The organism is Rhodococcus sp. 14-2496-1d, from assembly GCF_002259365.1.
Taxonomy (GTDB): Bacteria; Actinomycetota; Actinomycetes; order Mycobacteriales; family Mycobacteriaceae; genus Rhodococcoides.
On sequence record NZ_NPFV01000024.1, the window covers coordinates 1 to 51,750 of the forward strand.

The following is a 51,750-nucleotide window of genomic DNA, read 5'->3' on the forward strand; positions in this document are numbered from 1 at the left end:
GCGCCACCCCGTTCGGACCCGGCCGCCGACGCTGCCGTCCGGATCAATGTGACTTTCACGCGCTCAGACGTACTGAATGGCCCATTCATGCGTTACGGGGCGGCACCAAGATGTCGAGAAACGCCGTACAGCTCGCACTGTGGCGACGCCCTGGCAGTTGGACAACGGAGATCGTGCGATGGATCGTCGGCTCGATGGGCAGGTAGACGAGGCTCGCGAACGACATCATCGGCACCACCAATTCCGGGATGACGGTGATGCCGAGTCCCGCCGCGGTCAGGCCCGCCACGGCGGCTACGTTGTGCGCCTGAACCGACGGTCCGACATCGACTCCCGCGTTTTCCAGTGCCAATCGCACGTGCGACGCGATGCTCGATTCCGGGCCGAAGGCTATGAACGGCTCGTCGGCGAGGTCGGTCCATCCCAGGCTTTTGCGCTGCGCCAGAGCGTGATTCGACGGTAGCGCGCACACGAATGCGTCGGTGCTGACTGTCGTACGCATCAAATCGTTCGCTCGCCCCGAGGCAGCAACCACCGCGAAATCCACGGAACCGTCACGGACGGAGGCCACGACGTCGTCGCGCAGGCCGTCCTTGATGTGCACCGAGACGTCGGGATGGCTGTCGCGGAATCCGACGATGTACGGCGGGAGGAACGTCGCTGCGATCGACGGTAGGCACGCGATGGTGACGGTTCCGCGGTCGCCCGAGACGAAGCGCCCGATCTGCTCCAGGCCGTCATCGAACTCGAGCAAGACCCGACGGGCATAGGCCGTCACGTCGTGTCCATCACCGGTGAGGTCGACGCTGCGGGTGGTGCGTACGAACAGTCGCACGCCCAGGCGGCGCTCCGCCTCGGCGACCGTGCGACTGAGGTTCGGTTGTGAAACCCCGAGGGACGCCGCCGCCGAGGTGAAGCTCGCGAGATCGGCCAGCGCCACGATGGCCCGTAGGTGTGCGATGCCGAGATTGATGCTCACAGCGAATGAATCTATACCCAACTGATGTTGGACTGCGTAAGTGATCTGCACAACACTCGACGTATTCGATGAAGGAGATCACATGCTGTCACTGCTCGGCTTCGGGACGATTGCCGTCATCCTGCTGCTGTTGTTCACCCAACGCGTCGCAGCCATCGTTGCGCTCGCGGGTGTCCCACTCGCTGCTGCGTTCCTGGCCGGCAACTCACCGTCCGAGGTGGCAGGGTTCGTCAAGGACGGGCTGGGTGGAGTGGTGGGCGTCGCGGCCATGTTCCTGTTCGCGATTGTCTTCTTCGGGATCATGCGCGACGCAGGTCTGTTCGATCCCATCATCGCCCGCATCGTGCGCTGGGCAGGTAGCGCCCCGCCGACCGTCGCAGTCGCGACCACTGCCCTCGCCGTGGTGGCTCACCTCGACGGTGCCGGCGCAACCACGTTCCTGATCGCCGTCCCCGCCATGCTGCCGATCTACGAACGTCTCGGTATGAGCAGACTCGTTCTGGCCACCTGCGTCGGTCTCGGTGCAGGAGTGATGAACATGGTCCCCTGGGGTGGTCCGACTGCTCGCGCTGCAGCAACTGTGGGTGTCGACGCCAACGAACTGTGGGTCCCGCTGATTCCTGCGCAGATCGGCGGGGTCGTGTTGGCACTGGGTGCTGCCTACTACCTGGGTCGGCGTGAGCGGACCCGTCTGGCCAAGGTTGCCGCGGGCGATGCGTCGGCCGTCGTGGAGGAGTCGACGGCGCGAGTCGCCGAACGCGTATCCGTGGGATCCGGGGATACCGGATCCGCGGTCGGTAACGCGAACGAGGACCCCGGCAGCCCGTCGACCGGCGCGGACGATTCGGACGGTCCGGCAACCGCGTCGAGTGACCGAGCGCTGCTGCGACCGAAGTTGTTCTGGGTCAACGCCTTCCTGGTAGTCGCGACGTTGGCTGCGTTGATCGCCGCCGTCGCCCCTCCGGAAACCTGCTTCATCATCGCCACTATCGTGGCGCTCCTCGTCAACTACCGCGGAATGAAGGCCCAGTCCGCCCGCATCGAGGCCCACGCCGTCGGCGCGATGCTGATGGTCGGCACGTTGTTGGCTGCAGGGGTACTACTCGGTGTGCTCGACGGCAGCGGCATGATCGAGTCGATGGCAGTAAGCGCAGCGAATGCCATTCCGGACGCTATGGCCCCAGCCTTACCGCTCATCGTCGGCGTGTTCGCCGTCCCGATGAGCCTGATCTTCGGCCCGGACGCCTACTACTTCGGCGTGCTGCCGGTCCTCATCGAGGTGGGTGACCAGTTCGGCGTCAGCGCAATCGATCTGGCGCAAGCCTCGATCATCGGTGAGGAAACGGTCGGATTTCCGATCAGCCCGATGACCGGCGCGTTCTACCTTCTGGTGGGTCTCGCGAAAGTCGACATCGGCAAGCACATTCGGCACACGCTGGGGTGGGCGTGGCTGATCAGTCTCGGCATGCTCGGCGTTGCCATGGCCACCGGCGCGATCCCCCTGTGGTCGTCATGAGTCGCGACGGAACGATCCGGCTCGGGGCCGGAGCAGGCTTCGCCGGCGACCGCATCGACCCGGCACAGGTCTTGGCTGAGCGCGGTGGGCTCGACTATCTCATCTTCGAGTGCCTCGGTGAGCGGACGGTTGCAACCGGGCAAGCCCGAAAATTGCTCGATCCCAAAGCGGGCTACGACCCTCTGTTGGCAGCGCGCATGCGTGCAGTTCTCGGGGCGACGACGGAGCAGGGCATCACCGTTGTCACCAACTCCGGAGCCGCGAATCCTGTTGCGGCAGCCGCGGTCGTCGCGCAGGTGGCGGAGCAGGTGTGCTCGCGTTCGGTGCGCGTCGCTGCTGTCACCGGCGACGACGTGCTCGACGCGGTGGGTCGCATCGATCCGGTGGTGTGGGAGACCGGACGCCCGCTGTCGGAGCATTCCGAGGAACTGGTGTCGGCCAACGCGTATATCGGGGCCGATGCGGTACTGCCCGCTCTCGACGTCGGTGCCGACGTGATCATCACGGGCCGTCTCGCCGATCCGGCGCTGTATCTCGCACCTCTGATGCACGAATTCGGTTGGGCCGGGCAGGATTGGGAGACACTCGGTGCAGGGACGGCCGTCGGGCATCTTCTCGAATGCGCGGGCCAGCTGACCGGTGGTTACTTCGCCGACCCGGTCACCAAGCCGGTGCAGGGTCTGGCACATCTGGGATTTCCTTTCGGTGACGTACGTGCCGATGGCGCAGCAGAATTCGGCAAAGTCGACGGTACCGGCGGGGAGTTGACGCGGCGAACGTGCGCCGAGCAGTTGCTCTACGAGGTGGGCAATCCCGCCAGGTATCTGACGCCGGACGTGACCGCCGATTTCACCGGAGTCTCCTTCGAGACCGTCGGACCCGATCGGGTGGCGGTGTCGGGGGCGACGGGCAGCATGCGGCCCGAGGAGCTGAAGGTGACTCTCGGATTCCGCGGCGGTTGGCTCGGTGAGGGGCAGATCAGCTACGCCGGGCCACGCGCACTGCAGCGTGCGGAGCTCGCCGGAGAGATTGTGCAGCAACGACTGTGGGAGGTGCACGGCATTCCGGCCGAGAATGTGGGGATCGAGTACATCGGGGCGGGTGCGGCATTCCGCGGACTTGCTGCCCCAACCGATGTCCCAGAAGTGCGATTGCGCGTCACGGCAAAGGTGCCCAACGCGGAGACAGCCTCGTTGGTGGGGTGGGAAGTCGAAAGTCTGTACACCAACGGCCCGGCCGGGGGAGGTGGCGCACGGAGCAGCAGCGCCGAGGTTCTCGCGATCAGATCGTGTCTCATTCCACGTGCACAGGTAACGACCGCTGTACACACCACGGAGGTGACGGTATGACGACTGTCGACGATCTCGCCGACGTGCGAACCGGGGACAAGGGCGACACCCTGATCCTCGCTGTCTTCCCGCGGACAGACCAACACTACGAGCTACTGGCCCGCGAACTGACTGTAGATGCCGTCGCTACGCATTTCGCACCGCTGGTCACCGGAGACGTGCGCCGCACTGCAATGCCTCTGGTCTCCGGGTTGGTGTTCGAGCTACCCGGCGTGCTCGGTGGGGGAGTGACGGGTAGCCCGGTGCTCGACGGACACGGCAAGTGTCTGAGCTATCACCTGATGAGTATGACTGTGGGCGAGCAGATCTAGCCGAGTTGCTCGACCTCGGCGTCGGGCAACACCGGTAGCGCAACCGGATACAACTGAAAGGTTCCGCTCATTCCTTTGAGTTCGACGTCTCGCGGTGTACCGAGAGTCAGATCATGCGCCGTGCCGATGGCATTGCGCATCGGTTCGCTGACCAGAATTTCACCGCCGTCGGCCTGGCCCGCCACTCGTGCTGCCATGGCCACGTTGAGTCCGAAGAGGTCGTCACCGCGTCGCACGGAACTGCCCACGTGTACGCCCATGCGTACGCGGATGCGGTCCCAGCGGTCGGGGTTCTTCAGCAGCGCCTCTTGGACCTTCACCCCGCAGCGCACCGCTTGGGCAGGGTCGGAGAAGGCGATCATGTAGCCGTCGCCTTGGCTCTTGACCACGTGACCTCCGTGGTCGTCGACGTGTTTGCGGATCAGCTTGTTGTGCTTCTCGAGCAGCTTCACCCAGCCGCGGTCGCCGAGTTCCTCGTTGCGTGCGGTGGACCCCTCGATGTCGGAGAACATCACCACGATGTCGCCGTCGGCCGTCATGCGTGCCAAGTCGGGTCGTTCCACCTTGGCCCAGCCGGCGAGGTCTTCGACGGAGTTGCGGACCGTTGCGCCGAAACCCTTGTTGATGAGTAAGTCCGTCGTGTGAAAGGCGGTCCTGATCGCGAAGGGGACCAGGCCTCGTCGCTTTCGGCGTTGCCGGGATTCGAGAGCGCGGTCGAGTGCTCGGCGCGTGTGCTTCAGCTTGCGACGCGAGACGATCAAGACCACACCGAGCGCGATGATGGCGGCGAGCTCGACTCCGGCAACTATCCACAGGATCACGTCGCTCATCCTTGTCTGTCGACCGCAACCGTGGGCGCACATCCGACGGCGAATTGTCGGCGATACGCCGTAGGGGTCACCGCGAATGCTGAGCGGAAGTTTTGGCGAAGAGTAACAGCGCTGCCGAATCCGCAGAGGGCAGCAATGTTCTCGATACTGCGATCGGTCGTTTCGAGCAGGCTCCGAGCTTCCTCGAGTCGTTTGTCCAGCACCCAGCGAGCGGGGGTGGACCCTGTCGCGAGCTGAAACTGGCGGATGAAGCTGCGTCGGCTCATGCGCGCGCGTTCGGCCAGTCGCTCGATGGGCAACGGCTCGTCCAGTCGTTCGAGTGCCCAGCTCTGTACGTCGGCGATCGTGGTGTCTCCGGCTGCTTCGACGACCGGACGTTCGATGTACTGCGCTTGTCCGCCGTCGCGATGGGGTGCGACCACCAGGCTGCGCGCCACCCGCGTCGCCGCAGCCGAACCGAGGTGCTTGCGGACGATGTGGAGGCAGGAATCGATCGACGACGCAGTGCCCGCAGAGGTCATCACGTCACCGTGGTCGATGTAGAGCACGGACTCGTCGACGCCGGCGTGTGCGTTCCGCTCCCGCAGCTCGGGCATTTTCGTCCAGTGTGTGACGGCGGGGCGGCCGGCGAGCAGGCCGGTGTCTGCGACGGCAAAGGAACCGAGACATAGACCCGCGATCTCTGCGCCTCGCGTATGCGCTCCGCGAAGTGCGTTCGAGAAGTCGGTATCTATGTGCGGCAACGACTCCGGCCAGGACGTCACGATGACGATGTCGGCCCAGTCGACGGTATCGGGCCCAGCGATCTCGCCGACCGGAAACCCCTCCTCGGTGCGGATCGACCCGGCTTCGTCGGACCACACCCGCGTCTCCCAGTCCGGGGCGAGCCCGAGTCGGGTCACCTCGCCGAACACCATCAGCGGCGCAGCGAGGTGGAACATCGTGATGCCATCGAACGCGTAGAGCGCGATGCGCATGGCTGACTCCGATCTCGAACGTTGGCGCAAATCCATCGAAAGTATGCATCCGTGCCACTCGTGCTCGCAAGGCCGCCACCGCAGGATGAGAGGCGACCGAGATCGCCAGTCGAAGGAGAACACCATGACCGCACCGCGTAGAGCCTTGATCGTCATCGACGTTCAGCAGGAGTACTTCGAGGGTGTGTTGCAGATTCAGTACCCGCCCCGCGACGAGTCGTTGGCCAACATCGTTCGCGCGATCGAAGCGGCTGCGGCGCAGGATCTTCCCGTCGCGATCGTCCAGCACGAAATGCCCGAGGGCGCGCCCGCATTCGTCAAGGGCACCCCGACGTACGAGCTGCACCCCGATATTCAGGCGCTCGTGCAGCCGTCCTTCGAGCGGGTCGAGAAGAAGTACAGCAGCGTGTTCGCCGGAACTGGCATCGCGAAGTGGCTGCAGGGCAACGACATCGACACCGTCACCATCGTCGGCTACATGACCAACAACTGCGACCTCGCCTCCAGCGCCGACGCCGAGGCACTGGACCTGACCGTCGAGATCCTGTCCGACGCCACCGGCGCGATCAACCTGTCGAACGAGGCGGGCACTGTGTCCGCCGAACACCTGCACAAGGCTTTGATGGTGCTCCTGCAGTCGAACTTCGCGGCCGTCGCCTCCACCGACCAGTGGATCGACGCCGTCAAGAACGGAAACGAGCTCACCGCAAACAATCTGGTGGTCTCCGCGGCTCAGGGCAACGACGCGGTGGCCTGAGCTTCTACACTTTCCACGTGACTGCGCGGGCGATTACCGATCGGACCCTCGGTGCATGGGTGATCAAGTGCAATCCGCACAAGACCGATCTCGCACCGATGGTCCGAGCTGGACGTGCGCACGAGCACTGGTGCGTCGCTGACAACTACCGAACGCGTCTGATGGCACCTGGTCAACCGGTGCTGTTCTGGGTCAGTGCTCATCCGAGACGCGGAATCTGGGGTGCCGGTCGGTTGACCGGCACCCCGGTCCCCGGCCCGCAGTGGAAGATCTCGACGAACATCGCCTTGTTCGACGAGCCGATCCTCGCGTCGCATATTCGGTCCGTCGCATCATTGTCGAATCTCGAGGTGTTTCGATCGCCGCAGCAATCGAATCCGTCCTGGCTCGACGCGTCCGCGTGGGCGTCGATCCGACCGATGCTGCCTCTCGAATGATGTGATGGCGGTATGGCACTGGAAGACGAGCCGACGCAGCACGGGATGTTGGATGTCGGGGACGGTCAACGCATCTACTGGGAGCAATGGGGTCCGTCCGATGGCGTGCCGGCGGTCTACCTGCACGGTGGACCAGGCGGGACCCTGAATGCCAGTCAGTTTCGTCGCCATTTCGACCTGACCCGTGTTCGCGCAGTCGGATTCGAGCAGCGTGGGTGCGGGCGGTCCACTCCGCACGCGTCGGACCCCTCGACGTCGTTGGACACCAACACCACTGCGCACCTGATCGCCGATATCGAACTCCTGCGCGAGCACCTCGGCGTCGAGGCGTGGATCGTCAACGGCGCGTCATGGGGATCGACCCTCGCTCTTGCCTACGCCCTCGAACATCCGACGCGTGTCCTCGGTGTCGTCCTGTTCGCCGTCACCACGACCGGCCGTGCGGAGGTCGACTGGATCACCGAGGGCGTCGGCGCGATCTTCCCCGAAGCCTGGGATCGGTTCGCAACCTTCGCCGAGCAGTCGGGCGTCGGTTATCGACGGGGCCGAGGCCGAATCGTCGACGCTTACGACCGACTGATGAATTCGCCCGATCTCTCGTTGCGCGACAATGCATCCCGAGAGTGGGCATTGTGGGAGGACGTCCACATATCGATCGGCACCGGCGGTATGAGACGCGATCCCAGGTGGGAGGATGACCGGTTCCGTCTGGCTTTCGTGCGACTGGCCGCGCACTACTGGTCGCACGACGGGTTCTGCGATCCGCCTCTGCTCGATCGCGCCGACGGTTTGCGTGATGTCCCGGGTGTCCTGATCCACGGCCGAAAGGACATCTCGGGACCCGCTGTCACGCCGTGGCGTCTACACCGACGTTGGCCCGGGTCGACACTCGTCGTCGATGAGGGGGACGGGCACGGGGGCAGGTCCATGGCGGCGCGCTGGGACGCTGCGAACGATGCATTGACCAACCGGGCCCTGCAGGAGCCGAATGGTGCATGATCGAGAGGTGACTTCTTTCCCGATCATCGACCTGACTCCCGACGAGTTGCTGACCACGACGCGCACCGTTCGCAAGCGCCTGGACCTGACGCGGCCGGTGCCTATGGAGCTGATCAAGGAATGTCTCGAGATCGCTCTGCAGGCACCGTCCGGCTCGAACAAGCAGGGTTGGCAGTGGATCGTCGTCACCGATCCTGATCTTCGTGCCCGCATTGGTGCGATCTACGGCGAACTGTTCACCGCGTATCAGGCCTCCAAGCATTCCGCGTCGGCGCTGTTCGCAGACGACCCGGAACGCGCCTCGGTGCAGAAGCGCGTCGGAGACAGTGCGAGCTGGCTCGGCGAGCACATGGGCGAGGTGCCGGTGCTGCTCATTCCGTGCATCCAGGCCGGCAAGACCCTCCCGGCCGGAAATCAAGCCGGTCTGTGGGGCTCACTCCTGCCCGCTGTGTGGAACTACGCCCTGGCTGCGCGGGCGCGTGGTCTCGGAACGGCCTGGACGACAATCCATCTCGCCAAGGAAAGAGAGATCTCCGAGCTGCTCGGCATCCCCGAGGACTTCCATCAGGGTGCGCTGATTCCCACGGCGTACTACACGGGTGAGACGTTCAAGGTCGCTCCGCGGGATCCGATCGAAACGGTGCTGCACGTGGATCGTTGGTAGGCGGATCGATCACGTACGCAAGTAGGCCACCACAGCCATGACGCGTCGGCTCATGCCGGTGGAGTTCGCCAAACCGAGTTTGTCGAACACGGCGTTGATGTGTTTCTCGACCGAGCTCAGCGAGAGGTACAGATCGGCTGCAATTCGTGCGTTGGTCAGACCTTGCGCCATCAGCTCGAGTACCTCGCGCTCGCGCGGAGTGAGTCGGTCGAGGGGATTCGATCGGCGGGTACGGGACAACAGCTGTCGTACCACTTCCTGATCGAAGGCCGTTCCGCCATCGGCCACCCTGTCCAAGGCGTCCAAGAACTCGTCGACCTGCGCGACGCGATCCTTGAGCAGGTAGCCGACCTTGCCGCCTGATCCGCCGATCAGCTCTGCCGCGTAACGGTTTTCGACGTACTGGGAGAGTACGAGCACCGCCACCTCCGGCCATCGATCGCGAATCGTCAGTGCTGCCCGCAGGCCGTCGTCGCTGTGACCGGGTGGCATTCGCACGTCGGTGACGACGATGTCCGGACGATCTTTTTCCACGGTAACCAGGAGCTCATCGGCGTCGCCCACGGACGCGATCACGTCGTGGCCTTCGTCGACGAGAAGGCGGACCAGACCCTCACGCAACAACGTCGAGTCCTCCGCGACGATCACCCGCACGGAACGCTCACCGTCACGACAGTCGGGCCGCCGACCGGGCTGTGCACGCTCAGCGCGCCGTCCACGGCTGCGACACGGCGGACCAGACCGGACAAGCCGGTGCCGGACGGATCGGCACCTCCTGGCCCATCGTCGGTGACGGTTGCCAGCACGCGGTCGAACCTCTGGTGAGTGATGTCGACCTTCAGCAGCTTCGGGCAGGCGTGCTTGGCGGCGTTCGTCACGGCCTCCGAAATGACGAAATACAGGACCGACTCCACAGCGGGACGCAGCCTCTTCGGCAGTCCGTAGGTGAGTCGAACCGGAACACCGGTTCGCTCGGACATCGCTTCGACAGCTGCTCGCAGGCCGTCCTTGTCCAGCGCAATCGGGTACACCCTGTTGGCGACCTCGCGTAGCTCGTCGATCGCCTCCTGCGATGTGGCCTGGGCTTGAGTGAGGAGTTCGTGCATCTTGTCGGGTTTCTCGGCGCGGCGGGCACGGCCGATGAGCATCCCCAGGGCCACCAGGTGCTGCTGTATGCCGTCGTGCAGGTCGCGCTCGATGCGACGGCGTTCGTCGTCGATGGCATCGACCACGTGATCGCGGCTGCTCGTCAGCTCCGCCACGCGTCGATGCAGAATCCGTTCGGTTTGTCGTCCGAGTACCTGGACGGCGTACCAGCGGTCCAACGCTCCCACCCCTGCCACTCCAGCGATCGCGACGAAGATCAGGAGGATCCCGGGCAGCGACACCAGCGCTACGAGTCCGCCGTCGACTCGGTCGACGTTCTCGATCAGGCCCCAGCTGCCGCTGAGGACCCATGCCGAGATCATCGAGCCGGCCACGACGAGACACAGCGTGAGCAGCAGGACCACGCCGACACCGAGTAGCCCGATCGTCCAGCGCGTTGCGAGATACCAGCGACAGCGGTGAGGGGCCGCGACATCGGTGCGGAGTGTGCCGTGGAAGCGGACGATTCGCCGAGTATCCCACTCGCTCAACGCGAGTGCACCTGAATCGACTGCAGCCCTCACCAGCGCTCCCCGCCGGCCGAGGAGGCGCGCCGACGCGAGGGCGAGTATCGCTGCCACGGTGAACAGAACTGCCGAGACCGCGGTGACACCGCCGAGAAGTACCCCTGTAAGCGACGCCAGCCAGTGCCTGGCAACCGAGCTCACGGCAATTCGATCCGCCAGGTCGGGTGGATTCACGACGTGGTTTCCCTGCACCCGAGCAGCGTAGCGAGGTACGTCGCCGCTGACATTGCGGTAAACCGCAGGATGTCGACGGGGGAGCCCGCATGAACGGTCGACGGTTTTCCTCGGTGTCGCCCGTTCGGTGAACTTCTAGCGTTTTCGGTGGCCGTCTCGACCGGAGACGCCACCGACGAACAGGGGAATGAATATGTCCGACTTGCTGATTGCTGCACCTGCTGACACCGAGCAACTCGACGGGCTGGCCGGATGGGCGGTCGGCGTCATGGACGCACTCGGCGGCCCCGGTGCCGCCGTCGTCGTCGGTGCCGACAACCTGTTTCCGCCGATACCGAGCGAACTCGTTCTGCCCCTTGCCGGATTCTCGGCCAGTCAGGGCGTGTTCTCCTTCGGTGCTGCGCTCTTCTGGACGACGCTCGGCTCGGTCCTGGGCGCGATCATCGTCTACGCGGTGGGTGCGCTCATCGGACGCGAGCGCACGCGGGCACTGGTGGCGCGAATCCCGCTGATCAGGGCCACCGACTTCGACCGATCCGAGGTGTGGTTCACCGAGCACGGCTCGAAGGCAGTGTTTCTCGGCCGGATGGTCCCGCTGTTTCGCAGCTTCATCTCCCTGCCCGCCGGGATCGAGCGGATGGGGATCGGGAAGTTCCTCGTGCTCACCACACTCGGCAGCCTGATCTGGAACACCATCTTCGTCACCGCGGGATATCAGCTGGGCGAGAACTGGCACCTGGTCGACGCCTACGCCGAAATTCTGCAGAAGATCGTCATCGTCTCGGTCGCAGTTGCTTTCGTCGTGTTCGTGGGTGTGCGGTTGCGGTCTCGTCGCCGGGCCGGGCTGTGACGAACGACCGACGGGAACTACCTGGGCAGCCCCATTTTGTACTGCAGGGCGTAGGCCAGCTTGCCTGGTTTGTCGTCCGAGTACGGGGCCGAGAGCTTTCCGAATTCTCCCCTGGTGGCTGCCTTACCGTCGTTCCACGCGTTCAGCGCGCCGAGTTCCGCTGCGGTGCGGCCACTGTCGATCACCGCGTCTTTGGGAGCCGCGACCTGTGCACGCGACACCGCCTCGACGGTGCTGAGGTAGCTCGTCAGGTTGTTGCTGTCCCAGCCGCTGGTGTCGACGGCACCCGAGTCGCGAACCCATGCACCCCAATAGAATTCCTGGAAGGGGATGGTTCCGGGGGTGAAGCCGATGTCGCGGGCGAAGTACGTCAGGCTGCGGTACTTGTCGTTCTGGAACTTGGCGAGACCGACTCCCGACGGGAGTTGTTCCACCGGAACCTCGTTGCCGTCGACGTCGTAGTTCCACACCCACTTCTCGGCCTTCATCCGCGCCCAGAAATCGGCTGTGCTCAGGTCACTGAGGTTCGCGACCACCCGCAGGCGAAGGTGCAGATTCGGTCCACCGTCGGCCGTTTCGTAGAACGAGGTCAGCGTGTGGTGACCGTCGGTCAGGTACGGCACGCCACCCGGACCGATGACGACAGTCTTCATCGGTGCGATGGTGTCGGGCGTTTCCAGACCGACGGGGACGGTGCAGGTGAACGACGACGGATTGTCCAGTCGCGCATCGGGCAACGCGGACGCGGCCTCTTCCTGGCCGTTGGCCTCGCACCAGTCGTCGAACTTCTTGTTGATCTCGTCTTTGCCGAGCGTGTATCGGCCGAGCTTGTAATACACCTCGTCGTACCCGAGCGAGGGTTGCGTCGCGCGCACCTCACCGATCGGCAGATCGAGAAGCTCACCCGCTTCGGCACATCGGTAGCCGAGGCCCGCGGACGATCCGGTGGGAAGCAGGTCTGCGACCTGACACAGCGGCGACGCCGTGCGTGCCGGCGCGGCCGTGGCAACGCTGGTCATCGACGCGGATACGACAGAGATCAATGCGAGCGTGCCCAGCAGGGCTGCTCTACGACGCGAGACCATTCGGTGAAACTCCTCTGAGTTCGAGTGAAGTTCTCCGAGAGTGCAGCCCGCGGGTCACCGGTCGATGTCGCAGAGCCGAACCGGAGGTGTTCGAGAGGTGAACGCAGCGCGCCGGTCAGCGATCCTCGCGCAACATCGCGTAGACGAGGGTGTCGGTCCATTCGCCCTTGCACCGCCAGTTCTGCCGGAAGTGCGCTTCCTGACACATCCCGACCCGCGCGGCCAGTCGGGCAGAGGCGTCGTTCCGGCCGTCCAGCTGTGCGCTGACGCGGTGGATCTGGGGTAACGAGAACACGTGCTCGATCAAGGCGGTGACCGCCTCGGTGGCGTACCCGCGGCCCGCAACGTCGGGGGAGAACGTCCAGCCGAGTTCGACAAGAGCTGGGGAACCGTCGACCAACCACGCCTCGACATTTCCCACCACCGTTCCCTCGTGCTCGGCGACCATCGCGAGTGCTTGGGTGTGCAGTCCGATTCGCTTCATTCGTTTGCCCACCGCAGCAACCGCATCGGTGTGTGTCCACGCTTCGTGGAGCAGATAGCGGCAGACTTCCGGGTCGCTGTAGTAGGCGAGGATCCTGTCCGCATCGGCGGGTTCGTACAGACGAAGGGTCAGGCGCTCGGTGTGGATGGGCTCGACGGTCATATGTCCGATTCTGCCCGACTTGTATTCACGCTGATTCGAACCCTGGTCCAGGACCCGACGTGTGATGGATGGTGGTGAGTCGAACCTGCCCGCACTCAACCGGAAGGCCTGTAGCCATGGTCATGACGTCGTATGCCGCTCCCGCGGGACCCGCGGACGCGAGCGACAGCGATGCCTCCGACATCGGCTCCGTACCCGTCTCGCCGAAAGGGTCTGCGTGGCAGCGGTACCGCTGGACCGTCGTGCGCGCCTTGTCGCCGGTCGTCCTCCTCGTTCTGTGGCAGATCGCCAGCGCTGCCGGAGTTCTCTCCGAACGAGTGCTGCCTGCACCGTCACTGATCTTCGATGCAGGTCTGGAATTGCTGCGCAACGGCGAACTGGCGAACGCCCTGGCCATTTCCGGAACTCGCGTAGTCCAGGGGCTCGTGCTCGGTGGGGTGATCGGGGTGGCGCTCGGAGCGCTCGTCGGACTGTCCAAACTTGCCGAGGCAACCGTCGACCCGCCGCTGCAGATGCTGCGCGCGCTACCGCACCTCGGTCTCATCCCGCTGTTCATCCTGTGGTTCGGAATCGGGGAGACTCCCAAGATCCTGCTCGTTGCTCTCGGAGTCGCATTTCCGTTGTATCTGAACACGTTCTCGGCGATCCGCCAGATCGATCGCAATTTCCTCGACACGGCCGTCGTACTCGGTTTCTCGTGGCGTCAGCGGTTCACCACGATCATTGCGCCGAGCATCGCCCCGCAACTGCTGGTGGGACTTCGTCAGTCGTTGGCCATTGCGTGGTTGTCGCTGATCGTGGCCGAGCAGATCAACGCCGAATCCGGGCTCGGCTACATCATTAACAACGCGCGCGATTTCCTGCGGGTGGACACCATCATCTTCGGGCTAGTCGTCTACGCCCTGATGGGAATCGCCACCGACGGCATCGTCCGAATCCTCGAAAAACGAGCTCTCCGTTACCGATTGGATGCTTGATTCATGACCTCGACGACGACCTCGGTCGCCACGCTGCGCGGCATCGACAAGTTCTACGGTGCCAGTCACGTGTTGAAGGGTGTCGACCTGTCCATCGAACGCGGCGAGATCGTCTCGCTGGTGGGACGATCCGGCTCCGGTAAGTCAACGATTCTGCGTGTTCTGGCCGGCCTGTCGACGGACCACACCGGGGAGCGGCATGTCGCCGGGCATCCCGCGGTGGCGTTCCAGGAACCGCGGCTGTTTCCGTGGCGCTCGGTCCGCCAGAACGTCTCCTACGGGCTCAACACAGCCGGCGTGACGGGGAACGAAGCGTTGACAGCTGCGGATGCGACCCTCGACGAAGTCGGCCTCGCCGACAAGCGCGACGCATGGCCGATGACGTTGTCCGGCGGCCAAGCTCAGCGCGCCGCACTCGCCAGAGCATTGGTGGGCGAGCCGGAGCTGCTGCTGCTCGACGAGCCGTTCGGCGCTCTCGACGCGCTCACCCGGCTGTCCATGCAGTCGCTGCTGCTCGACCTGTGGGGTCGGCACCGATTCGGCATCCTCCTGGTCACGCACGACGTCGACGAGGCAATTGCGTTGGGAGACCGGGTGTTGGTGCTCGACGGGGGTGGCGTGGCCGAGACCGTCACCATCGACCTGCCTCGTCCACGCGACCGAGGAACAGCCGGATTCTCTCGCATCCGCACCCATTTGCTCTCCGCCCTCGGCGTTCACTGAGTAATCAATTCCTCTCATAAGAAGGATCTTTCACGCATGTCGTCATACGCTCGTTCCCGATCGCTGCGCGCCGTAGGGATACTCGCTGCCCTGTCCCTGACGGTTGTCGGACTCACCGGTTGCGTCTCCCGCGGCAGCGACACCACAACCACCGAAGCGCCCGAACTCGTCTCGAACGACCAGCTCGCTACCGTCACCCTCGACGTCGGCGACCAGAAGGGTGGCACCGAAGCCCTGCTTCGTGCGTCGGGGGAGTTGGACTCTGCGCCGTACGACGTTGCGTTCTCCACCTTCACGTCCGGTCCGCCGCAGGTGGAGGCCGCAACGGCCGGTCAGATCGACTTCGCGGTCACGGGTAACACACCCCCGGTGTTCGGAGTCGCAGCCAACGCGCGCATCAAGGTCGTCTCCGCCTACACCAACGATGCGAGTGGCGATCAGATTCTGGTGCCTGCCGATTCGACTCTCGCGTCGTTCGCAGACCTGCGGGGCAAGAAGATCGCAGTGGGCAAGGGAAGTTCGGCGCACGGCCATGTACTGCTGCAGTTGCAGAAAGCCGACTTGACCACCGACGACGTTCAGTTGGTCTTCCTCCAGCCTGCGGATGCGCTGACGGCATTCACCTCGGGTGAGGTCGATGCCTGGGCGATCTGGGATCCGTTCACCGCGATCGCGCAGGTCCAGAACGGCTCGAAGACGCTGACCACCGCCGAGGGCGTGGCCAACGGCTACGGCTTCGGTATCGCCTCGCAACAGGCGCTGGACGACCCCGCGAAGAACACTGCGCTGCAGGACTTCGTCGTTCGTCTGGCCAAGGCATCCGCCTGGGCGAACGCCAACCCGGCCGATTGGGCGGCGGCGTACTCCACGGCCGTCGGCATCGACCCTGCCGCCGGTGAATTGGCTCAGGGACGAAGCCAGCGACCCGCAATTGCGCTCGACGACACGGTGATCGAGTCCGAGCAGGCACTCTTCGATGCCTTCGTCGAGAGCGGAAGCATTCCCGGCGGCAACACGTTCGCGGACTTCGTCGACACGCGGTACGCCGACGCCATCGCCGACGCCACCCTCTCCAGCAACTGACGAGCCACCAACTGATCACCCACCACGTCGTAGGAGTTCACTCGTGACCGCACGCATCTTCTGGTTCCTTCCCACCGCGGGCGACGGCCGTTCCATCGTCGGTGCCTCCCACGCATCCGGTAACCTCCGCGAACCCGCCGGGTTTCGTCGCCCGTCGCTGCGCTACCTCACCGAGGTGGCGCAGGCTGCGGACCGACTCGACTTCGAGGGCGTGCTGACTCCGACGGGAACCTGGTGCGAGGATGCGTGGCTGACCACGGCTGCTCTACTGCAGAGCACCCGACGGCTGAAGTTCCTCGTCGCCTTCCGTCCCGGCCTCACACCGCCGACGTTGGCGGCGCAGCAGGCGGCGACGTTGCAGCGCTTCTCGGAGGGACGGGTGTTGTTCAACATCGTTACCGGCGGCGACGACGTCGAGCAGCGTCGGTTCGGGGACTGGATAGACCACGATCGTCGCTACGCTCGCACCGACGAGTTTCTCGAACTCGTCCAACGCATCTGGACCGAGCCGTCGGTCGACCACAAGGGCGAGTTCTTCGAGGTGGCCGATGCACGGGTGTCCGAGGCACCGGATCCGTTGCCGGAGTTCTGGTTCGGTGGTTCGTCCGAGCCGGCTCTCGAGGTTGCGGCCAAGCGAGTGCAGACGTACCTGACGTGGGGCGAGCCGCCGGCCGACGCTCGCGCCAAGATCGAGAAGGTACAGGCGCTCGCGGACGCCGAGGGCCGCAAGCTCACTTACGGCATTCGCCTGCACACCATCAGCCGTGACACGTCCGAGGAGGCCTGGGCTGTCGCGCAGAAGCTTCTCGACGAGCTTCCCGAGGATCAGGTGTCCCAGGCTCACGCACTGCACTCGTCCTCGCAGTCCGAGGGGCAGCGCCGGATGGCCGCGTTGCACGGCGGCAGCAAGGATTCGCTCGAGATCTACCCCAACCTGTGGGCGGGTGTCGGACTCGTTCGCGGCGGAGCCGGGACGGCCCTGGTCGGTTCGCACGAGGAGGTTGCGAACCTGATCGGCGAATACCATGATTCAGGCTTCGACGAGTTCATCCTCTCGGGCTACCCGCACCTGGAAGAGGCGTATCACTTCGCCGAGGGTGTTCGACCGATCCTCGACGCCAGAGGAGTCACCGTTCCGGCCAGGTGATCTCGGCGGCGCAGGCGTCGCTCACACGGCCGTCGGCGCGAGAACGATGTCGAATTGCACTCTCGACCAGGTGTTTTCTCCGAGGTCGCGACCGTCGGGGGTGCGGGTTCCGGCAGGCTGTTCCACGAAGTCCTTGACGAGGGAGTCCTTGACGCCGAACACCGAGTCGCGATCGAGCAGTTCGTCGCCGCGTACGAAGATGTGGGTGATCAGTGTCCGTTGACCCTCGGCGGTGACCATGAAATGCAGGTGCGACGCCCGCATCGGCGAGCGTCCTGCGGCGTCGAGCATCCGCCCGACGGGTCCGTCGAACGGGATGGGGTACGGAGTCGGGGTGAGGCCCCAGAACGCAAACTTTCCGTTCTCGTCGGAGAACAGGTGACCGCGGGCGGCGACCCGTCCGTCCGAATACTGGACGTCGTAGAAGCCGTCGTCGTCGGCCTCCCATACTTCGATCCGAGCATTCGCAACGGGGTCGCCTGCGATATCGGTGACGGTTCCCTCGACCCAGCAGGCCTGGCCCGGTGCGCCGTGGGAGATGTCCCCTCCCGACTCGATGGCGGGGGCGTCGTCGACGAAGAACGGACCGAACACCGTCGACTCCGTCTCGCCTGCGATCGCTTCGTTGTTGACGGTCACGGTCTGCATCGAGGCCCCGAAAACGTCGGAGAGCAGAATGAATTCCTGACGTCGGTCATCGGTGATGTGACCGACCTCGGTGAGGAACTCGATGGCCGTGTTCCATTCGTCCTGCGTCAGCCGGACCTCTCGGATGAACGCGTGGAGATGCTCGGTCAATCCCGTGAGCAGTTCTCGCAGTCGCGGATCGGGGGTGTCGGCGAAACTGGCGACGACCTTGTCGGTCAGTGCCCGCTCCCGGCTGCTCTGCTCGGCGGAGATGTCGGTGCGACTGTCGATACCCATGTCAGCGTCCCTCGTTCTCGGAAGTCGTTCCGGCCCAGGCGTTACGGAGCAGTATCATGAGCGATTCAGCAGTGACCGGCCGCGGATTGGAGGCGGGAGCCGCGTCGAGAACGAGTGCGACGGCCTCATCCAGATCGGACTCGTTCATCCCGTAGTCGCGCAGCGCGGTAGGTGCGTCGAGTTCGGTTCGGAGCGACCACAGTCCCTCGACTGCAGTGCTGCTCCCGAAGGCACTCGCGATGCGCTGCTCGGCCGTCGGTGCATACGGAGCGTTGTATTCGAGTACGTGTGGCAGCACGATCGCATGGGTTTGGGCATGCGGCATGTTGTACGTGCCGCCGAGCACATGACAGATCTTGTGGTGCAGTCCGGACCCTGCGGACGCGAAGGCGACCGCGGAAAGGTAAGCGCCGTACAGGGTTTGCTCATGGCCGGATTGGCTGGCGGAATCTCGTTTGATGTCTCGAAGTCCGCTGGACAGTGCAGTGATGGCCTCCACCGCGAGCGTCGAGTTGATCGGATCCGCGCGCGGAGCCCACATCGAGTCGACGGAATGCGCCAGAGCGTTGAGTCCCGACGCCACGCTCAACTCCACCGGCAGGGTCAACAGCGAGAGCACGTCGTAGATCACGGTGGTGGGGAGCACCCGCGCGTCGACGCCGGTGGTCTTGCGCGAGGACTCGGTCAGTCCCCACACGTTCGTGGCTTCCGAGCCCGCGTACGTGGTGGGAACGGCGACGATGGGGATACCGCTGGTGAGGGCGACGGCTTTCGCCAGGCCGGTGGTCGACCCGCCTCCGATGCTGACCAGCAGATCGATGTCGTGCTCGTGAGCTGCGGCTCGCGCCTTCTCCGCCGTCTCGATCGGAACATGCTGGACCACTTCGGAATACATCAGTCGCGGCTCGATCTCGCTGCATACCGAGTTGGCCAGATCGGTCTCGGCGGGGCCGGCGATCACCATGACGGAGGTGGCACCGAGTCGAGCGACCTCGGCAGCGAGATTCGATGCTGCTTTGCCTGCTCCGAACAGAACGCGTTGTGCGAGTGAATCGTGCTCGAATTCGAGCATCCGTGCCTCCGGTGTGTCAGTGAGCCGAGTGAGTGTCAGTGCGAGGGGCGCGGAGTCGGCTGGTAGGCGAGGAGCAGCCACTGGTCGTTCTCCTTGACCCACACGGCGATCGAGTTGTTCACCAGTTCCTTCTCGGTGCCGTTGGCGGTGATACTCGCGTTCATCTCACCGACCACCACTGCGGTGTCGCCCGAGACCAGAATGTCGTCGGTGGGGTGGTCGATGCGGTGGTAGACGTAGAAGCCCGAGGTGACCTTCTGAAGGTACGACTCGACGGTATCGCGGCTGCCGTCGGAGTGGGTGTAGACGAGGTTCGGGTGGCAGCAGCTGGTGAAGGCATCGAGGTCGCCGTCGACGATCGCCGTGTAGCGCTTGTTCTCGAGCTCGGAGATCGTGGCCTTGATGGCGTCGATGTCGAGTTCCTGGGCCTGTGTCATGGGTTCTCCTGAAAAGTCGAGCGGCTGCAGGTGTGCCGGTGGTGATGACGGTAGGCAGCCGGACGGTGAGTGTCAACTGTCACAGAACACTCTCGACCGTGACGAAACGGTCTTCCTGTACTTCGGTCGGTGCGAGACCGCCATATTTTTCGCCGAGTAAGTCCAGCTAGAGGCATCTCTATTCCCGGCAGAAGTGGCCCACAGCATTGCGTGCTTGACAAAGTGACCCACTGCACAGTTCAATCAGGACAGGACATTCATGCAGCATTGGTGGACATTCTGAAGCTCTATGTTCGCCTGCTTGTGCACAGCCGAGTTTCACGCAGCGAAACATCCCGCTGGATTCACAACCCTCATCGCCCGATCAACGGAGAACTCTCGTGACATCACATGGTCAATCGGCTGGGGGACCCGCGCCCTCGACGGGAATCGGGCCCACTCCCGGCAACGAACGATCGACGGCAGGCGGACTGCGCGCGGCCCTGAGCGGACGAGCCAGAGGTGCCGTCGCCATCGGAATCGCCACCGTCGTTCTGTTCCTGATCAGCGCAGTACTCGCGCCACAGAGTGTCAGCGGCGGGGCGATTTCCGCGATGCTGCCGTTCGCCGCGATCCTGGCGGTCGTCGCGATCGGGCAAACCCTGGTCGTGCAGCAAGGCGGTATCGATCTGTCGGTACCGGGCGTGTTCTCCCTGTCCGTGGTCGTGGTCACCAAACTCGCGAGCAGCGGCACACCCGGCGCGATCTTCCTGGCAGTTGCCGCGGCCTTTCTCATCGCTGCGGTGGCCGGAGCCGTCTCGGGCTTCGTCGTCGCGCGGTTGAACGTGGCACCGATCGTCGCGACCCTCGGCATGAATGCGCTCCTCATCGGTGCGACCTGGGCGGTCTCCGAGGGTGCCGCCCGCCGTACTCCGACCGGACTGTCCGATGTCATCGGATCGACGGTGCTCGGAGTTCCGGTGACCGTCGTCGTCGCGATCGTCCTGACCGTCGTCGTCGGGGTCGTCGTTCGCCTCACCCCGACCGGACGCATCTTCGAGGCCGTCGGTGCCAATCCGCGGGTCGCCGTCGCGGCCGGTATTGCCCCGTTGCGTTACACACTGGGCGCGTACTCCGTTGCGGCAGTGCTGTATGCCGTCGCCGGCGTGCTGCTGACCGGCATCGTGAACACCCCTGGAATCAGTGAGGGCAACACCTACCTGCTGCCGTCGGTGGCTGCCGTCGTTCTCGGTGGCACATCGCTGCTCGGCGGTAAGGGCAGTGTGCTCGCCTCGTTGATCGCGGCAGTCTTCTTCACTCAGGTCGACCGGTTGGCCTCGACTCTGGGACTCGCCTACGGCTGGCAGATCCTCATCCAGGCTCTCGCGCTCGGTCTCGGTGTCGCCTTCCACAGCGGTTTCCGGCCCGGCGGCAAGCGTCGCGCCCCGGCCGTCGAGGAACCCAGGAAGCCGGTCGAGGTGGCATGACCGCCGGCACACGGCACCTGGCCCGTTACGACATTCGTTCTTCCCCCTTGACTCGAGGACATCATCGATGAAGCTCACGACCTACACCCTGCGGATGCTCACGCTGCTGCCCGTTGCTGCCCTGATCGCGGGCTGTTCGGTGGGCGGCTTCGAGACCGTGTCCAGCAGCGAGCCACGGCCGGACTGGTGCGGTCCCAACGAGGCCGTCATCGGGTTCGCCGACGGTAGCGGCGGAAACAGTTGGAAGCGAACCAATTTCGCTGAGTTGCAGGACGAGCTCGCCAAGTGTTCGTCCGTCACGGACTTCATCACCACCGATGCCCAGGGTGACACTCAGAAGGCGATCGCCGACATCAAGAGCCTCGGCGCTCAGGGCGTCGACGGCATGCTGGTGTTCCCCGACGCAGGACAAGCGATTCTTCCGGCGCTGCGCTACGAGTACAAGGCCGGTGTCGCCGTCGTTCCCTATCGGATATCTCCTGGTGGGTCCGAGGGCTCGGAGTACACCACGTTCGTGGCCGCCGACTTCGGCGCTATCGGCCGGTTGTACGCCGAGTGGCTGGTGAAATCGCTGCCGAACGGGGAAGGAAATGTCCTCTTCCTCGGCGGACCGCCCGCGAACTCCCAGGATCTCGCGGAGTACGAAGGCATGCAGGAAGTCCTGGTCGATCATCCGGGCATCAAGTTGATCGGCGACCAACCGTTCACCGTCACCAACTGGACGCCCGCGGAAACCCAGCAGGCCACCTCGACCATGCTCTCGCGTTTCCCCCAGATCGACGCGGTGATGACCGACTTCGCCGCGACCAGCATCATGACGGCATTCCAGCAGGCCGGACGCCCGCTGCCGCTGATCGCGTCGGCCGACTCCAACGGACTGTCCTGCCAGTACGCGCAGCTCAAGGACGCCAATCCCGGGTTCGAGTTGTTCACGGTCACCTCGCAGACCTACATGGTGCGCCTCGCCGTCCAACACGTCGTGGCCGAAGCGACCGGGGGCATCGCACCCGAGTCCAAGGTCGATGTGCCGGTGGCGTTCGAGGATTCGATCAGCGCCGAACCGAGCGCGCCGATCTGCAACCCGGCTCTACCCGAGGATGCCCTCCTGTCCAGCACCCTCGATCCGCAACGCATCGGAGAGGTTCTGCAATGACACGTCCGATCACACCGCAGCCAGTGCTGTCAGGAGCTTCGATGAACGAGACATTCACGTCCACAACCGTTCTCGCCGAGCCGTACCTTCAGGTTCGCGGCATCGGCATGACCTTCGGCCCCGTCACCGCACTGTCCGGTGTCGACATCGACATCAGACCGGGACAGGTGCACGCTCTTCTCGGCGAGAACGGCGCGGGCAAGTCGACGCTGATGTCGATCATCTCGGGAACCCAGACGCCCACATCGGGATCCGTCGTCGTCGACGGCGTCGAGCGGACCGCTCTCACCCCGGCCGACGCCTTGGCTCTCGGCATCTCCATCGTTCACCAGACTCCGGCCCTGTTGCCGGACCTGACGGTCGCCGAGAACCTCGTGCTGGCCATTCCTCGGACCATGCGTCCCTCGGTGTTCGAGATGGGCCCGTGGGTCACCGAGAAGTTGGCGGTGGTGGGCTGCACCGTCCACCCCGACACCAAGTGCGGTGACCTTCCCATCGCGGAGCGTCAGCTGATCGAGATCGCCAAGGCGCTCGCGACCGACACCAAGGTGCTAATCCTCGACGAGCCGACCGCGCCGCTGGTACAGGACAAGGTGGATCTGCTGTTCGAGCAGGTGCGCCGGTTCGCCGCAGCCGGGGTGGCGGTCGTCTACATCACCCACCGCATCCCCGAGGTCCGGGAACTGGCGGACACGATGACCATTCTTCGCGACGGCCGGGTGCGCGGCTCCTACGATCCGCAGTCGCTCACCGACGACGAGATCATCACGCTCATCGCAGGCCGCGACGTCGACGCCGTGTTCCCGCCCAAGGGAACCGGGCCGAGCGCAGACGGTCTCGTGGTCGAGAACCTGTCGAGCCCGGATTTCGACGACGTCTCCTTCACAGTCGGCGCAGGCGAGATCGTCGGACTCGCAGGCGTCGCAGGCAACGGACAGGTGGCACTGCTTCGAGCCCTCGCCGGCCTGAGCGAGTCCACCGGGATCGTGTGGTTGGGCGGTGACCGGTTGACGCTGAAGTCCTCGGCGGACGCCCACAAGGCCGGCATCGCCTTCATGCCCGCCGACCGCGCGGGAGAAGGGGTACTGCCGGACTTCTCGATCCGAGAAAATTCCGCGCTCGGTGCGTTCGGTCGCTTCGTCCGCCACGGGATCATCGACAAGAGCCGCGAAAGGAAACTGACGTCGGCGATGGCCGACTCGCTGACGGTGAAGGCACCGAGCGTCGACACGGCGGTGGGCAATCTATCGGGCGGAAATCAGCAGAAAGTGGTGTTGGCCCGAGCGCTGCTGTCGAAGCCCGCGCTGATCCTGGCCGAGGAGCCGACTCAGGGCGTCGACGCCGGTGCGCGCGCCGAGATCTACCGCGAGCTGCGCGACGCCGCCGACGCGGGCATGGCGATCGTCGTACTGTCCTCCGACGCCGTCGAACTCGAAGGACTGTGCGACAGGGTTCTGGTTCTCTCACGCGGCACCGTGGTCGAATCGCTCAGTGGTGATGCGGTGACCGAGCACAACATGATGCAGGCGATGGTGTCGGCGACCGGTCACCGAAACAGTGCGGCGACATCCGGTGCCGGCGCGGTGGACACGCCGCCCAACAAGCTCGTTCGATCGTTGCCCGCGTACATCCTGCTCGGAGCCATCGTCCTGCTGTCACTGATCGCCACGACGCAGAACGTGCGGTTCCTCGGTGAGGCCAACATCGTGTCGGTTCTGCTCACCACCACGGCGCTCGGCTTCATCGCGCTCGGCCAGATGCTGGTGGTGATGACCGGCGGTATCGATCTGTCGGTGGGACCGCTCACCGGATTGGTGCTGGTCATCATGTCGTTCTTCTGGTTCGACGGGGCCTCGGTGGCGAGTCTGGTTGCCGGTGTCGCCGTCGCGGTGGCGGCAGCGATCGTCGTGGGTGCAATCAACGGCGGACTGATTCGAGGCCTGGGGTTCACCGCCGTCGCAGCAACTCTGGTGACGTACATCGGTATTCAAGGAATATCGCTGCTGCTTCGGCCGGAGATCGATGGATACGTCGACTTCGCGATTCTCGATGCGATCAACTACAGCATCGGTCCGATTCCGGTGGCGTTCCTGATCGCGGTACTCGCCGCCGTCGCGCTCGGCGCGGTTCTGCGATACACGCGACCCGGAATGGCCCTGCGCGCGTCGGGATCCGACAGCAGCATCGCGGAGAAGATGGGCGTGCGCAACGGTCTCACCGTGACCGCGGCCTACATCGGCTGCTCGTTGATGACGATGCTCGGCGGGATCATGTTGGTCGGTCAGGTCGGCGTCGGTGACCCCAACCAGGGGATCGGTTTCACCCTGTCGGCCATCACCGCGGTCGTCGTGGCCGGAACACTGTTGCGCGGCGGTAGCGGTTCGCCGGTAGCGGTACTGCTCGGAGCGCTACTGCTGCAGGTGATTCTGGCCCTCGCCAACTTCCTGCGCCTGGGTACGGCATGGCAGTACTGGTTGCAGGGCGCCATCGTCATCGTGGCCGCCGTACTGTATGTCGCTTTGCAGCAACGTAATTCGGCCCGCAAGCACTGATCGCCCGCATACCAACGTCATACAGAGGAGACAACAGTGAAAGCACTCAGGTTCGTCGGAGAGAATCGGGCCGAGGTCGCCGATCTCGACATCCCGACCATAGCGGCGGACGAGGTTCTGATCGCCGCACGATCGGTCGGCGTCTGCCATTCCGATATCGAACTGCTCGAGGGCCGCTACATCATCCCGTTCGAGTACCCGATCATTCCCGGACACGAATGGTCCGGTGAGGTCGCGAAGGTCGGTGCCGACGTCGACGGCTTCCAGGTGGGCGACCGTGTCGTCGGAGAATGCGTCATCGGCGATGACCACTTCGGGTTCTCCATCAGCGGAGCCGCGGCAGAGTTCTTCGTCGTCAAACCCGCATGGCTGCACAAGCTTCCCGACGAGGTCTCGTTCACCAGCGGCGCGCTCGTCGAACCGTTCAGCTGCGGCTACTACGGACTGATGCGTGCCGGAAACGTCAACGCGAGCGACGTACTCGTCGTACTCGGAGCCGGACCGATCGGCCTCGGGGTGGTGGCCGGCGGCGCAGCACTGGGGGCGACGACCATCGTGGTGGAACCATCCGAGGGACGTCGGCAGGCCGCGCTGGAACTCGGTGCCGCCCATGCGGTCACCCCGGAGGAGGTCGACGAACTACTCGACGGGGTCAGTGGCGGCCGAGGTGCCGACGTCGTCGTCGAGGCAACCGGCCGACCCGAGGTGATGGCCAGTGCACTCGAACTCGCCGGGCACCGCGCACGGGTGGTGTACATCGGCATCGACGTCGGACGATCGGCACCGGCGAAACTGGGGCTCATCCAATCCAAGGAGCTCGACATCCGCGGTGCGATCGGCTCGCCGGGCGTGTGGCCTGCGACCCTGCGCTTCATCGCCAGGAGTGGGCTCGATCTCGGTGGACTCGTGACGCGGGAAATAGCGGCCGACGATGCCGTGACCGCTCTCGACGAGGCACAGAAGCCGGCCGAGAACATCAAGGTGCACATCACCTTCGACGCAAGTCTCTGATTTCCGAACCCATACGACACCGAGGACCCTTCATGTCTCGTCTGACCGACAAAGTCGCCATCGTCACCGGATCCGGCAAGGGAATGGGTCGCGCTATGGCAACGCTGTTCGCTGCCCAAGGAGCCGCCGTCGCGGTCACCGACGTCTCCGAGAGCGACGGACTTGAGACCGTCCGGATGATCGAGGAGCAGGGTGGGCGGGCGGCGTTCTGGCGATTGGATGTCAGTGACGAAGCCGAGGTGTCCTCGGTGTTCGAGCAGGTGACCGCGACGTTCGGAAAACTCGACATCCTCGTCAACAACGCCGGCATCTCCGGCGTCGACAAGCCAACCCACGAGGTCACCGAGGCCGAGTGGGACGCAGTGTTCGCGGTCGATGTGAAGGGCGTCTTCTTCTGCACCAAGCACGCCATCGGACACCTGCGGGCCAACGGCGGTGGCAGCATCGTCAACATCTCGTCGATCTACGGGCTCGTCGGCTCGCACGAGATGGCCCCGTACCACGCGGCCAAGGGCGCGGTCACGATCATGACGAAGAAGGATGCGGTGACGTACGGACGCGACGGCATCAGGGTCAACTCCGTGCACCCCGGCACCATTCTGACTCCGTTCGTGCGTGAGCTGGCCGAACGTAGCGAGGGTGGATTGCGCGGCTATCTCGACATCATGGAGCCCAAGCATCCGATCGGTCACGTCGGTGAGCCGGAGGACGTCGCCAACGCTGTGCTGTTCCTGGCCAGTGACGAGGCGCGTTTCGTGCACGGCGCGGCACTGGTGGTCGACGGCGGTTACACGGCGGTGTGAGACCGCATCACTTCTGTCGGCCGACCACGAACCAGATTGCGACGCAGGTCTCGTCGTGTGGGTTGCTCAACCGGTGCGGAATGGACGAGTCGAAGTGGAGACTGTCGCCCGGGCCGAGCACCTGGCGAGCGAAGGCGACCTGAATCTCCAAGCGTCCGGACAGGATATGGATGTATTCCTTGCCGCCGTGGTTCATCAGGTTGTCCGCGGGGCAGGATTCGGTCCCGGCAGGGTAGGTGACTCGGAGGAACTCCACGTCCGGATCGTCGTCCGGGGTCAGGCGTTCCCACCGGACTCCGCCGAGGTACAACTCGGGCCGTTCGTCGGCACGCTGGAGACCCGGGAGCGCTCCCACTTCGGGGAGCGGCTGAACCGAGGATGTTCGCGAGCTGCCGTTCGCATGCGCCACCTCGGTGCGGTCCGTGAGCGTCGGCCGTGCCGAGGGCACCGGGGCCGGGGTCTCGAGGTCGTGCGGTGCAACGTCTTCGGCCATCAAGGAGTCGAGGGACAGACCCAGCTCGGTGACCATGGCATACAGCGTCCCTACCGAGGGTGCCGTTCGGCCGAGCTCGACCTGGGAGATGAAGCTGGGGGACAGGTGAACTCGACGGGCCATCTCGCGCAGCGACATGTTCGCCTTCTCACGCGCTCCGCGTAGACGCAGGCCCATCTGCGCGTTCATCTGAACGGCCGTCTCGGTCGATTCGACCTGGACAGTTTCTTCGGTCATTCTTTCGCCGCCTCCCACCTCTGCCTTCACCGTCTCCCCCTGCTGCCGGGTGTACGCACCCACTGGACGGACGGTAGTGCATCGATTGTCTCATTGCTCGGTCATTCCGCTGTTCCGCGTTCGTACAAAGGTTTTCACGGTGTGACGCTTGGCACTGAACATGTGCAGTGTTACTCTACACTCAAGAAGTAGCGTGCATCACATTCAATGTTCGTCCAGGAGGAATCGTGCCCGACACCATGCAGGCCGCCGTGTACCACGGCGCGCGCGACATCCGCGTCGAGGAGGTTCCCGTTCCCCGACGCGGGTCGGGTGAGGCGCTCGTACGCGTTCTACGCTCGGGTATCTGCGGCACCGACGCCTCGGAATGGGTGGCCGGACCCAAGACCTTCCCGGTATTGCGCCGGCATCCGAACAGCGGGCATCAGGGCCCGTTGATCCTCGGCCACGAATTCGTCGGCGAGGTGGTGGAAGCAGACCCCGACTCCGAGACGAAGATCGGAGATCTGGTGGCCACCGGAGCCGGAATCTGGTGTGGCACATGCCGACGCTGCCGGGAAGGCCGCACCAACCAGTGCGCGACCTACAAGACCCTGGGACTCAACGTCGACGGCGGCATGGCGGAGTACGCGAGCGTCCCGTCGAAGACATTGCGCGCGCTGCCCGAGGGGCTGTCCATCGATCACGCCGGACTCGCTCAGCCCTTGGCCGTCGGGATTCACGCGGCCCGGCGCTCGGGTGCCCGTGACGGGGACAACGTCGTCGTCATCGGTGCCGGTGCCATCGGCTCCTTCGTCCTTGCCGGACTGCAGCACCTGGCCGACGTCGAGGTCACCGTCGTCGACTTTCCGGGGAAGAGACTGGATCGCGCCTCGCGCCTCGGGGCACACCGCACGATCACCCCGTCCGACGACCTCGGCGCGGACATCGTCGAGGCTCTGGGCGGAAAGAAACCCGATGTCGTCATCGAAGCGAGCGGAGCGCCCGGCCAGCTGGTCTCGGCGTTGACCATGGTGGCCGATGGTGGCCGCGTGCTCGCAGTAGGAATTCCCAAAGAGAAACCGGAGCTGGATGTGCATTCGCTCGTCTTTCGAGAGATCACTCTCGAAACCACCTTGGCCCACGTGTGCGACACCGATCTGCCTGCCGCACTGGATATCCTGAACACCGGACCGCTCGGCGGAGAGCTGGCCGAGACGCCCGTCGGACTGGCGGCACTGCCCTCGGAGTTGGACAGGCTCTCGACGGGCAAGGTCGAAGGCAAAGTCCTCGTCGATCCGGCGATCCGATGAGCGCGCCCAGCAGAGCGGCACTCGTCATCGGTGCCACCGGCATTGCCGGCCAGACGATCTCGCGTCAACTCGTCGACGCCGGATGGACCACCTACGGTCTGGCCCGCGGCACGACCAATCCGGTGGAGGGCGTGGTGCCGGTCTCGGCGAATCTGCTTGATCCGGAGTCGCTGGCTGCAGCACTCGACGGCGTCGACCCGGAGATCGTGTTCGTCACGGCCTGGATGAAGCAGGACTCGGAGGCCGAGAACATCGAGGTCAACGGGAGCATCGTCCGCAACGTCCTCAGTGCGATGAAGGGCAAGTCCGCACTGCGTCACGTCGCGCTGATGACCGGCCTGAAGCACTATCTCGGCCCGTTCGACGACTACGCGACCGGTGTCATGGCCGAAACCCCGTTCCACGAGAGCGAACCCCGGCTGCCGAACCCGAACTTCTACTACACCCAAGAGGACGAGCTGTTCGCAGCGTCGGAGAAGCGGGGGTTCACCTGGAGCGTGCACCGAGCGCACACCGTCTTCGGCTACGCGGTGGGCAACGCGATGAACATGGCACTCACCCTCGGGGTCTACGCCGAGATCTGCCGCGAGACCGGAGCTCCGTTCGTGTTCCCCGGCTCGGACACCCAGTGGAACGGGCTGACCGACATCACCGACGCAGACCTTCTCGCCGAGCAGATGATCTGGGCGGCAACGCATGCCGAGGGCGAGAACGAAGCGTTCAACATCGCCAACGGTGACGTGTTCCGCTGGCGCTGGATGTGGCCGCAGATCGCGGAGGCGTTCGGCGTCGAACCCGTCGGGTTCTCCGACGCCCCCAAGCCGCTCGACGACCGCATGGAAGACGCCCCGAAGGTATGGGCGGAGATCGCCGCGAAGCACGATCTGGTCGAAGCCGATGTCGAGCGTCTCGCGTCCTGGTGGCATACGGACGGCGACCTGGGCCGCGACATCGAATGCCTGACCGACATGACCAAGAGCCGCAAGGCCGGCTTCCTCGGGTTCCGATCCACGTTCGAGAGTTTCATGGACAAGACCGAAAGCTACCGCGCGGCCGGAATCCTCCCGAGGAGTCAGCGATGAACGAGCAGTCGCAGTTCACGAACAAAGGTGCCATCGTCACCGGTGCCGGCAGCGGAATCGGTCGAGCGGTGGCGCATCGACTTGCGTCCCTGGGTGCGCGGGTGCTCGCCGTCGACATGAACATGGCGGCCGCGGAGCGCACCGCGTCAGAGTCGGACGGCGAGATCCATCCGTTCGCCGCCGACGTGTCCGTCCACGATCAGGTGAAGGCCTATGCGGATGCCGCGACCTCGCTGATCGGTGAACCACGACTGTTCTTCAACAACGCCGGGGTCGAGGGAGTGCACAAGTCTATCGTCGACACCACCGAGAGCGAATGGCGATCGGTGGTCGACGTCAACCTCAACGGAATGTTCTTCGGGCTCAAGCACGTACTCCCACTGCTGCGTCGGTCCGGAGGTGGAGCGGTGGTCAACACCGGTTCGATTCTCAGCCTCAAGGGCGCTCCCGATCGCTCCGACTACGTGGTGACCAAGCATGCCGTTCTGGGTCTGAACCGCAGTGCTGCAGCCGAATCCGCCGCTCACGGCATTCGAGTGAACTGCATCTGCCCCGGGCCGGTCGACACCCCGTTGATGTCGAGGTCCGAAAGTCTGGTCAACCCGGACGATCCGAACTTCGAGCGCGACCGATTCATCGAAGGCACACCGCTGCGGCGCTACGGATCACCCGAGGAGATCGCCGAGCTGGTGGTCTTCCTCCTCCGCGAGGACGTCGGCTATCAGACCGGTTCCGCGGTCACCATCGACGGTGGAATCACCGCGGTCTGACGCGGACACCCCCTGCACACAGAACATCGACTACAGGAGAAAGCTATGCGCGCCGCGGTATTTCACGACCGACACGATGTACGGGTAGAAGACGTTCCGGCCCCGAAGGTCGGCCCCGGCGAGGTTCTGCTTCGTCCGTTCTTCTGCGGCATCTGCGGAACGGACCTGCACGAGTACGCCTTCGGTCCGATCGTCATTCCGACCGAACCCCACGCACTCACCGGCGCAAAAGCGCCGCAGGTGTTCGGCCACGAATTCTCGGCGCGCGTGGTCGAGATCGGCTCCGACGTGACGTCGGTCGAGGTGGGCGATCGCGTCTCGGTGATGCCGCTCGTCACCTGCGGCAAGTGCTACTACTGCCGACGCGGACTCAACCACCTGTGTGTGATCATGGCCTGCACCGGGTTGAGCTGGGGCGGCGGAGGAATCTCCGAACTGGTTGCGGTGCAGGAACAGCAGGTATCGGTGCTCCCGGACAGCGTCAGTGACGTCCAGGGCGCTCTCATCGAGCCGGCAGCGGTGGCCGCCTACGGTGTCGACTGCACCGGCCTGAGAGCAGGCGACACCATTCTCATCACCGGTGCGGGACCGATCGGTGCCCTGTCCGCTCTGTACGCACACGCATCGGGCGCGGCGAAGATCATCGTGTCCGAGCCGAATGCCAAGCGTCGAGCGCTGATCGAGGCCTTCGGCATCGCCGAGGTACTGGACCCCACCGTGCAGGACGTGCCCGCCGCGGTCCACGCACTGACCGGCGGTATCGGAGTCGATGCCGCAGCAGAATGCTCGGGCCACCAACACGGACTGACGGCCGCACTCGGCAGCGTTCGCTCCGGCGGAACCGTCGCCCAGGTCGGTCTGCACGTCAAGCCGGCCACGATCGATCCGATGGCCATGTCCAACAAGGACCTGACCCTGGTGGGTACCTGGTGCTACCCGGTGTACGACTGGCCGCGCATCATCGCCCTGGTCGCATCCGGACGCTACCCGGTGGAGAAGGTCGTCAGCGAGATCATCGACGTCGAGAACATCGTCGCCGACGGATTCGAGCGGCTGCTGGACCCCAACGGTGACGCCCAGAAGCTTCTGGTTCGGGTCGGCAACGCACCGACGTCCTGATCGATACCGCAGTATTTACCCCCACGCTAGGAGAACCAATGCACATCGGATTCGCCGGAGTCGGCCGCATGGGTACCCACATGGTGCGCCGCCTCCTCGAGGCGGGCCACACGGTCACCGCCTACGATATCTACCTGACGCCGGAGACCGCGCCGGCCGAACTGGTCGATCGGGGAATGACGATCACCACGACGCCCGCCGATCTGGCCCGCGCCGAGATCTCCTTCAGCATGTTGCCCGATGCTGCAGCGACCGAGGAGGTGCTGTTCGGTGAGCACGGAATCGCCACGGCCGGTGCGTCGGAGCACCTTCACGTGGTGATGGGTACGGTCGGTCCGACGGCCGTGCGCGAGTTCGCCGAGCGCGCAGCAGGTTCGGGCACCGCGGTGGTCGACGCCCCGGTCTCGGGCAGCGTGAGCCTGGCCGATACCGGGCAGATCACGACGATGGTCGGGTGCGACGACGAACAGTTCACCTACCTGAAGCCGATCCTCGAGGCAGTGACGCGCGCGCAGTTCCACACCGGTCCGGCGGGCACCGCCTCGGTGGCCAAGCTCGCGGTCAATTCGGTTCTCGCAGCACTGAATCAGGCCGTCGCCGAGGCGTTGATTCTGGGCGAGTCGGCCGGCTTGGCCCCGTCCGCCCTGTACGAGGTGCTGGGATCGAGTGCGGTCGCTGCGCCGTACGTCGGCTACAAGAAGGAGCACTTTCTCGATCCGGACGCCGCGGGGGTGGCATTTCCGTTGTCGCTCCTGCACAAAGACGTGGGCCTCGGACTTGCATTGGCCCGCGACCATACCCTCGACCTTCCTCAGGCCACGACCGTCGGGAACGTTCTCGACCGGGCGTTGGATTCCGGGCTCGGGGCGAAGGACATGGCCGCAGTGCTCGAATTCCTGAAGCCCGCCGAATCCTGACGGTCAGGCGAGGGCGTCGTAAACCGCGCGCACGTACTGCTCCGCCCGGTCGGAGCCGATGATTCCGGGACCCATGCGGTTCATCACGTAGGAGATGGTCAGCTTCGAGTCCGGGTGCAGAACGGTCAATGATCCGCCCCAGCCGCCCCAGAAGCAGACCTTGCCGTCCGGGATGTAGGGCATCGATTCCTGTTGAGGCAGAGCAAAGCCCAGGCCGAAGCGCAACGGAATGCCCAGGGCGAGATCGACCCCGTTGGATTGCTCCTCGAAGATCGTGTCGATCGTCTCCGGGCTCAGCAGACGTACGCCGTCCACGGTGCCGCCTCGGGAGATGACCGACAGGATTCTCGCGACCGATCGGGCATTGCCATGCCCGTTCAGTGCACCCATGTCCGCGGCGCGCCACGCCGGGGTGTTCGCCGACGAGGCCTGCACCAACGGTCCGAGAAAGGTCCTGCGACGCACCATCGTCGGGTCGGGCACGCCATCATCGGTCGGCGGTGGTGGCGGTACGACGTCGGCGATCCGATCCCAGTCGGTCTCGGCGGCACCGATCTGGAAATCGGCACCGAGGGGGCCGGCGATCTCGTCGGCCACGAACTGCCGCAACGATGTTCCGGTGACGCGTCGGACGACTTCTCCGATCAAGTGGCCTTGGCTGGCCGCGTGATAACCCGAGGTGGTGCGTGAATCCCACCACGGTGCCTGCGCCGCCAGCCGCGAGGTGGAGAGTTCCCAGTCGTAGAGGTCCTCCTCGCTGAACGGTCGGTCCCAGCCCGAGACCCCGGAGGTGTGCGACAACAGGTTCCGGATCGCGATGTCGTCCTTACCTGCGGCTGCGAACTCGGGCCAGTACGACGCCACCGGCGCATCGGGATCGACCAACCCACGGTCGATCAGCATCAATGCCGCCAGACACGTCACCATTTTCGTCGTCGACCACACGTTGGTGATCGTGTCCGACTCCCACGGCAAGCGACGTTCGGTGTCGCGATGGCCGCCCCACAGGTCGACGGCGGTGTGGCCGTCGATGTCGACCACGATGGATGCGCCCAGTTCGGCGCCGCTGTCGAGGTTGGCGCTCAGGTCTTCTCGTACCGCGGTGAAGCGTGCGTCGCAGTGACCGTCAATCGTCATGTGTTGCACCCAGAATGCGGTGGACAGCCAGTTCGACGTACCCGTCGGCGACGTCCTCGATGCTCAGCTCGCCGCCGTCGTGGAACCAGTTGCTGATGCCGTTGAGCATGTCGGTCAGGGCGAACGACGCCAATCGCGCGTCCGGGACGGTGAATTCACCGCTGCGCATTCCGGCGGTGATCACGTCGCGGACGCGTCGTTGGTACTGGCGGCGGTAGTCCTCGATGACGCTGCGGTGCTCAGGGGTCAGTGAGGCCAACTCGTGCAGGCCGACGATGTACTCCACCCGTCGCCGGTTCAGATGCACCAGGTGCGCGCGCACCAGAGACGACAGGCGTTCGGTGGGGGTCCCGGCCGCGTCGAGCAGCGGCAGGTTCTCCTCGGCCGGTTCCTGCGTCACCGTCAGACAGATCGCGAAGAGGATGTCTTCCTTGGACGGGAAGTGGTGGTAGAGGCTGGCACCCTTGATGCCGACGGCGTCGGCGATATTGCGCATCCCCACGTTCGAGTAGCCCTCACGCGCAAAGATATTGGCGGCGTTGGCTACGATGTCGTCTCGTCGTTGGCGAGTGCGTTGCTGTCGGGGGAGAGCGGTGACCTCGGCCAGTTGCGTTGAATCGGGCTGAGTCATACGGTCTCCTCGACCGCCGCCAACAGTCGCAGTTCACGCTTGAGGATCTTGCCCTGCGGGTCGACGGGCAGTTCGGCCACGATGTGTACCGACTTCGGGGCCTTGTACGACGCCAACTCGGTGCGGCAGTACTCGATGATCGCGGCCGGGTCGGCGGTCACTCCGTCGCGGGCGATGACGAAGGCGGTGACGGCCTCGGACCAGTACGGGTCGGGTACTCCGACGACGGCGGCGCGCAGCACGTCCGGGTGCGTGTGGATGGTGCGTTCGACTTCCTGCGACGACACGTTCATCCCTCCCGACTTGATCATGTCCTTCATTCGATCGTAGAAGAACAGGTTGCCGTCGGCGTCGATACGGACCATGTCGCCGGTGTGTACCCAGCCATCCCGGAACACCTCGGCGGTGCGTTCGGGGTCCTTGAAGTAGCCGAGCATCACCGACGGTGTGCGGCAGAGCAATTCACCGATCTCGCCCTCGTTGCCCGCAGGGTCGACAACCTTGATCTCGAGGTGGGTGACGGGCTTACCGATCCACGACGCGTCGCCGTCGGGGATGTCGTCGAGGGTGGAGAACCAGCCGACCGAGCCGAGCTGCGAGAGTTCCGACTGTCCCCAGTAGGTACCCCAGATGGCCTCGGGTGCGGCGGCGGCCCAGGCGCTGATCGTGTGTGGCGACACCTGGCCACCGTAGGTGAGGCAGCGTCTGACCTGGCTCACGGTCTCGGGGCCGAATTGCGCGTCGCGGGCCAGGGCCAGGTAGAACGTTGGCGTCTGGGCGATGACGGAGATCTTCTCGGCGGCGATGATGCGCAGTGATTGCGCCGGGTCGACTGTCGCAGGCAGCACGAGCGTGGCACCCATCAGTGTCAGGGTGGTCATCGAGCCGAGTCCGGCGATGGTGTGGAAGGGCATGACGAACAGCCAGGTGTCCTCCGGCCCTGTACGCAGGCCCCAGCTCCACGCGGGCGCGGTGGAGATGAGGAAGTTGCGGTGCGGGATCATCACGCCCTTGGGAGCCGCTTCGGTTCCCGAGGTGTAGATGACCATCGCGACGTCGTTCTCGTCCATCTCGACGTCCGGCTCGGTGGATGGGGTGTTCGCCGTCAGTGCGGCGTATTCGGGTCCGAACGTCACCAGGGTGGTGGCGTCGGGCTTCACCGAGGAGATGATCTCGGCGTAGGCCGGATCGGCCACCACCACAGTCGGTTCCGCATGTTCGAGTTGGTGCTTCACCTCGGCTGCGCGGTACATTACGTTGATGCCTGTGAAGGCTGCTCCGGCTTTGAGCGTGCCGTAGTACGCGACCACCACGTCGACGCTGTTGCGAGCCATCGAGGCGACGCGGTCGCCCGTGGTCACTCCGAGGTCGACCAGCAGGTTGGCGAACCGGTTTGCGCGAGAATCGAGTTCGCCGTAGGTCGTGACCTCACGCGTGCCGTCCGCCGCGTAGCTGATGAATGCGACCTTGTTCGGCTGCGTCCGCGCATGACGACGAAGTTGATCGCCGATGGTGGCGCGTCCGATGGGGGAGCGGTGGTGGGTGGCAGTACCGGGCACGGCGGACTCCTTCAGGTACGAGCTTCTACAGGGCGGGGGAGAGTGCAGCGGAGTCGAACATCGGCTGCGAGAACGTCTCTGCCGCAACGATCTGCTCCACGGGATCGCGAGTGAGCTTGCGCGGGAACGACTTCTCCGGATAGCCGACGGCGATGTGTGCGGCGGTGATGTATTCGTCCGGGATGCCGAGCAGTTCGCGGATGGCCGGTTCCTCGTGGCACAGCAGCGTCGTCACCGCGGTGGCGACGCCCTGATCGCGCAGGCTCAGGCACAGGTTCTGCACGGTGGGGTAGATGGAGGCGCCGCCGACGACGGAGAGTCGTCCGAGTTCGTGGTCGGTGGGGTGCAGTCCGTCCAGCGCGGCGCAGACCACCACAATGGCGGGCACCTCGGCGAGGTGGCGGGCGAAGTAGTCGGCGTCCTGCACGGTCTTGGGCAATGCGCCGACGGCGACGGTTCCGCCGGTGATGCCGGCGAAGTAGGCGTCCCACATCGGGAGGTAGAGATCGGCGAGGGCCTGCTTACGGGCGGCGTCGCGCACGACGATCCACCGCACGGGCTGACGGTTGCCGCCCTGCGGGCCGAAGCGGGCGACGTCGAACGCGGCCTTGAACACCTCGTCGGGAACGGGATCGCTGAGGTACCGCCTGCAGGTGCCGGTGGTGCGCATCGCCTCGGTGAGTTCCATGGGTGTTTCCCTTCGCCTGTCCACTGTTAGGTAGTGCTATGAAGCATCGTGTGGCGTGGGCCACATTGTCAAGGGTTAAAAAGCTGTGAATGTCGGGATTGCGAATCCCTTGCGCAGAATTGCCTAACCGTGGTTAGTTGAGCTGTCGGAGTCGGATGGAGCAGCGCGCAACAGGAGGTACCGGTGTCCACAGACGCAGCAACGGCAGCGGAAACCGTGGGTGGGGTTGATCGGGATCGACTCTCGCGGGCTCTCACTGCGGCCAACCTGCCCACGCTGGTGGCGGTGCTCTATCAGTTGACCGGCAATCCCATGTGGCTCGCCGATCCGTATCGCCCCACGCGTAGTCGGGGGATGGACAACAACGACACGGGAGGATTCGACGACGCAGTTGCCGACCGCATCCGCTCCGCAGCACTCGACGCGATCTGCGCGTTCCACGAAGGCACGCCCATGGCGGTGCCCTCACCTGACTCGGAGCACCTCGTCGAGATGATCAGCGTGGCCGTCGGTGAGCAAGTTCCTCCCGAGTTCGGCGTCATGGTCGCCGAGGACATGGGCTTCACCGCCGCGGACAGTCCGGTGGCGGCTCCGAACGATCTGTCGGTCATCGTGATCGGTGCCGGCGTCTCCGGAATGCTCGCCGCCATCAAGCTGCACGAGGCGGGCATCAGTCACACAGTGCTGGAGAAGAACTCCGACGTCGGCGGTGGCTGGTTCGAGAACACCTACCCCGGTGCGGGCGTCGACACTCCGAGTCACCTGTACTCCTACTCCTTCGCGCCGCGGGCCTGGAGCACGCATTTCGGCAAGCGCGACGAGGTGTGGGAGTACCTCAGCGACGTGGCGTCCGAACACGATCTGCGGCAACGCATTCGGTTTGACACCGAAGTGGCGACCGCCGAGTACGACGCGCAGAGGCAGGGATGGACCGTCACGACGGTCGACGGCGAAACGCTGACCGCAGACGTGGTGATCACCGCTACCGGTCAGCTCAATCGGCCGAAGGTGCCGAATATCCCCGGCCTGGAGTCGTTCGACGGGCCGATCTTCCACACGGCGAACTGGCCGGCCGATCTGGATCTGACCGGTAAGCGCGTCGCCATCGTCGGTACCGGGGCCAGCGCCATGCAGGTGCTGCCGGCCATCGCGTCGACGGTGGGGCATGCGACGGTCTTCCAGCGTTCGCCTCAGTGGGTTGCGTCGAGCGACGTTTATTTCACCGAGATGAGCGACGACGCCAACTACTTGATGGATGTCGTGCCGCTGTATAGGCTTTGGTACCGGACCAGGTTGGCCTGGAACTTCAACGATCGCGTGCACAGCTCGCTGCAGGTCGATCCCGAGTGGGAGCATCCGGCGCGCTCGATCAACCCGGTGAACGACGCGCATCGACGCGTGTTCACCCGCTACATCGAGGCCGAGCTCGAAGGCCGACCAGATCTGATCGAGAAGTCGTTGCCCGATTACCCGCCCTTCGGTAAGCGGATGCTGCTCGACAACGGTTGGTACGCCGCGCTCAAACGCGACAACGTCACCCTCGTCGCCGACGCCGTCTCGTCCATCACCGCCAACTCGGTTGTGGCACGCGATGGTTCGGAGACCGAGGTCGATGTGGTGATCCTGGCGACGGGCTTCGAGACGCACAAGCTGCTGACGCCGATCGACGTGCGTGGGCGATCGGGGGAGTCCATTCGCGATATCTGGGGCCCCGAGGATGCGCACGCGTATCTCGGTATCACCGTCCCGGACTTTCCGAACTTCTTCATCACCTGCGGTCCGGGAACCGTACTGGGTCACGGCGGCAGTTACATCACCATCGCCGAATGTCAGGTTCGCTACATCGTCGATGTGTTGATCGACATGGTGGACAAGCGAATCGGAGCCATCGAGTGCAAGGCCGATGTCGAGGCGGAGTACGTCCGCAAGCACGACGAGGCGCACGCCAAGATGATCTGGTCGCACGGCGGCATGGACAACTGGTACCGCAACGACGCCGGACGCGTGGTCTCGACGTTGCCGTGGCGCATCGTCGACTACTGGGAGATGACGCGGCGCGCCGATCTGGACGACTTCGTCATGGAGCCTCGACGGGATGAGGCTCGCTGATCAGTTGGACGTCGCCTGCTGCATCGAGAGTACGAAGCCGTGGCCGCCACCCGCGTCGCAGATCATCGCCTCGACGCGGGAGAAGCACGTGAAGCCGTTGAAGGTGATGGATGTGTTGTATTCCAACACTTTCTGACCCTCGGCCCCGAACACCCCTTGGTTGAAACACGTGGGGGCGACGTGTCCCGGGTCGAGGTAGAAGCCCTTCGACAGCATGTCGACGCTGAACGTGGTGTTCGGTGCGCAATCGGTGCCTGCGCCATCGGGTACCGGTGCATCGGACGCCTGGCAGCCGGAGGAGAACGGGCCCGATCCGATCTTGCAGTACACGTTGCCGGACGGGGACTTCCATGCAACTTGATTGTCGGGCACGGAGTAGCTGGCCGGGTCGACCGGTGTGATGGGCGCGGTGTTGTTCGCGGGATTGTCGGCCGTCGGTTCCGTACCGGTCGCCGAGGGCGTGTCCGTCGATTCGTCGGCACCATCGGTGCTCGACGGCGCTGCGATGGTCACCTGTGGTGGCGTGGGCAGCTGTGCGGTGACGCTGGTGCTCTGGGTCGGCGCGGCAGCCGGGGTGTCCTCGCCGCCACAGGCCGTCAGCGCGAAAGCGGTCAGTGATGCGGTGGCAGCGAGGAGGGCGGTTCTGCGGAACACTCGGAGCTCCCTCATCAGAACGCGATGTTGACGTCGCGGGAGATTATGAAGCCTCGGTCGCCGTCGTAGCAGGTGATGCCCGCTTCGGTGGAGCGACAGAAATTGCCGGTGACTCCGATGACCTGACCGTATTGGAGAACCTGGGTGTCGCCGTTGTTCGGATCGCCGACGAAGATGCCCTGGTTGGTGCAGATCTGTTCGACGGTGCCGTCTTGGTTGATCTGCACCCCGTAGGTGTTGTTCGCCGTGTTCGCGCATTCTCGGCCGGTGTTGCCCGGTACCGAGTAGCGGACCTGGCAGCCCACGATGGTCCCGGGAGCGTTGAACGAATTGAATGCGCAGAACACATTTCCGCTGGGGGATTGGAAGAAGTACTGGCCGCCGGGCTGCTCGTAGTCGCGCGCATCGACGTTGACGTCGTCGCGGTTCGGGGCGGGCGGTACTGCCGGTGTGTCCGCAGCGGTGGGTACGGCTTGTACCGGGGTGACTATGTCGGGAGCCTGTGCGATTCCGCCTGCGCCGCTACCACCGTCGGATTCGGTGGACCCGTTTGCCGACGGAGCAGCCGCTGCGCTGGTGGCAGGCGTGGGTGGGTTGCTCGCCGGCTGGTCGGCACCGCAGGCGGTGGATGCGAGGGCAGTAGCGGCGATCAGCGCGCACATGGCCACGATGTTTCGGACTTGCCTCATTCGATGGTCCTCACCGGTGGCTGCGGAGTGCGTCACCTCTGATTAGTGAATCGAACGGGCCAAGTGGTCTGTTAACGTCAGTCGTGTCACGACCCCATCACGAATCGGTATACGGGTGGTCCTTTTGTCGCTGTGACTGCGAGGGTGGGTTCGGTAAAGACTCAAGAACTACTTGATGTTTCAGGTTCAACCTGGAGTTCGTGGTGCGAGGCCAGAAACGGTCCGGTATGTCGTTGTGCGACATGATCGAAAGGCGTGCTGTATGCGAAAGACATTGCGGCGAGCGGTCGTATCGATCGCACTCGTAGTTCCCCTGATGCTCGGGATCGGTACGGGAACGGCCGTGGCAGCTCCGCAGACCACGCTGCTCCAGATTCCGGTGGTCACCGGCTTCCAGATCGCACCCGGTGCCGTGCCCGGAGGTTTGTTCCAGACCATTCCGATGAAGGCCACGGTCGGTACCGAGCCGGGTGTTCTGCTGCTGTCCGCGGCGAATATTGCACCGTACGCAGACCAGTATCCGTACCGAAGTCTCGGTGTGAACTGGCGAAACTGGGACATTGGCTTCCGTGGAAGCGCGGGACTGCGGCATTGGCAGGAAGACCCCAACCCGGCCCCGCCCAACGACCTGCCGCCGCTACACAGTGAGCAGTACCCGCGCGAAGTAGCTCTGCCCACCGGAAGTGGCTGGGTCGAGATCACCGTGACCCACTACCGCGATTACTACGACGGCGAGCCCTACGCCGACACACTGATCCCGGGCAAAGGCCTGATCTACGTGCCCTGATTGTCCACCCGAAAGGAAACTCGATGAGGACATCGATCCGATGCGGAGTCGCCGCCCTGGCGCTGTGCGTCCCCCTGGTCTTCGACGTAGGTGCCGGCACCGCCTCCGCTGCGCCGCAGGAGTCGGTACTGCAGGTGCCGGTCGTGACCGGGCCGGAATTCGTCCCTGCGGGCGTTCCCGGCGGACTTGTTCAGACCATTCCGATTCGCGCGGTGGTCGGCGAGAAGCCGGGTGAGGTGCGCTTCTCGGCCGCCGATATCCGGCCGTATTACTACCAGTTCGCTTACCGGCACCTGACGGTCAACTGGCGCAACCTATCCACCGGTGAGGTGGGCTCCGCCGGCTTGCGGCACTGGAACGACGAGATCGATCGGACTCAGCCGGCCAATCAGGGCGGTCCGCAGGCCTACCTCCTGCCGACCGAGGTGACGGCTCGGACGGGCGCGGGTCCGGTATTCGTGACGGTGACCCACGACCGCGAGAATCCCGATGCGTCGAACGCTCTCATCCCCGGCTTGGGTGTGTTGTTCGTACCCTGACACGCGGGGCTGTAGGCGCTCAGGTACCCAGATCGCCTGCGATATCGGCGGCGGCGAGCATCGAAACCAGGAGCGGCACAACTCGTTTGGCGGCGATTCGATAGTCGCCGCGACCCTGCTGCTCGACGATGTTCGCCGAACTCAGCGTCTTGAGGTGGTGATAGATCTGCCCGGACGAGCCGACTCCCACCGTCGCGTGCAGATCCGCCGCGTTCGCGGGGCCGCGCAGCAGTGTCCGCACGATCTGCAACCGCACCGGATGTCCCAGGGCGGCAAGCACCTCCGATGCGGAGGGAATGGGTAACTCCACGATGGCGTCGGGGGAGTAGCCGATGTCCCAGCGGACCGTTCCGTGCAGATGCACGTCGCCTTGGTAGGCGACCATGCCGCCCGTCGACGGGGCGGCATCGAGCTGCTGGGGGGTGTCGCGTCGTTCCAGCTCGGCGACGCGGGCTTCGAGCTCTGCCAGTCTCGATTCGAACTCTGTGCTCACACCACGCAGGCTATCCGGTCGAGAACCTCGGGCGAGAGCATCGCCTCGACGATGAGTTGCTGTTGTGCGCCGGCTCCTGCATACGCTTGCTCGAATCTGTCTGCAGAAAGACCATCGGTGAGCCACACTGCCGTGGCGACTGTTCCGTCGTTACGGCGCAGCTCGAATCCCTGGGTCAGTACACCGGGGAGGCTGCCACCTTTGAAGCCGATACCGCGGACGCTGTCACCGGCAGGTTGCCATTCCAGTTGGCGCACAATGGTGTCGGATGCTGCGCCGTAGGTTCCGTCTGTGAAGGCGCGATACATTCCGTTCAGTTCTTCGGCAGAACCGCGGCTGAAACTGCTCTCGACCCGGGCGACCTGGTCCTCGTAGGTCGGCACTTGCACGGACGCCTCGACCTGGGCCCGGAACTGCGGGTCGAATGCCCACTTCTGGGCGATCTCCCAGGTATCTGCATCGGCGAGTTCGGGATCGAAGATCGAGAGCATGTCGGCCACCATGCTCGGTGCCTCGAAGTTCTCCCAACCTCCGGTTGCTGCGGCGTCGACGAGGGCTTGATCGCCGAGTCGGTAGCGGAGGTAGTCGGGAACCGAGTTGTCGCTCTCCTGGATCATGGCCGAGACCATGTCGTCGATGCGAACCGTGGCGTTGGGGTCGGTTGCGTTGGTGCCGGTGTTGGCAATGCCCAGCCGGGTCAAAGCACTCGGATGAGCGTTGGCGTCGGTGCCAGGTACGTACCAACGTTCCCAATCAGTGAGCGGCACTTGCTGGTTCGGGTCGATGATGCCGTTCGCGACTGCCTGGGCGTAGGCGGCGAGATGCACCACTTTGATTGCGGATGCGAGTACCTGCTCTTGGTCGGCCCGATGTTCGACGGTTCGGCCGCGGCCGTCGTCGATGACGAGGCTGACGGTGTCGGGCGCCTGATCGATCAGTCCGATCCACCCGTCCTCGGTGGCGAGGTCCGTCGAGGTGACGGCGGCGCAGTTCTCTGGCGTCGGGGTAGTGGCGGTCGTTGCCGCTGTGTCGGTGTCAGTAGCGCATCCACCCACCAGAAGCACGGCTGCACAGGTGGTCGAGATCCAGGTCGAGCGTCGCATCGAGTTCTCCCATCCGTTATTCCGTAATTACGGATAAACATAGAAGAGCTATCGTGATCCCACAACCCTCGAATGTTCGCTCTCGCACGAGCCGTGCCCGTCAGTGCTTGGTTGTGTCGATCCAGAAGCGCAGTTCGCCCTCGTGGTTCAGGCCATCGGGGATGCCTCCGTTGCGTTCGACGACTATGACGGACGCTGGGTTGTCGGGTGAGACCGTCAGCAGTGCGCGCGGGATTCCCAGGTCTGCGCACGCGTCCAGGGCCAGTCGCAGCATTCGGGTGGCGTGGCCGTTGCGCTGCCAGGGATACACGACGTGGTAGCCGATGTGACCACCGCCTTCGTCCTCGGTGAGGCGGTGACGCAGCACGAGAGAGCCGATGTAGTACTCGCCCGAGGTGTACCAGAAAACTTGGGAGGGAACACCCCAGCGTTCGCGGACTCCGACGCGATCGGCGGCAAAGCTCTCGAAGTCGATACTCGCGGCTCGCAGCCAGTCGGTGCTCCGACCGCGATGAATCGAGTCGGCGAGTTCACCGACCAGATACGACGTCTTGACCCGAGTGTGCGGCGTGGTCAACGACGGCGGAGTCGGTAGTTCGATCATCCGATGAAGCTACCAACGCGATTGTGGTGGACTTTTCAGAACAAGGTGGGTGCGTTGTAGCTGCCGAATCGTGCGTCGTCGAGTCGGGCGCTCCAGCGCTGCACGAGCCACATCTCGACGAGTTCGGGACTGGTGTCGATCTCGTTGGCCCAGCTCGTGATGAGGTCGACGTAGCGGTCGTAGCGGCGACGGGTGAAGCCGGTGACGGACGGGTCTTCGAGCCATCCTTCGTGGATGAGAGTCGAGACTCCGTATTGGTCGATCAGTTGGGCCGGGCCGCCGTAGACCGAGGCGCTCACCGCCCACAGAAATGTGGCCATCAGTGAGACTCCGACGCCCGGGGCGTCCGGCCATCCCGAGCGCGTTTCAGTCGGGTGCTCGGGCACCTCGCGGTTCCGGACGCAGTAGTCGAGCACCGCGAGGGTCTTGGCGACGGGGTTCTCGTCAGGGTGCGTGAGATGTGGATTCATGACGTCGGGGAATCTCCGCGCCGCTCGGCGATGTGTGTGACTGCCCTGCCAGGCTGCACACAGAAACAGCAGGCCGAGCGAATCATGTTCGCCTACAGCTAGATCGGTGCTGATGCGAAGATCGTTGCGTTGGATTGTGGCATTGCCGTACTCGACGATTTCGCCGTCGAGGTTGCGGCCGCGCAGTCGTAGATCATGACCCGCCCTGTCGAGGTGGCCGTTCCACCAATCCAGGTCCACCTGCACGCCGTCGTCGAGGACATGCAGTTCGTAGGTGCGGTGCCGACACCACTGCACGCAGGCCTCCGGTGGCGAGAACCCCTCGTCGCGTTGTGACATACCGCTATCGAAGCATCGGGTTCCGACACTTTGCGGCTGCTGTCATTCCGAGCGAGTTCCGGCTGGTCTGTCGTGCTGATCAGACTTCTCGTGTCCGATCATTGCTAGTAGCGCCAACTTGTCGGCATCGGGGCTGCCGAGAGCAGCGGTGTACAGGATCAGGTGCTGGTCAAGTTCGACGAGCTTCAGCGAATCGCAGTCCACGGTGATCTCTCCAACGGCGGTGTTCCGAAAGGTCTTTCGCTGGGCGGGGGAGACTGCAACGTCGTGTCGATCCCACAGTCGAGCGAAGTCGGGGCTGCCGTCGCGCAGTTCGGTGACAAGGTTGCTCACAGTCTCGTCTGTCGGATATCGGGTGAGTGCGGTGCGGAGTTCGTTGACCACGCTGTGGCGGAAGTGGACGTCGTCGGAGATGCCGTAGAGCCGCTCACTTGGCTGCTCGGTGCCGAGGAAGGCTTTGCGGGCAAGGTTGCGGTCACGAGGGGTGAGGCTGCCGAAGTCTTCCATGAGCGCTGCGGCGAGATCGTTCCAGGCGAGAACCTCGAACGCGGCGGACGTGACGATTCCGGCGGTCTGGGGGAGTCGTTCAAGCAGTGCGAGAATGCTGGGCCGAACCTCCCTCCGGAGCAGACCGGATCTCGCGGGTGCGGTGCCGGCGAGCGCGTGCAGATGTTCCGACTCGGTGTCGTCGAGGCACAGGGCAGCCGCGATACCTGCCAGCACCTCTGCCGACGGGCGTGGCGCGCGGCCCTGTTCGAGGCGCACGAAATACTCCGTCGAAATGTGCGCGAGCACGGCAACTTCTTCACGGCGAAGACCCGGGGTTCGGCGACGAGGGCCGGCCGGAAGTCCCACATCCTGTGGTTGGAGCTTTTCGCGGCGGCTGCGGAGAAACGCCCCGAGTTCCTGCTTGTCCATGAGTTCGATTGTGCCCCCAGAAGAGCATCGGACCCTAGTACCGTTTGTGCCTGTATCCGGTGTTGATGAGCCTCGATGCTTGCATCATGACCACCGAAACAGCTTCCCGTACAGCCGGCCTCCTGGCCGGCAAAGTCATTTTCATCACCGGCGCAAGTCGAGGAATCGGTGCTGCTGCGGCTCACCTCTTCTCCGCTGAGGGAGCGGCTGTGGTGCTCGCCGCCCGCAACGTCGACGCGCTCGACCAGCTCGTGACGAAAATCCGAGCGGCCGGGGGGCACTGCCGACGGCGTAGCCATGGACCTCACCGACGCTGACAGCATCCGCGCCGCCGTAAACCGCGTCGAGCAGCTGCACGGACGACTCGACGGCGCGTTCAACAACGGCGGCGTCAACCAGCGGCAGATCGGCCCCCTCGACACCACCACCGAAGACGACCTCGACGAGCAGTTCACCGTCAACTTCCGTGCCCACTGGACCGCAATGAATGCCGAAGCCGCCCTTATGCGTCGGAGTGGCGGCGGTGCCATCGTGAACACCTCGAGCATCGGCAGCCGCCGTGCCGTTCCGCCGCTTCCGGCGTACGGGGCTATGAAGCGGGCGCTCAACAGCATCACCGAAACCGCAGCGGTCACCTGGGCCCCTGAGGGTATCCGTGTCAACGGTCTGATGCCCGGAGGAACTGCGACGGAAATGATGGACGAATGGGAGGCCAAGACACCGGGTGTCATCGCGGCCAGTAGCGCTGCGTCACCGATGGGGCGGATGGCCGAAGCCCGCGAAGTTGCCGAGGCCGCCGCGTGGCTGCTGAGTGACAGGGCTTCCGCGGTGACCGGTGCGATCGTCCCCGTCGACTGTGGTTCGGGTGCTTGAACCGGATTGCCACGTCCGCGCCCTCCGTGCGCCCTCGAATGGTTCATGTCCCTGCGGGTTGTCGGTCCCATATGGACCTGTGGGGTCTGGTTAGCCATCAGAACGAACAGGGGAGTGCCGGTGACCGTTGCCGACAATGCTGTCGACGGGCCACTCGTCGACGTGGTGATCGATGCCATCGACGCGGACAATGACCTGTCCGACGAGGCCAAGTACTTCGTTCTCGCAGCCCTGGAAGGGCCGACAGCATTACAAGAGCTGCTCGACGGCGTCTCGACCCCGCACGTTCCGGAGCCGTCGGGTAGCCAGCTCGTCGAGGAGCCGGTCGGTGCGTTTCTGACCTCGATCACTGTCGCGGGATTCCGCGGCATCGGGCCCAAGGCAGCTCTTGAGCTACACCCCGCGCCGGGAATCACGATTGTCAGTGGCCGCAACGGATCGGGCAAGTCGAGCTTTGCCGAGGCGCTCGAATTCGCGATCACCGGTTCGAGCTACCGCTGGGAGAACAAGGCCAAGCTGTGGGCCGACACCTGGCGCAATCTGCATCAGGGAGATCCGTGTGAGGTGCGGGTGGGGCTCACGATCGAAGGGTCCGAACCGACGGTAGTCGGTGTCGACTGGACCTCCGATGCCGCGCTGAAGGGGTGCTCCACCTGGACTCAGGTGGGAAAGCAGAAGCGCAGTACCGGTACCGATGCACTGGGGTGGAAGTCTGCTGTCGAATTACATCGCCCGATCCTGTCCTACGACGAAATAGGCGGTCTGTTCGACGCGACGCCGTCCACCCTGCACGACGCCCTGGCCAAACTCCTCGGACTCGACGAGATCACCGATGCCGAGAAGCGACTGGCAGCGGTGCTCAAGGAGGTGAAGGGGCCCCGGCAGCGAGCAGCGGAGAGCCTGCGTCAGCTCAAGACCTCGTTGTCGGATGCGTCGGATGATCGTGCGAAAACTGCTGCAGCCCTGCTCAAAAAGCGGGTCGCGGATCTCGACGCGGTGCTGGCGCTCGCCACCGGAGCCGACGCATCGGCATCGCCCGCGCTCATCGGTTTGAAGCGGCTCGCAGCGTTGAGCGCCCCGACTCAGCAGCGTGTCGACGAGGTGGTGGCGGAGCTCCGGGAAGCTGCGGTCGATACCGCGAATTCCGCTGATGAGGCACTGTCGGTGGTGGAGCAGCGCAACGATCTGCTCGATGCGGCCCTGAGACTGCACAGTGAGACGGGCACTATCGAGTGCCCGGTCTGTGCGACGGGGACGCTCGACGATGCGTGGGCCGAGCACTCGCGGGCGCAGCTTGCCGAGCAGAGCCAGAAACTGGCCGCCTACAAGCACAGTCGCCGCCGACTCGACCAAGCGCAACGCGCCGCAGTCGAACTGGGGAACGAAATCGCCGACGCCACCGCGGTGGAGGGCGTCGACCTGCCTTCCTTGTCGAAGTACCGAAAGTCCGTCGCCCTGGCGCGCCAGCAACAGTCGAGTTCTTCCGGTGTGGCGGATCACTTGGCTGCGACGATCCCCGCGGTTATCGAGTCTGCGGGGGCGTTGCGCACCGAGGCCACGGAAGCGGCGGCTCAGCGTGAGGACACATGGGCACCGATTGCTGGACGTCTGGCCGCGTGGGCCACCCTCGAATCCGCGGCGCGAGAGGCTGATGAGGCAGTCAAGAACATCGACGCGGCCAAGAAGTGGATTGCCTCGCATGCCAAGCAATTGAGGGACCAGCGGCTCGCTCCGATTGCCGAGCAGGCACGCGACATTTGGGCGGAGTTGCGGCAGGAAAGCAATGTCGACATCGGTGCTATCAACTTGGTGGGCCACAACACCAGCAGGCGAGTGGTGATGACCGGCTCGGTCGACGGCGTGGAGTCCGAGGCGCTGTCGGTGATGAGTCAGGGCGAGCTGCATGCGTTGGCATTGGCACTGTTCATACCGAGAGCGATTACGCCGAACAGTCCGTTTCGATTTATCGTGCTGGACGACCCGATCCAGGCGATGGATCCGGCGAAGATCGATGGCTTCATAAAGGTGCTGTCGATGCTCGCGAAGACCAGGCAGGTCATCGTGTTCTCGCACGATGATCGATTGGCCACTGCGATCAGGCAACTCGCGGTCGACGCTCGGCTCGTCGAGGTGATGCGCGAACCAGGTTCCAACATCAGTGTTTCCGAGACTCAGAACCAAGCGACCCGCTATTTCAACGATGTGCGGGCATTGGTGTTGGACGAGAATGTGCCCGAGGACGTCAAGCGGCGGGTCGCACCCGGCTTGTTCCGATTGGCTCTGGAATCGGCTGCGCAGCAGGTGTTCTATGCGAAGCAACACCGGGCGGGGGAGAGCCGGCTGGCGACCGAGGAGCGGTGGTCGGCAGTCAACAAGACTCGTAACAAGATTGCGCTGGCCGTGCACCAGGATTCCGAACGTGACCTATCGCAGTGGCTGGGCTTTCGCACCGAACGCTTCCCGACGCTTCACATCGCGAACGCCGGTACTCACAAAGGTGCCGATCGACCGATCACCTGGGAAGTGGTGAACGATCTGAAGAAGATGGTCGACGGGATCCTCTCCGAATGAATACGACCACGTCGCCGGCAGTTGCGCTCCGCAACGCGGAATTGCTGCTCGACGGAAGCCATGGTGCTGCAGGCGGATCGGCGCGTCTTGCTGCGTTCCTCGCTCGGCAGGCATTGGAGGAGCTGGTAATCGAGCGTTGTGTGGCGCTGGGCGTAGATATTGAGCGACCGAGCATGCGATCGCGGCTGGTGATCTTGCGGTCACTCGAAACAGCCCAGAATGCTAGTGCGGCCGCGATGGCATGGAACAGATTGAGCAACGCATGCCACCACCATGCGTATGAACTTGCGCCGACGGTGGCTGAGGTTCGGCACCTGTGCGGTGTGGTGGCGACCTTGCTCGGCAATGAATGATCCCTGAAGTAGGAGACCGAGTTGGCCAAGGACGATCCACACATGCCCGATCTCATTGCGCAACGGGACTCGAAGACCGCAATCCGATTGTGGAAGCAGTACTTTGCGCTCGATTCTCAAGGCAGGCCGAACTTCAGTGGCTCGCAATTCGAGAGGTTTCGGGGCGGCGGCGATAAGGCCACCCGCGACGTGTTCACCTCCGATGACCTGGTGGCGGTCTCGCTACTGAGCGTCAATGTGCCCGCACAGTCGGCGTTGCGCATTCTTGGCCCGGACGCCGACCGGTGCAGTGCACTACTCGAAGCAATCCCCACAGGACTCACACTCGCGGATTCGCCAGAGTCCACTATTGGCACCGGGTCGTCTGCGGCACAGCTGTGGCGCTTGTTGCGTCAGTCGTCCACTCCGACGCGGGGCGCACATGATGGAATCGGCAAGACGACGACGAGCAAACTTATAGGCCGGAAAAGACCTGACCTGATTCCGGTGTGGGACAGCGTTGTGACCGGCCTGACTGCTCAGGACAGCAACGGTAGCTGGGCATGGCTGCGATCGGAGCTACGCAGCTCCGATTCATCACTCGACCGATGGATCAGAGACACTGCGCCGGACGAATTGATCGATATTTCCACCATTCGGCTATTGGACGTGCTTCTGTGGATGGTGGGTTCTGGTCGACATTGAGGATGAGACAGAGCGGCTCGACAGGCTGTTCGACGAATGTGCACGACGCAGTCAGGCGAAGGAAAAACGACCGTGCATCGATGAACGACGGTTGGAACCATGGCATCGCGCCAGCAGAGAACTTGATCATTGGTATGAAAGGCGCGCGGTTGGGTCTGGCGTGACTACGGCGAAGTTGCCGATGCCTCCAGAACCTGTCGGTCTGTTCGGTTATGGTGAGCGCCAACAACCTCAGGAGGCTTTGGATGACCGACGACTGGATGAACCAGGAATTGACCGACTTCGACAAGGAGCTGCTCGAGTCCTCTGGAATATCGGTGCACGTCGAGCCGGAGGGCCTGCTGATTTCGGGTGATGACGACGCAGTGGCCGGATATCTCAGTCGGATCAAGGATCTTGTAGGCGACGGTGTGCAGGTTGCTGGCATCGACAAAACCGCGGTAGCGAACGCGGGTGGAATGGTTGCCGGTGCAGCCGCAGCGAAAATGCAATACGGCCACTTCGTGCGGCTTGCTCCTCAGAGTGTCGACATGCTGAAGTCTTACAAGGTCGTTCCGGGGATCCCGGGGTACAACCGAATGACCCTGGTCGACTCTGGCCACAAGTTCCGCCATCAGATGCAGTGGCAGCAGGTCGCGATGACGCCGACCCGCGCCTTGGGACTGCAACTCATGATGGTGCAATTTGCCCTGCAGACAGCAATCACCGAGGTGTCGGACGGGATCAAGCGCATCGAGGGTGAGGTCGACAAAATACTCCGTCTCGCCGAAGCGTCGCGTGTGGGGGATGTCATCGGCCATCACTCTGCCTTGTCGCACATCGTCAAGGTCTACAGGGAGACGGGCGCGCTTCCTACGACAGATTGGGAGAGCGTTGCCTCGCTGGGTCCGCAGCTTCAAGTCGGTATCGAGCGACTTCGAGACCATGCGAAGCGAACCGTCAACAGCTTCGATGCGGACAAGCCAGTCCAAGACCGTGCCGCCTACTTGACCCGCGCAGTCAAGGACGAGCGTCTCGGTGAGACCTTGCAGCTCTTGGTCATCGCTGAGAGGTCGCTCTACCTGTGGCAGACGCTGCGTATTGCGCGCGTGCGGGCGGTGGAGCCCGAACATCTCGACGCAGTCGTCGCGTCAGCCAGGGAAATACTTGCCGAGCACGTCGAGCGCGATGGCGACTTATTGCGCCACGCTAGGCTTGAGCTCTCCAATTACGGAACGGTCAAGCCGCTCGAGATTGTGCGATGGATGGCGACGGGTGATCTCAAGCGTGACATCACCCAACTTCGCAATGACTTGGACGCTTTCGCGTCGGCACGGAACAGTCAGGTCACCGGTTGGATCGATAACGAAGACCCCTCCATCAGCGACGCTTTCTCCGAGTTGGGCAACCGCGCGAAAGCAGTTGGTGGTGCCGCAGCTGAAATCGGTGGCAAAGCAGTCAGCATCGGCGCAGCGGGTGCAGGTTGGATCGGTAAAGGTGTGAAGGGCATAGTCTCGAAGGGCCCGGCGAAATCCGATGGCGAACCTGAAAAGCACTGAGGCAGCTGACCTGAGCGCGATCTGATTCGGCCTCGGCAGTGGCGCAACGCAAATCGCCGATTTATGCATTTGGAAACGCCGGTCGTAGATCGGGTCGGTCGATTCGATATGTACGCTCTCGGCGATGTCGAATAATGGATGATTCGTTTTCAATCCTCTGGTCGCCGGGCACGTTGGACCGTCAGGTCCCGACTTCGCTCGCCCATGTTCGATGCGCCATGCGAAAGCCCAGTTTGTTCGTAAGGATTGGGTGTTCCCGCACGAGTCGGTCGTGCAGGGGTTTGATGCTCGTCGACCCCAACAGGCTACTAATCATCATGAGCTCGAACGCAGATGATTCGGTCCAGTCGACGTTGCGGGTGTATCCGGCGACGGCGCGCGCTCCTGACTTCCGACAGAACGACATCTGTCAATGGCCAAGTTGAAGTCCCCGCTGGTGGCCAGGTTAAAGGCCCCGGCCCGTGTTGATGTTTCCGGTTTGTCAGGGGCGGTCCTTTCGGTGTTGT

General features: G+C 64.2%; 53 protein-coding genes. 31 read left to right on the forward strand and 22 right to left on the reverse strand.

Going from position 1 to position 51,750, the window contains the following annotated elements; translation table 11 throughout:
* Window positions 1–85: 85 nt before the first annotated feature.
* Window positions 86–979, reverse strand: a complete 894-nt coding sequence (locus CH296_RS17770) for a LysR family transcriptional regulator (protein ID WP_094685379.1) — start codon at window positions 977–979, stop codon at window positions 86–88.
* A gap of 82 nt (window positions 980–1,061) precedes the next feature.
* Here CH296_RS17770 and CH296_RS17775 point away from each other — a divergent pair, with 82 nt between their 5' ends.
* From CH296_RS17775 to CH296_RS17785, 3 genes are read left to right on the forward strand one after another with little or no spacing between them, the layout of a single operon-like run.
* The gene (locus tag CH296_RS17775) at window positions 1,062–2,495 is read left to right on the forward strand and encodes a CitMHS family transporter (protein WP_094658099.1); all 1,434 of its coding nucleotides are present in this window, start codon (window positions 1,062–1,064) and stop codon (window positions 2,493–2,495) included.
* A complete protein-coding gene (locus tag CH296_RS17780; protein WP_094685380.1) occupies window positions 2,492–3,844 on the forward strand; it encodes an acyclic terpene utilization AtuA family protein in 1,353 nt (450 codons plus the stop codon). The genes CH296_RS17775 and CH296_RS17780 overlap by 4 nt, the downstream gene beginning before the upstream one ends.
* The gene (locus CH296_RS17785; RefSeq protein WP_094685347.1) at window positions 3,841–4,155 is read left to right on the forward strand and encodes a hypothetical protein; all 315 of its coding nucleotides are present in this window, start codon (window positions 3,841–3,843) and stop codon (window positions 4,153–4,155) included. The genes CH296_RS17780 and CH296_RS17785 overlap by 4 nt, the downstream gene beginning before the upstream one ends.
* On the opposite strand, the gene CH296_RS17790 is transcribed toward CH296_RS17785, so the two are convergent.
* Both CH296_RS17790 and CH296_RS17795 read right to left on the reverse strand, forming a co-directional pair.
* Complete coding sequence (locus CH296_RS17790) at window positions 4,152–4,985, reverse strand: adenylate/guanylate cyclase domain-containing protein (RefSeq protein WP_179277756.1); 834 nt, start codon at window positions 4,983–4,985, stop codon at window positions 4,152–4,154. The genes CH296_RS17785 and CH296_RS17790 overlap by 4 nt on opposite strands.
* Window positions 4,982–5,962 carry a GlxA family transcriptional regulator gene (locus CH296_RS17795; RefSeq protein ID WP_094685348.1) on the reverse strand — a complete coding sequence of 327 codons (981 nt, stop codon included), beginning with the start codon at window positions 5,960–5,962 and terminating at the stop codon, window positions 4,982–4,984. Before CH296_RS17795 ends, CH296_RS17790 begins: the two co-directional genes overlap by 4 nt.
* Window positions 5,963–6,086: 124 nt before the next feature.
* Here CH296_RS17795 and CH296_RS17800 point away from each other — a divergent pair, with 124 nt between their 5' ends.
* The 4 genes from CH296_RS17800 to CH296_RS17815 are packed head-to-tail and all read left to right on the forward strand — an operon-like array spanning window position 6,087 to window position 8,819.
* The gene (locus tag CH296_RS17800) at window positions 6,087–6,719 is read left to right on the forward strand and encodes an isochorismatase family protein (RefSeq protein ID WP_094685382.1); all 633 of its coding nucleotides are present in this window, start codon (window positions 6,087–6,089) and stop codon (window positions 6,717–6,719) included.
* A 17-nt stretch (window positions 6,720–6,736) separates the two neighbouring features.
* A complete protein-coding gene (locus CH296_RS17805) occupies window positions 6,737–7,156 on the forward strand; it encodes an EVE domain-containing protein (protein ID WP_256980487.1) in 420 nt (139 codons plus the stop codon).
* A 12-nt stretch (window positions 7,157–7,168) separates the two neighbouring features.
* Window positions 7,169–8,155 (forward strand): alpha/beta fold hydrolase, encoded by a 987-nt coding sequence (locus tag CH296_RS17810; protein WP_094685349.1) that lies wholly within the window; start codon window positions 7,169–7,171, stop codon window positions 8,153–8,155.
* Between the two features lie 7 nt (window positions 8,156–8,162).
* On the forward strand, window positions 8,163–8,819 hold the full coding sequence (locus CH296_RS17815; protein WP_032395119.1) for a nitroreductase family protein: 657 nt from the start codon (window positions 8,163–8,165) through the stop codon (window positions 8,817–8,819).
* Window positions 8,820–8,828: 9 nt separating this feature from the next.
* Here CH296_RS17815 and CH296_RS17820 read toward each other — a convergent pair whose 3' ends face one another.
* Complete coding sequence (locus CH296_RS17820) at window positions 8,829–9,473, reverse strand: response regulator transcription factor (RefSeq protein WP_094685350.1); 645 nt, start codon at window positions 9,471–9,473, stop codon at window positions 8,829–8,831.
* Window positions 9,464–10,666 (reverse strand): sensor histidine kinase, encoded by a 1,203-nt coding sequence (locus CH296_RS17825; RefSeq protein ID WP_256980488.1) that lies wholly within the window; start codon window positions 10,664–10,666, stop codon window positions 9,464–9,466. The genes CH296_RS17820 and CH296_RS17825 overlap by 10 nt, the downstream gene beginning before the upstream one ends.
* A gap of 193 nt (window positions 10,667–10,859) precedes the next feature.
* Here CH296_RS17825 and CH296_RS17830 point away from each other — a divergent pair, with 193 nt between their 5' ends.
* Complete coding sequence (locus tag CH296_RS17830; protein ID WP_094685352.1) at window positions 10,860–11,516, forward strand: DedA family protein; 657 nt, start codon at window positions 10,860–10,862, stop codon at window positions 11,514–11,516.
* Window positions 11,517–11,533: 17 nt separating this feature from the next.
* Here the strand turns inward: CH296_RS17830 and CH296_RS17835 are convergent, their stop codons facing one another.
* Both CH296_RS17835 and CH296_RS17840 read right to left on the reverse strand, forming a co-directional pair.
* Window positions 11,534–12,601, reverse strand: coding sequence for a ParB/Srx family N-terminal domain-containing protein (locus tag CH296_RS17835; RefSeq protein WP_094685353.1), 1,068 nt, complete (start codon window positions 12,599–12,601; stop codon window positions 11,534–11,536).
* Between the two features lie 115 nt (window positions 12,602–12,716).
* Window positions 12,717–13,247, reverse strand: coding sequence for a GNAT family N-acetyltransferase (locus tag CH296_RS17840; RefSeq protein ID WP_094685354.1), 531 nt, complete (start codon window positions 13,245–13,247; stop codon window positions 12,717–12,719).
* 122 nt (window positions 13,248–13,369) lie between these two features.
* On the opposite strand from CH296_RS17840, the gene CH296_RS17845 reads away from it, so the two are divergent.
* From CH296_RS17845 to CH296_RS17860, 4 genes are read left to right on the forward strand one after another with little or no spacing between them, the layout of a single operon-like run.
* Window positions 13,370–14,224 carry an ABC transporter permease gene (locus CH296_RS17845; protein ID WP_094685384.1) on the forward strand — a complete coding sequence of 285 codons (855 nt, stop codon included), beginning with the start codon at window positions 13,370–13,372 and terminating at the stop codon, window positions 14,222–14,224.
* Between the two features lie 3 nt (window positions 14,225–14,227).
* Window positions 14,228–14,947 (forward strand): ABC transporter ATP-binding protein, encoded by a 720-nt coding sequence (locus CH296_RS17850; RefSeq protein ID WP_094685355.1) that lies wholly within the window; start codon window positions 14,228–14,230, stop codon window positions 14,945–14,947.
* Window positions 14,948–14,983: 36 nt separating this feature from the next.
* The gene (locus CH296_RS17855; RefSeq protein WP_094685356.1) at window positions 14,984–16,030 is read left to right on the forward strand and encodes an ABC transporter substrate-binding protein; all 1,047 of its coding nucleotides are present in this window, start codon (window positions 14,984–14,986) and stop codon (window positions 16,028–16,030) included.
* A gap of 43 nt (window positions 16,031–16,073) precedes the next feature.
* On the forward strand, window positions 16,074–17,177 hold the full coding sequence (locus CH296_RS17860) for an LLM class flavin-dependent oxidoreductase (protein WP_094685357.1): 1,104 nt from the start codon (window positions 16,074–16,076) through the stop codon (window positions 17,175–17,177).
* A 21-nt stretch (window positions 17,178–17,198) separates the two neighbouring features.
* On the opposite strand, the gene CH296_RS17865 is transcribed toward CH296_RS17860, so the two are convergent.
* From CH296_RS17865 to CH296_RS17875, 3 genes are read right to left on the reverse strand one after another with little or no spacing between them, the layout of a single operon-like run.
* On the reverse strand, window positions 17,199–18,101 hold the full coding sequence (locus CH296_RS17865) for a dioxygenase (RefSeq protein ID WP_094685358.1): 903 nt from the start codon (window positions 18,099–18,101) through the stop codon (window positions 17,199–17,201).
* Window position 18,102: 1 nt separating this feature from the next.
* A complete protein-coding gene (locus CH296_RS17870; RefSeq protein WP_094647365.1) occupies window positions 18,103–19,173 on the reverse strand; it encodes a maleylacetate reductase in 1,071 nt (356 codons plus the stop codon).
* Between the two features lie 35 nt (window positions 19,174–19,208).
* Entirely contained in the window at window positions 19,209–19,610 is a 402-nt protein-coding gene (locus CH296_RS17875; RefSeq protein ID WP_094685359.1) for a nuclear transport factor 2 family protein, read from the reverse strand.
* A gap of 380 nt (window positions 19,611–19,990) precedes the next feature.
* Between CH296_RS17875 and CH296_RS17880 the strand changes: the two genes are divergently transcribed.
* The 5 genes from CH296_RS17880 (at window position 19,991) to CH296_RS17900 (ending at window position 26,595) form a co-directional block, all read left to right on the forward strand.
* On the forward strand, window positions 19,991–21,076 hold the full coding sequence (locus CH296_RS17880; RefSeq protein WP_094685360.1) for an ABC transporter permease: 1,086 nt from the start codon (window positions 19,991–19,993) through the stop codon (window positions 21,074–21,076).
* Window positions 21,077–21,143: 67 nt separating this feature from the next.
* Window positions 21,144–22,229 (forward strand): ABC transporter substrate-binding protein, encoded by a 1,086-nt coding sequence (locus tag CH296_RS17885; protein ID WP_045194166.1) that lies wholly within the window; start codon window positions 21,144–21,146, stop codon window positions 22,227–22,229.
* Between the two features lie 41 nt (window positions 22,230–22,270).
* Window positions 22,271–24,781: an ATP-binding cassette domain-containing protein gene (locus tag CH296_RS17890; RefSeq protein WP_094685385.1), complete on the forward strand. Its 2,511-nt coding sequence runs from the start codon at window positions 22,271–22,273 to the stop codon at window positions 24,779–24,781.
* Window positions 24,782–24,817: 36 nt separating this feature from the next.
* On the forward strand, window positions 24,818–25,792 hold the full coding sequence (locus CH296_RS17895; RefSeq protein WP_094685361.1) for a zinc-binding dehydrogenase: 975 nt from the start codon (window positions 24,818–24,820) through the stop codon (window positions 25,790–25,792).
* Window positions 25,793–25,824: 32 nt separating this feature from the next.
* On the forward strand, window positions 25,825–26,595 hold the full coding sequence (locus CH296_RS17900) for an SDR family NAD(P)-dependent oxidoreductase (RefSeq protein ID WP_094619633.1): 771 nt from the start codon (window positions 25,825–25,827) through the stop codon (window positions 26,593–26,595).
* 7 nt (window positions 26,596–26,602) lie between these two features.
* On the opposite strand, the gene CH296_RS17905 is transcribed toward CH296_RS17900, so the two are convergent.
* On the reverse strand, window positions 26,603–27,388 hold the full coding sequence (locus CH296_RS17905) for a helix-turn-helix domain-containing protein (RefSeq protein WP_256980490.1): 786 nt from the start codon (window positions 27,386–27,388) through the stop codon (window positions 26,603–26,605).
* Between the two features lie 164 nt (window positions 27,389–27,552).
* Between CH296_RS17905 and CH296_RS17910 the strand changes: the two genes are divergently transcribed.
* From CH296_RS17910 to CH296_RS17930, 5 genes are read left to right on the forward strand one after another with little or no spacing between them, the layout of a single operon-like run.
* Window positions 27,553–28,617, forward strand: a complete 1,065-nt coding sequence (locus CH296_RS17910) for a zinc-binding dehydrogenase (protein ID WP_094619634.1) — start codon at window positions 27,553–27,555, stop codon at window positions 28,615–28,617.
* Window positions 28,614–29,699, forward strand: a complete 1,086-nt coding sequence (locus CH296_RS17915; RefSeq protein ID WP_094685362.1) for an SDR family oxidoreductase — start codon at window positions 28,614–28,616, stop codon at window positions 29,697–29,699. The genes CH296_RS17910 and CH296_RS17915 overlap by 4 nt, the downstream gene beginning before the upstream one ends.
* The gene (locus CH296_RS17920; protein WP_094685363.1) at window positions 29,696–30,469 is read left to right on the forward strand and encodes an SDR family NAD(P)-dependent oxidoreductase; all 774 of its coding nucleotides are present in this window, start codon (window positions 29,696–29,698) and stop codon (window positions 30,467–30,469) included. Before CH296_RS17915 ends, CH296_RS17920 begins: the two co-directional genes overlap by 4 nt.
* A 45-nt stretch (window positions 30,470–30,514) precedes the next feature.
* Window positions 30,515–31,588, forward strand: a complete 1,074-nt coding sequence (locus CH296_RS17925; protein WP_094685364.1) for a 2,3-butanediol dehydrogenase — start codon at window positions 30,515–30,517, stop codon at window positions 31,586–31,588.
* 38 nt (window positions 31,589–31,626) lie between these two features.
* Complete coding sequence (locus CH296_RS17930) at window positions 31,627–32,505, forward strand: NAD(P)-dependent oxidoreductase (RefSeq protein ID WP_094685365.1); 879 nt, start codon at window positions 31,627–31,629, stop codon at window positions 32,503–32,505.
* A 3-nt stretch (window positions 32,506–32,508) separates the two neighbouring features.
* Here the strand turns inward: CH296_RS17930 and CH296_RS17935 are convergent, their stop codons facing one another.
* The 4 genes from CH296_RS17935 to CH296_RS17950 are packed head-to-tail and all read right to left on the reverse strand — an operon-like array spanning window position 32,509 to window position 36,520.
* Window positions 32,509–33,642, reverse strand: coding sequence for a serine hydrolase (locus CH296_RS17935; RefSeq protein WP_094685366.1), 1,134 nt, complete (start codon window positions 33,640–33,642; stop codon window positions 32,509–32,511).
* Window positions 33,632–34,273: a TetR/AcrR family transcriptional regulator gene (locus tag CH296_RS17940; protein WP_094685367.1), complete on the reverse strand. Its 642-nt coding sequence runs from the start codon at window positions 34,271–34,273 to the stop codon at window positions 33,632–33,634. Before CH296_RS17940 ends, CH296_RS17935 begins: the two co-directional genes overlap by 11 nt.
* Window positions 34,270–35,832 (reverse strand): class I adenylate-forming enzyme family protein, encoded by a 1,563-nt coding sequence (locus tag CH296_RS17945; RefSeq protein WP_094685368.1) that lies wholly within the window; start codon window positions 35,830–35,832, stop codon window positions 34,270–34,272. The genes CH296_RS17940 and CH296_RS17945 overlap by 4 nt, the downstream gene beginning before the upstream one ends.
* 25 nt (window positions 35,833–35,857) lie before the next feature.
* Window positions 35,858–36,520 carry a nitroreductase family protein gene (locus tag CH296_RS17950; RefSeq protein WP_094647190.1) on the reverse strand — a complete coding sequence of 221 codons (663 nt, stop codon included), beginning with the start codon at window positions 36,518–36,520 and terminating at the stop codon, window positions 35,858–35,860.
* 183 nt (window positions 36,521–36,703) lie between these two features.
* On the opposite strand from CH296_RS17950, the gene CH296_RS17955 reads away from it, so the two are divergent.
* The gene (locus CH296_RS17955) at window positions 36,704–38,629 is read left to right on the forward strand and encodes an NAD(P)/FAD-dependent oxidoreductase (protein ID WP_179277757.1); all 1,926 of its coding nucleotides are present in this window, start codon (window positions 36,704–36,706) and stop codon (window positions 38,627–38,629) included.
* Here the strand turns inward: CH296_RS17955 and CH296_RS17960 are convergent, their stop codons facing one another.
* Together CH296_RS17960 and CH296_RS17965 are read right to left on the reverse strand one after the other, a co-directional pair.
* A complete protein-coding gene (locus CH296_RS17960; RefSeq protein ID WP_143546375.1) occupies window positions 38,630–39,283 on the reverse strand; it encodes a hypothetical protein in 654 nt (217 codons plus the stop codon).
* Window positions 39,284–39,297: 14 nt separating this feature from the next.
* The gene (locus tag CH296_RS17965; RefSeq protein ID WP_094685388.1) at window positions 39,298–39,972 is read right to left on the reverse strand and encodes a hypothetical protein; all 675 of its coding nucleotides are present in this window, start codon (window positions 39,970–39,972) and stop codon (window positions 39,298–39,300) included.
* 262 nt (window positions 39,973–40,234) lie between these two features.
* Here CH296_RS17965 and CH296_RS17970 point away from each other — a divergent pair, with 262 nt between their 5' ends.
* Complete coding sequence (locus CH296_RS17970) at window positions 40,235–40,759, forward strand: hypothetical protein (RefSeq protein WP_256980491.1); 525 nt, start codon at window positions 40,235–40,237, stop codon at window positions 40,757–40,759.
* Window positions 40,760–40,782: 23 nt separating this feature from the next.
* Entirely contained in the window at window positions 40,783–41,298 is a 516-nt protein-coding gene (locus tag CH296_RS17975; protein ID WP_256980492.1) for a hypothetical protein, read from the forward strand.
* Window positions 41,299–41,317: 19 nt separating this feature from the next.
* Here CH296_RS17975 and CH296_RS17980 read toward each other — a convergent pair whose 3' ends face one another.
* The 5 genes from CH296_RS17980 to CH296_RS18000 form a co-directional block, all read right to left on the reverse strand.
* Complete coding sequence (locus CH296_RS17980; protein WP_094685370.1) at window positions 41,318–41,791, reverse strand: helix-turn-helix transcriptional regulator; 474 nt, start codon at window positions 41,789–41,791, stop codon at window positions 41,318–41,320.
* Window positions 41,788–42,894: a serine hydrolase gene (locus CH296_RS17985; RefSeq protein WP_094685371.1), complete on the reverse strand. Its 1,107-nt coding sequence runs from the start codon at window positions 42,892–42,894 to the stop codon at window positions 41,788–41,790. Before CH296_RS17985 ends, CH296_RS17980 begins: the two co-directional genes overlap by 4 nt.
* A gap of 100 nt (window positions 42,895–42,994) precedes the next feature.
* Window positions 42,995–43,498, reverse strand: a complete 504-nt coding sequence (locus tag CH296_RS17990) for a GNAT family N-acetyltransferase (RefSeq protein ID WP_037190839.1) — start codon at window positions 43,496–43,498, stop codon at window positions 42,995–42,997.
* Between the two features lie 35 nt (window positions 43,499–43,533).
* Window positions 43,534–44,307: a hypothetical protein gene (locus CH296_RS17995; RefSeq protein WP_094685372.1), complete on the reverse strand. Its 774-nt coding sequence runs from the start codon at window positions 44,305–44,307 to the stop codon at window positions 43,534–43,536.
* Window positions 44,308–44,349: 42 nt separating this feature from the next.
* Window positions 44,350–45,225 (reverse strand): helix-turn-helix transcriptional regulator, encoded by an 876-nt coding sequence (locus tag CH296_RS18000; RefSeq protein WP_094685373.1) that lies wholly within the window; start codon window positions 45,223–45,225, stop codon window positions 44,350–44,352.
* Window positions 45,226–45,311: 86 nt separating this feature from the next.
* Here CH296_RS18000 and CH296_RS29590 point away from each other — a divergent pair, with 86 nt between their 5' ends.
* The 6 genes from CH296_RS29590 (at window position 45,312) to CH296_RS18025 (ending at window position 51,244) form a co-directional block, all read left to right on the forward strand.
* Window positions 45,312–45,542 carry an SDR family NAD(P)-dependent oxidoreductase gene (locus tag CH296_RS29590; protein ID WP_256980493.1) on the forward strand — a complete coding sequence of 77 codons (231 nt, stop codon included), beginning with the start codon at window positions 45,312–45,314 and terminating at the stop codon, window positions 45,540–45,542.
* Window positions 45,523–46,098 carry an SDR family NAD(P)-dependent oxidoreductase gene (locus CH296_RS18005; protein ID WP_256980494.1) on the forward strand — a complete coding sequence of 192 codons (576 nt, stop codon included), beginning with the start codon at window positions 45,523–45,525 and terminating at the stop codon, window positions 46,096–46,098. Before CH296_RS29590 ends, CH296_RS18005 begins: the two co-directional genes overlap by 20 nt.
* 120 nt (window positions 46,099–46,218) lie before the next feature.
* Window positions 46,219–48,669, forward strand: coding sequence for an AAA family ATPase (locus CH296_RS18010; RefSeq protein ID WP_256980495.1), 2,451 nt, complete (start codon window positions 46,219–46,221; stop codon window positions 48,667–48,669).
* On the forward strand, window positions 48,666–49,022 hold the full coding sequence (locus CH296_RS18015; RefSeq protein ID WP_094685375.1) for a hypothetical protein: 357 nt from the start codon (window positions 48,666–48,668) through the stop codon (window positions 49,020–49,022). Before CH296_RS18010 ends, CH296_RS18015 begins: the two co-directional genes overlap by 4 nt.
* Before the next feature lie 42 nt (window positions 49,023–49,064).
* Window positions 49,065–49,706: a DUF6308 family protein gene (locus CH296_RS18020; protein ID WP_094685376.1), complete on the forward strand. Its 642-nt coding sequence runs from the start codon at window positions 49,065–49,067 to the stop codon at window positions 49,704–49,706.
* Window positions 49,707–49,951: 245 nt separating this feature from the next.
* The gene (locus CH296_RS18025) at window positions 49,952–51,244 is read left to right on the forward strand and encodes a hypothetical protein (protein WP_094685377.1); all 1,293 of its coding nucleotides are present in this window, start codon (window positions 49,952–49,954) and stop codon (window positions 51,242–51,244) included.
* Window positions 51,245–51,750: the final 506 nt, after the last annotated feature.

Coding starts and splice junctions, on each gene's coding strand:
- CH296_RS17990 (WP_037190839.1), bottom strand. CDS start 43,498: ATGATCGAACTACCGACTCCGCCGTCGTTGACCACGCCGCACACTCGG.
- CH296_RS17875 (WP_094685359.1), bottom strand. CDS start 19,610: ATGACACAGGCCCAGGAACTCGACATCGACGCCATCAAGGCCACGATC.
- CH296_RS17885 (WP_045194166.1), top strand. CDS start 21,144: ATGAAGCTCACGACCTACACCCTGCGGATGCTCACGCTGCTGCCCGTT.
- CH296_RS17810 (WP_094685349.1), top strand. CDS start 7,169: ATGGCACTGGAAGACGAGCCGACGCAGCACGGGATGTTGGATGTCGGG.
- CH296_RS17970 (WP_256980491.1), top strand. CDS start 40,235: ATGCGAAAGACATTGCGGCGAGCGGTCGTATCGATCGCACTCGTAGTT.
- CH296_RS17920 (WP_094685363.1), top strand. CDS start 29,696: ATGAACGAGCAGTCGCAGTTCACGAACAAAGGTGCCATCGTCACCGGT.
- CH296_RS17985 (WP_094685371.1), bottom strand. CDS start 42,894: ATGCGACGCTCGACCTGGATCTCGACCACCTGTGCAGCCGTGCTTCTG.
- CH296_RS18020 (WP_094685376.1), top strand. CDS start 49,065: ATGCCCGATCTCATTGCGCAACGGGACTCGAAGACCGCAATCCGATTG.
- CH296_RS17785 (WP_094685347.1), top strand. CDS start 3,841: ATGACGACTGTCGACGATCTCGCCGACGTGCGAACCGGGGACAAGGGC.
- CH296_RS17800 (WP_094685382.1), top strand. CDS start 6,087: ATGACCGCACCGCGTAGAGCCTTGATCGTCATCGACGTTCAGCAGGAG.
- CH296_RS18025 (WP_094685377.1), top strand. CDS start 49,952: ATGACCGACGACTGGATGAACCAGGAATTGACCGACTTCGACAAGGAG.
- CH296_RS17790 (WP_179277756.1), bottom strand. CDS start 4,985: ATGAGCGACGTGATCCTGTGGATAGTTGCCGGAGTCGAGCTCGCCGCC.
- CH296_RS18000 (WP_094685373.1), bottom strand. CDS start 45,225: ATGGACAAGCAGGAACTCGGGGCGTTTCTCCGCAGCCGCCGCGAAAAG.
- CH296_RS17840 (WP_094685354.1), bottom strand. CDS start 13,247: ATGACCGTCGAGCCCATCCACACCGAGCGCCTGACCCTTCGTCTGTAC.
- CH296_RS17890 (WP_094685385.1), top strand. CDS start 22,271: ATGAACGAGACATTCACGTCCACAACCGTTCTCGCCGAGCCGTACCTT.
- CH296_RS17915 (WP_094685362.1), top strand. CDS start 28,614: ATGAGCGCGCCCAGCAGAGCGGCACTCGTCATCGGTGCCACCGGCATT.
- CH296_RS17835 (WP_094685353.1), bottom strand. CDS start 12,601: ATGGTCTCGCGTCGTAGAGCAGCCCTGCTGGGCACGCTCGCATTGATC.
- CH296_RS17870 (WP_094647365.1), bottom strand. CDS start 19,173: ATGCTCGAATTCGAGCACGATTCACTCGCACAACGCGTTCTGTTCGGA.
- CH296_RS17975 (WP_256980492.1), top strand. CDS start 40,783: ATGAGGACATCGATCCGATGCGGAGTCGCCGCCCTGGCGCTGTGCGTC.
- CH296_RS18015 (WP_094685375.1), top strand. CDS start 48,666: ATGAATACGACCACGTCGCCGGCAGTTGCGCTCCGCAACGCGGAATTG.
- CH296_RS17830 (WP_094685352.1), top strand. CDS start 10,860: ATGTCCGACTTGCTGATTGCTGCACCTGCTGACACCGAGCAACTCGAC.
- CH296_RS17795 (WP_094685348.1), bottom strand. CDS start 5,962: ATGCGCATCGCGCTCTACGCGTTCGATGGCATCACGATGTTCCACCTC.
- CH296_RS18005 (WP_256980494.1), top strand. CDS start 45,523: ATGGACCTCACCGACGCTGACAGCATCCGCGCCGCCGTAAACCGCGTC.
- CH296_RS17940 (WP_094685367.1), bottom strand. CDS start 34,273: ATGACTCAGCCCGATTCAACGCAACTGGCCGAGGTCACCGCTCTCCCC.
- CH296_RS17935 (WP_094685366.1), bottom strand. CDS start 33,642: ATGACGATTGACGGTCACTGCGACGCACGCTTCACCGCGGTACGAGAA.
- CH296_RS17865 (WP_094685358.1), bottom strand. CDS start 18,101: ATGGGTATCGACAGTCGCACCGACATCTCCGCCGAGCAGAGCAGCCGG.
- CH296_RS17775 (WP_094658099.1), top strand. CDS start 1,062: ATGCTGTCACTGCTCGGCTTCGGGACGATTGCCGTCATCCTGCTGCTG.
- CH296_RS17950 (WP_094647190.1), bottom strand. CDS start 36,520: ATGGAACTCACCGAGGCGATGCGCACCACCGGCACCTGCAGGCGGTAC.
- CH296_RS17965 (WP_094685388.1), bottom strand. CDS start 39,972: ATGAGGCAAGTCCGAAACATCGTGGCCATGTGCGCGCTGATCGCCGCT.
- CH296_RS17930 (WP_094685365.1), top strand. CDS start 31,627: ATGCACATCGGATTCGCCGGAGTCGGCCGCATGGGTACCCACATGGTG.
- CH296_RS17925 (WP_094685364.1), top strand. CDS start 30,515: ATGCGCGCCGCGGTATTTCACGACCGACACGATGTACGGGTAGAAGAC.
- CH296_RS17780 (WP_094685380.1), top strand. CDS start 2,492: ATGAGTCGCGACGGAACGATCCGGCTCGGGGCCGGAGCAGGCTTCGCC.
- CH296_RS17845 (WP_094685384.1), top strand. CDS start 13,370: ATGACGTCGTATGCCGCTCCCGCGGGACCCGCGGACGCGAGCGACAGC.
- CH296_RS29590 (WP_256980493.1), top strand. CDS start 45,312: ATGACCACCGAAACAGCTTCCCGTACAGCCGGCCTCCTGGCCGGCAAA.
- CH296_RS17855 (WP_094685356.1), top strand. CDS start 14,984: ATGTCGTCATACGCTCGTTCCCGATCGCTGCGCGCCGTAGGGATACTC.
- CH296_RS17850 (WP_094685355.1), top strand. CDS start 14,228: ATGACCTCGACGACGACCTCGGTCGCCACGCTGCGCGGCATCGACAAG.
- CH296_RS17995 (WP_094685372.1), bottom strand. CDS start 44,307: ATGTCACAACGCGACGAGGGGTTCTCGCCACCGGAGGCCTGCGTGCAG.
- CH296_RS17900 (WP_094619633.1), top strand. CDS start 25,825: ATGTCTCGTCTGACCGACAAAGTCGCCATCGTCACCGGATCCGGCAAG.